Origin of the sequence: Isoptericola hypogeus (genome assembly GCF_039531145.1) — a bacterium.
Lineage (GTDB): Bacteria > Actinomycetota > Actinomycetes > Actinomycetales > Cellulomonadaceae > Isoptericola > Isoptericola hypogeus.
This window is the reverse complement of record NZ_BAAAPM010000008.1, coordinates 253,966-310,968: the sequence shown is the minus strand read 5'-3', so window position 1 is coordinate 310,968 and position 57,003 is coordinate 253,966. Positions and strand designations below refer to the sequence as shown.

The 57,003-nt window shown below is 76.0% G+C and carries 49 protein-coding genes and 1 riboswitch (1 of these 50 only partly in view); of the genes, 24 read left to right on the top strand and 25 right to left on the bottom strand.

What is annotated here, in order from left to right:
- From ABD254_RS17075 to ABD254_RS17040, 8 genes are all read right to left on the bottom strand, one after another.
- Positions 1-257, bottom strand: partial view of an amidohydrolase gene (locus tag ABD254_RS17075; RefSeq protein WP_344249838.1) — the start only. 1,414 nt of this gene lie to the left of the window's left edge; 257 of the gene's 1,671 nt are visible here — the first part of the coding sequence; it begins with the start codon at positions 255-257; its stop codon lies off the left edge, out of view.
- A gap of 94 nt (positions 258-351) precedes the next feature.
- Complete coding sequence (locus ABD254_RS17070; RefSeq protein ID WP_344249837.1) at positions 352-3,330, bottom strand: DEAD/DEAH box helicase; 2,979 nt, start codon at positions 3,328-3,330, stop codon at positions 352-354.
- Between the two features lie 45 nt (positions 3,331-3,375).
- Positions 3,376-4,428, bottom strand: coding sequence for a diacylglycerol/lipid kinase family protein (locus tag ABD254_RS17065; RefSeq protein WP_344249836.1), 1,053 nt, complete (start codon positions 4,426-4,428; stop codon positions 3,376-3,378).
- A gap of 78 nt (positions 4,429-4,506) precedes the next feature.
- Positions 4,507-5,244 carry a twin-arginine translocase subunit TatC gene (tatC, locus tag ABD254_RS17060; protein ID WP_344249835.1) on the bottom strand — a complete coding sequence of 246 codons (738 nt, stop codon included), beginning with the start codon at positions 5,242-5,244 and terminating at the stop codon, positions 4,507-4,509.
- A 36-nt stretch (positions 5,245-5,280) separates the two neighbouring features.
- Complete coding sequence (gene tatA / locus ABD254_RS17055) at positions 5,281-5,613, bottom strand: Sec-independent protein translocase subunit TatA (RefSeq protein ID WP_344249834.1); 333 nt, start codon at positions 5,611-5,613, stop codon at positions 5,281-5,283.
- Between the two features lie 54 nt (positions 5,614-5,667).
- Positions 5,668-6,108: a hypothetical protein gene (locus ABD254_RS17050; RefSeq protein WP_344249833.1), complete on the bottom strand. Its 441-nt coding sequence runs from the start codon at positions 6,106-6,108 to the stop codon at positions 5,668-5,670.
- Positions 6,109-6,113: 5 nt separating this feature from the next.
- Complete coding sequence (locus tag ABD254_RS17045; protein WP_344249832.1) at positions 6,114-7,088, bottom strand: helix-turn-helix transcriptional regulator; 975 nt, start codon at positions 7,086-7,088, stop codon at positions 6,114-6,116.
- On the bottom strand, positions 7,081-8,145 hold the full coding sequence (locus ABD254_RS17040) for a helix-turn-helix transcriptional regulator (RefSeq protein ID WP_344249831.1): 1,065 nt from the start codon (positions 8,143-8,145) through the stop codon (positions 7,081-7,083). The genes ABD254_RS17045 and ABD254_RS17040 overlap by 8 nt, the downstream gene beginning before the upstream one ends.
- Positions 8,146-8,275: 130 nt before the next feature.
- Between ABD254_RS17040 and ABD254_RS17035 the strand changes: the two genes are divergently transcribed.
- The 8 genes from ABD254_RS17035 (at position 8,276) to ABD254_RS17000 (ending at position 15,106) form a co-directional block, all read left to right on the top strand.
- Positions 8,276-9,451 (top strand): DUF3866 family protein, encoded by a 1,176-nt coding sequence (locus tag ABD254_RS17035; RefSeq protein ID WP_344249829.1) that lies wholly within the window; start codon positions 8,276-8,278, stop codon positions 9,449-9,451.
- 9 nt (positions 9,452-9,460) lie between these two features.
- The gene (locus ABD254_RS17030) at positions 9,461-10,198 is read left to right on the top strand and encodes a DUF4129 domain-containing protein (protein WP_344249828.1); all 738 of its coding nucleotides are present in this window, start codon (positions 9,461-9,463) and stop codon (positions 10,196-10,198) included.
- Entirely contained in the window at positions 10,198-10,710 is a 513-nt protein-coding gene (locus tag ABD254_RS17025) for a hypothetical protein (RefSeq protein ID WP_344249827.1), read from the top strand. Before ABD254_RS17030 ends, ABD254_RS17025 begins: the two co-directional genes overlap by 1 nt.
- A complete protein-coding gene (locus tag ABD254_RS17020; protein WP_344249826.1) occupies positions 10,707-11,723 on the top strand; it encodes an AAA family ATPase in 1,017 nt (338 codons plus the stop codon). The genes ABD254_RS17025 and ABD254_RS17020 overlap by 4 nt, the downstream gene beginning before the upstream one ends.
- Entirely contained in the window at positions 11,720-13,150 is a 1,431-nt protein-coding gene (locus ABD254_RS17015) for a DUF58 domain-containing protein (RefSeq protein ID WP_344249825.1), read from the top strand. Before ABD254_RS17020 ends, ABD254_RS17015 begins: the two co-directional genes overlap by 4 nt.
- Entirely contained in the window at positions 13,147-13,728 is a 582-nt protein-coding gene (locus ABD254_RS17010; protein WP_344249824.1) for a hypothetical protein, read from the top strand. The genes ABD254_RS17015 and ABD254_RS17010 overlap by 4 nt, the downstream gene beginning before the upstream one ends.
- A gap of 34 nt (positions 13,729-13,762) precedes the next feature.
- Positions 13,763-14,338, top strand: coding sequence for a Dps family protein (locus tag ABD254_RS17005; RefSeq protein ID WP_344249823.1), 576 nt, complete (start codon positions 13,763-13,765; stop codon positions 14,336-14,338).
- A 78-nt stretch (positions 14,339-14,416) separates the two neighbouring features.
- A complete protein-coding gene (locus ABD254_RS17000) occupies positions 14,417-15,106 on the top strand; it encodes a GNAT family N-acetyltransferase (RefSeq protein WP_344249822.1) in 690 nt (229 codons plus the stop codon).
- A 209-nt stretch (positions 15,107-15,315) separates the two neighbouring features.
- Here the strand turns inward: ABD254_RS17000 and ABD254_RS16995 are convergent, their stop codons facing one another.
- Complete coding sequence (locus ABD254_RS16995; RefSeq protein WP_344249821.1) at positions 15,316-16,035, bottom strand: hypothetical protein; 720 nt, start codon at positions 16,033-16,035, stop codon at positions 15,316-15,318.
- Positions 16,036-16,106: 71 nt separating this feature from the next.
- Here ABD254_RS16995 and ABD254_RS16990 point away from each other — a divergent pair, with 71 nt between their 5' ends.
- A complete protein-coding gene (locus ABD254_RS16990; RefSeq protein ID WP_344249820.1) occupies positions 16,107-16,796 on the top strand; it encodes an IMPACT family protein in 690 nt (229 codons plus the stop codon).
- Positions 16,797-16,860: 64 nt separating this feature from the next.
- Here ABD254_RS16990 and ABD254_RS16985 read toward each other — a convergent pair whose 3' ends face one another.
- The 3 genes from ABD254_RS16985 to ABD254_RS16975 all read right to left on the bottom strand — a co-directional run bounded on the left by ABD254_RS16985 (position 16,861) and on the right by ABD254_RS16975 (position 20,081).
- Positions 16,861-18,270 carry a UTP--glucose-1-phosphate uridylyltransferase gene (locus ABD254_RS16985; RefSeq protein WP_344249819.1) on the bottom strand — a complete coding sequence of 470 codons (1,410 nt, stop codon included), beginning with the start codon at positions 18,268-18,270 and terminating at the stop codon, positions 16,861-16,863.
- Between the two features lie 104 nt (positions 18,271-18,374).
- A complete protein-coding gene (locus ABD254_RS16980; RefSeq protein WP_344249817.1) occupies positions 18,375-18,995 on the bottom strand; it encodes an L-threonylcarbamoyladenylate synthase in 621 nt (206 codons plus the stop codon).
- Between the two features lie 66 nt (positions 18,996-19,061).
- Complete coding sequence (locus ABD254_RS16975) at positions 19,062-20,081, bottom strand: threonine ammonia-lyase (protein ID WP_344249815.1); 1,020 nt, start codon at positions 20,079-20,081, stop codon at positions 19,062-19,064.
- A 96-nt stretch (positions 20,082-20,177) separates the two neighbouring features.
- On the opposite strand from ABD254_RS16975, the gene ABD254_RS16970 reads away from it, so the two are divergent.
- Positions 20,178-21,134, top strand: a complete 957-nt coding sequence (locus ABD254_RS16970) for a LysR family transcriptional regulator (RefSeq protein ID WP_344249813.1) — start codon at positions 20,178-20,180, stop codon at positions 21,132-21,134.
- A 44-nt stretch (positions 21,135-21,178) separates the two neighbouring features.
- Positions 21,179-22,702 (top strand): lipase maturation factor family protein, encoded by a 1,524-nt coding sequence (locus tag ABD254_RS16965; protein WP_344249811.1) that lies wholly within the window; start codon positions 21,179-21,181, stop codon positions 22,700-22,702.
- Between the two features lie 247 nt (positions 22,703-22,949).
- On the opposite strand, the gene ABD254_RS16960 is transcribed toward ABD254_RS16965, so the two are convergent.
- The 5 genes from ABD254_RS16960 to thiM all read right to left on the bottom strand — a co-directional run bounded on the left by ABD254_RS16960 (position 22,950) and on the right by thiM (position 30,157).
- Entirely contained in the window at positions 22,950-24,800 is a 1,851-nt protein-coding gene (locus ABD254_RS16960) for an ABC transporter ATP-binding protein (RefSeq protein ID WP_344249810.1), read from the bottom strand.
- Positions 24,797-26,872, bottom strand: a complete 2,076-nt coding sequence (locus ABD254_RS16955) for an ABC transporter ATP-binding protein (protein ID WP_344249809.1) — start codon at positions 26,870-26,872, stop codon at positions 24,797-24,799. Before ABD254_RS16955 ends, ABD254_RS16960 begins: the two co-directional genes overlap by 4 nt.
- A 41-nt stretch (positions 26,873-26,913) precedes the next feature.
- Positions 26,914-28,521: a bifunctional hydroxymethylpyrimidine kinase/phosphomethylpyrimidine kinase gene (locus ABD254_RS16950; protein WP_344249807.1), complete on the bottom strand. Its 1,608-nt coding sequence runs from the start codon at positions 28,519-28,521 to the stop codon at positions 26,914-26,916.
- Positions 28,518-29,210, bottom strand: coding sequence for a thiamine phosphate synthase (thiE, locus tag ABD254_RS16945; RefSeq protein ID WP_344249805.1), 693 nt, complete (start codon positions 29,208-29,210; stop codon positions 28,518-28,520). Before thiE ends, ABD254_RS16950 begins: the two co-directional genes overlap by 4 nt.
- Positions 29,207-30,157, bottom strand: coding sequence for a hydroxyethylthiazole kinase (gene thiM / locus ABD254_RS16940; protein WP_344249803.1), 951 nt, complete (start codon positions 30,155-30,157; stop codon positions 29,207-29,209). Before thiM ends, thiE begins: the two co-directional genes overlap by 4 nt.
- Positions 30,148-30,275: riboswitch (TPP riboswitch) on the bottom strand. Its footprint overlaps the gene before it by 10 nt.
- A gap of 138 nt (positions 30,276-30,413) precedes the next feature.
- Between thiM and ABD254_RS16935 the strand changes: the two genes are divergently transcribed.
- The 5 genes from ABD254_RS16935 (at position 30,414) to ABD254_RS16915 (ending at position 34,438) form a co-directional block, all read left to right on the top strand.
- Positions 30,414-31,082 carry a hypothetical protein gene (locus ABD254_RS16935; protein WP_344249801.1) on the top strand — a complete coding sequence of 223 codons (669 nt, stop codon included), beginning with the start codon at positions 30,414-30,416 and terminating at the stop codon, positions 31,080-31,082.
- Between the two features lie 81 nt (positions 31,083-31,163).
- Complete coding sequence (locus ABD254_RS16930) at positions 31,164-31,922, top strand: YcnI family copper-binding membrane protein (RefSeq protein ID WP_344249800.1); 759 nt, start codon at positions 31,164-31,166, stop codon at positions 31,920-31,922.
- Positions 31,919-32,602 carry a copper resistance CopC family protein gene (locus ABD254_RS16925; protein ID WP_344249799.1) on the top strand — a complete coding sequence of 228 codons (684 nt, stop codon included), beginning with the start codon at positions 31,919-31,921 and terminating at the stop codon, positions 32,600-32,602. The genes ABD254_RS16930 and ABD254_RS16925 overlap by 4 nt, the downstream gene beginning before the upstream one ends.
- A gap of 110 nt (positions 32,603-32,712) precedes the next feature.
- Entirely contained in the window at positions 32,713-34,140 is a 1,428-nt protein-coding gene (locus ABD254_RS16920) for a coiled-coil domain-containing protein (protein ID WP_344249798.1), read from the top strand.
- Positions 34,141-34,165: 25 nt separating this feature from the next.
- Positions 34,166-34,438 carry an acylphosphatase gene (locus tag ABD254_RS16915; RefSeq protein WP_344249796.1) on the top strand — a complete coding sequence of 91 codons (273 nt, stop codon included), beginning with the start codon at positions 34,166-34,168 and terminating at the stop codon, positions 34,436-34,438.
- Here the strand turns inward: ABD254_RS16915 and ABD254_RS16910 are convergent.
- The 3 genes from ABD254_RS16910 to ABD254_RS16900 form a co-directional block, all read right to left on the bottom strand.
- On the bottom strand, positions 34,428-35,108 hold the full coding sequence (locus tag ABD254_RS16910; protein WP_344249794.1) for a class I SAM-dependent methyltransferase: 681 nt from the start codon (positions 35,106-35,108) through the stop codon (positions 34,428-34,430). The two genes, ABD254_RS16915 and ABD254_RS16910, sit on opposite strands and share 11 nt — an antisense overlap.
- Before the next feature lie 4 nt (positions 35,109-35,112).
- Entirely contained in the window at positions 35,113-37,101 is a 1,989-nt protein-coding gene (locus tag ABD254_RS16905) for a hypothetical protein (protein ID WP_344249792.1), read from the bottom strand.
- Between the two features lie 100 nt (positions 37,102-37,201).
- Positions 37,202-39,589 carry a CHAT domain-containing protein gene (locus ABD254_RS16900; RefSeq protein ID WP_344249790.1) on the bottom strand — a complete coding sequence of 796 codons (2,388 nt, stop codon included), beginning with the start codon at positions 39,587-39,589 and terminating at the stop codon, positions 37,202-37,204.
- A 274-nt stretch (positions 39,590-39,863) separates the two neighbouring features.
- Between ABD254_RS16900 and ABD254_RS16895 the strand changes: the two genes are divergently transcribed.
- The gene (locus ABD254_RS16895; RefSeq protein WP_344249788.1) at positions 39,864-40,463 is read left to right on the top strand and encodes a class I SAM-dependent methyltransferase; all 600 of its coding nucleotides are present in this window, start codon (positions 39,864-39,866) and stop codon (positions 40,461-40,463) included.
- 124 nt (positions 40,464-40,587) lie between these two features.
- Positions 40,588-41,427 carry a hypothetical protein gene (locus ABD254_RS16890; protein WP_344249786.1) on the top strand — a complete coding sequence of 280 codons (840 nt, stop codon included), beginning with the start codon at positions 40,588-40,590 and terminating at the stop codon, positions 41,425-41,427.
- 121 nt (positions 41,428-41,548) lie between these two features.
- Here ABD254_RS16890 and ABD254_RS16885 read toward each other — a convergent pair whose 3' ends face one another.
- Positions 41,549-43,024: an MFS transporter gene (locus ABD254_RS16885; protein WP_344249785.1), complete on the bottom strand. Its 1,476-nt coding sequence runs from the start codon at positions 43,022-43,024 to the stop codon at positions 41,549-41,551.
- Between the two features lie 96 nt (positions 43,025-43,120).
- On the opposite strand from ABD254_RS16885, the gene ABD254_RS16880 reads away from it, so the two are divergent.
- Positions 43,121-45,007 carry a hypothetical protein gene (locus ABD254_RS16880; RefSeq protein WP_344249783.1) on the top strand — a complete coding sequence of 629 codons (1,887 nt, stop codon included), beginning with the start codon at positions 43,121-43,123 and terminating at the stop codon, positions 45,005-45,007.
- Positions 45,008-45,056: 49 nt separating this feature from the next.
- On the opposite strand, the gene ABD254_RS16875 is transcribed toward ABD254_RS16880, so the two are convergent.
- Positions 45,057-47,924, bottom strand: coding sequence for a helix-turn-helix transcriptional regulator (locus ABD254_RS16875; RefSeq protein ID WP_344249781.1), 2,868 nt, complete (start codon positions 47,922-47,924; stop codon positions 45,057-45,059).
- Between the two features lie 175 nt (positions 47,925-48,099).
- On the opposite strand from ABD254_RS16875, the gene ABD254_RS16870 reads away from it, so the two are divergent.
- Positions 48,100-48,330 carry a hypothetical protein gene (locus tag ABD254_RS16870; protein ID WP_344249779.1) on the top strand — a complete coding sequence of 77 codons (231 nt, stop codon included), beginning with the start codon at positions 48,100-48,102 and terminating at the stop codon, positions 48,328-48,330.
- Between the two features lie 3 nt (positions 48,331-48,333).
- On the opposite strand, the gene arfB is transcribed toward ABD254_RS16870, so the two are convergent.
- From arfB to ABD254_RS16855, 3 genes are all read right to left on the bottom strand, one after another.
- Positions 48,334-48,771 (bottom strand): alternative ribosome rescue aminoacyl-tRNA hydrolase ArfB, encoded by a 438-nt coding sequence (gene arfB / locus ABD254_RS16865; protein ID WP_344249777.1) that lies wholly within the window; start codon positions 48,769-48,771, stop codon positions 48,334-48,336.
- Between the two features lie 43 nt (positions 48,772-48,814).
- Positions 48,815-50,659: a SpoIVB peptidase S55 domain-containing protein gene (locus ABD254_RS16860; protein WP_344249775.1), complete on the bottom strand. Its 1,845-nt coding sequence runs from the start codon at positions 50,657-50,659 to the stop codon at positions 48,815-48,817.
- 94 nt (positions 50,660-50,753) lie between these two features.
- Positions 50,754-51,734: an alpha/beta hydrolase gene (locus tag ABD254_RS16855; RefSeq protein ID WP_344249774.1), complete on the bottom strand. Its 981-nt coding sequence runs from the start codon at positions 51,732-51,734 to the stop codon at positions 50,754-50,756.
- Between the two features lie 324 nt (positions 51,735-52,058).
- Between ABD254_RS16855 and ABD254_RS16850 the strand changes: the two genes are divergently transcribed.
- The 4 genes from ABD254_RS16850 (at position 52,059) to ABD254_RS16835 (ending at position 56,893) form a co-directional block, all read left to right on the top strand.
- Positions 52,059-54,191, top strand: a complete 2,133-nt coding sequence (locus tag ABD254_RS16850) for a PQQ-dependent sugar dehydrogenase (protein WP_344249772.1) — start codon at positions 52,059-52,061, stop codon at positions 54,189-54,191.
- 93 nt (positions 54,192-54,284) lie between these two features.
- Positions 54,285-55,286, top strand: coding sequence for a sugar phosphate isomerase/epimerase family protein (locus tag ABD254_RS16845; protein WP_344249770.1), 1,002 nt, complete (start codon positions 54,285-54,287; stop codon positions 55,284-55,286).
- A gap of 193 nt (positions 55,287-55,479) precedes the next feature.
- The gene (locus ABD254_RS16840; protein WP_344249769.1) at positions 55,480-56,157 is read left to right on the top strand and encodes an ANTAR domain-containing protein; all 678 of its coding nucleotides are present in this window, start codon (positions 55,480-55,482) and stop codon (positions 56,155-56,157) included.
- A 40-nt stretch (positions 56,158-56,197) separates the two neighbouring features.
- Entirely contained in the window at positions 56,198-56,893 is a 696-nt protein-coding gene (locus ABD254_RS16835; RefSeq protein ID WP_344249767.1) for a GAF and ANTAR domain-containing protein, read from the top strand.
- Positions 56,894-57,003: the final 110 nt, after the last annotated feature.

Below are 57,003 nucleotides of genomic sequence, written 5' to 3'. Positions count from 1 at the left end.
GTGACGCCGCCGCCGGCCGACAGGTCGACCGACTCGGCCGCGAGGCCGGTCTCGAGCACGTGCACGTGCGCGTCGACGAAGCCCGGCGTCACCAGGGCGCCGTCGAGGTCGATCACGCGGTCGGCGCGGGCGGCGAGCCCGGCGGCGGTGTCCTCGGCGCCGAGCCACGTCACGACGCCGTCGTCGACGAGGACGGCCTCGGCGAACGGGTCGGCGGGCGAGTGGACGACTCCGTTGCGGTACAGGGTGGACGTCACGGCCTGCACTCTATGGCACCGCGACGCCCCGGCCTTCACCGGTTCCTCACACCCGGCCGGCCGGGAACGGCGGTCCCTGGCTGCCCCGGGCCGCTCAGACGCTCGAGTAGGCGACCACGCCGCGCAGGACGGCGTGCTGCGCCTTGCGCGCCGTGGCCCGCAGCGCCGGGCGCGGCGCCGCCGACGCGATCTGGTCCAGCACGTCGACGACCTGCTTGCACCACCGCACGAAGTCGCCCGCCGCGACGTCGGTGCCGCGCAGCACCGCGTCCAGCCCCCGGCCCGACGCCCAGCGGTGCACGGGCGCGACGAGCCCCAGGTCCAGCGGCCCGGTCGCCTCCAGCCGGTGGGCGGCCTCCAGGTCCGTCACCTCCGACCACACCCGCGTCGTGTTGTCCAGCGCCTGCGCGAGGCGGCCGTGCGGCCCGCCGGGCACGAACGGCTCCGTGGCCTCCTCGCGCCGTCCGGAGTACACGACGGTGGACACCGCGGCGGCCAGGGCCGCCGGGTCGAGCCCGTCCCAGGTGCCGCGCTTGAGGCACTCCGCGAGCAGCAGGTCGTCCTCGGCGTACAGGCGGCGCAGCCAGCGCCCGTCGTCGGTCACGCGCATCCCGCCCTCCTCCGGCCTCTCGAGGTAGCCGAGGCGCAGCAGCACGTCGCACGTGTGGTCGAACGTGCGCGCGATGGTGCCGGTGCGGCCCTCGACCCGGCGCACGAGCGCCTCGTGCTCGCGCCGCAGCCGGTCCCACCGCTCCGCCCAGCGCGCGTGGTCGTCGCGCTCGGGGCACCCGTGGCACGGGTGGGCGCGCAGCGCGGCGCGCAGCCGCTGCAGCTCCCGGTCCGACGCCGCGTCCGACCGGCGTCCGGGACGCACCGCCGCACCGCCGCCGCGCGGGTGGCGGCCCGTGCCCGCGCGCTGTCCTGACCCGGCGCCGCCCTGAGCCTGTCGAAGGGTCGAAGGGGCGTCCCCGAACGCGCCCAGCGCGTTGCGCAGGCTGGAGGCGAGGTCGCGACGCTGGTCGGGCCGGCGCGGGTTGAACGACTTGGGGATGCGCACCGTCGTCACGACCTGCACCCCGCCCGGAGCGTCCGCGAGGGTGAGCTTCTTGACCTGCTTCTCCTGGGTGAGCACCGTGGGGCGGGGGCCGTCGAACCCGCGCTCGTCGTGGCCGGGGTCGAGGATCACCACGTACCCGCGCCGCCGGCCGGAGGGCACCTCGACGACGTCGCCGCGGCGCAGCGCCTCGAACGACGCCACCGCCTCGGCGCGGCGCGCGCCGGTCGACTCCCGCGACAGCTCCTTCTCCCGGTCGGAGATGGCCCGCCGCAGCCCCATGTACTCGGCGAAGTCGCCGCGGTCGCACGCCATCGCGCCCGCGTAGCCCTCCATCGCCTCGGCGTGCGACTGCGCCTGCTTCGCCAGACCCACCACGCCGCGGTCGGCCTGGAACTGCGCGAAGCTCGTCTCCAGCACCTCCCGGGCCCGGTCGCGCCCCACCTGCGCGACCAGGTTGACCGCCATGTTGTACGTGGGGCGGAAGCTCGAGCGCAGCGGGTACAGGCGCTTGGACGCGAGGCCGGCGAGGGCCACCGGGTCGAGCCCGGTGTGGTCGACGACGACGGCGTGACCCTCGACGTCGATGCCACGCCGCCCCGCACGGCCCGTGAGCTGCGTGTACTCCCCCGGCGTCACCGGCTGGTGGGCGGTGCCGTCCCACTTGACCAGCTTCTCCAGCACGACCGAGCGCGCGGGCATGTTGATGCCGAGCGCGAGCGTCTCCGTGGCGAAGACGGCCTTGACCAGCCCCCGGGAGAACAGGTCCTCGACCGTCTCCTTGAACACCGGCAGGAGGCCGGCGTGGTGGGCGGCGACGCCGCGCGCCAGCGCCTCGGCCCACGACCAGTACCCGAGCACCTCGAGGTCCTCGGGCGCGATCGCGGCCGTGCGCTCCTCCACGATGCGCCGGATCGTGGCCTCCTCCGCCGCGTCCGTGAGCCGCAGCCCCGCCTGCAGGCACTGCTGGACCGCCCCGTCGCAGCCGGCGCGGGAGAAGATGAAGTAGATCGCCGGCAGCAGCGCGTCGGCGTCGAGCGCGTCGACGACCGCGAACCGGGGCGGCGTGCGCCGGGTCGGCACGAGCCCGCCGCCCCGCTGGTCGCCGGGTCGGCGCCCGCCCCGGCCCCGGTAGCCGCGATCCCCGCGGCCGCGGTGCCCGTGCCGGTCGTGCCCTCCCCTGGCCCCGTCCGACGCCCCGCCGGCGCGCGCCGAGACCCGGAACATCGCCTGCAGGTCCGGGTTGATCGGCGGGTTGGTGCCCGGGTCGGTCGGGTCGACGTGCCCCGCGTACAGGTCCATGAGCCGCGGCACACCCCGCGGCTCGGGCGCCGACACGATGACGTGCTGCCACAGCGGCACGGGGCGGCGCTCGCTGACCACCACGGCGGTGTCGCCGCGGACCGTGGCGAGCCAGTCGCCGAACTCCTCCGCGTTCGACACGGTGGCCGACAGGGACACGAGCTGCACGTGGTCCGGCAGGTGGATGATGACCTCCTCCCACACCGGCCCGCGGAACCGGTCCGCGAGGTAGTGCACCTCGTCCATGACGACGTACGCCAGGCCGTCGAGCGCGCTCGAGCCCGCGTACAGCATGTTGCGCAGCACCTCGGTGGTCATCACGACCACGGGCGCGCCGGGGTTGATCGACGTGTCGCCGGTCAGGAGGCCGACGTTCTCCAGGCCGTGCCGCGCCGCGAGGTCGGTGTACTTCTGGTTGCTCAGCGCCTTGATGGGCGTGGTGTAGAACGCCTTGCCGCCGCCGACCAGCGCGAGGTGGACGGCGAACTCCCCCACGACGGTCTTGCCGGCGCCCGTCGGCGCCGCGACGAGGACGCCGCGGCCCGACTCGAGGGCGACGCACGCGTCCACCTGGAACGGGTCGAGCTCGAAGCCGACCACGCGCCGGAACCGGCCCAGCTCGCCGGTCGCGTCGGCGCGGTCGCGGGCGCTGCGGGCACGTGCGGCGGCGTACCGCTCGGCGGGGCTGCCGTGGTCACCACGGGCGTCGGCGGTCATGGCGCCAGCCTACGGCTCGCCTCCCACGCCCCCGGCGCACCGCGGTCACGCGGCCGGCGGCGGGACGAGGACGCGCAGCGCGCCGGCGCGCGCCTCGACCCGCAGCGGGAGCGGCCCGAGGCGCTCCCCGTCGCCGTAGGCGGCCGGCAGGGCCCGCTCGCCCGACGCCCAGGCGTCCGGGCCGGGCTCGACGGTCACCGCCCGAGCCCGCACGACGTGCACCTTGCGCGCCCGCAGGTGCGCGCCGGCGAACATCGACGGGAAGACCGCGGCCGCGCCCGGGCGGCTCAGGTCGGTGGCGACCACCACGTCGAGGTACCCGTCGTCGACCCGCGCGTGCGGGGCGACGCGGATGCCGCCCCCGATGCGCGGGCCGTTCGCGGCGGTGACCAGCGCCGCACGGCCCGTCCACGTGGCCGTGCCGGCCGGACCGGGCCGCAGGTGCAGGCCGTGCGGCGGCCCCTCGGCGGGCGCCACGCCGTCGAACGTCAGCCGGTAGGACCACGGCCGGTAGCCCAGAAGCTCGCGGACGGCGGCGAGGGTGTACCGCGCGCTGCCCCGCGGCCGCAGCATCGCGTTGGCGCGGGCGTTCACGGCGGCGTCCAGGCCGGCGGACACGGCGCCCGCCACCCACCGCACCCGCCCGGCGGCGCCGGGCGGGGCCGGCGTCAGGCCGGGGCCGGACACGTGCGCCGCGTCGACGGGGCGCACCCCGTGGCGGCCGGCGTCGAGCGCGGCGCGCAGCGCCTGGCAGCCGGCCCCGGGGTCGCCGACGGGCAGCCCGAGCGTGCAGGCGAAGTCGTTGCCGGTGCCGACGGCGACGACGCCCAGCGGCACGGTCGTGCCGGCGACCGCCTGCGCCCCGAGGTGCACCATCCCGTCGCCGCCGACGACGACCAGCGCGCCGAGCTCCCCGCGGTCCACGGCGTCGCGGGCACGACCGAGCGCCAGCTCGGCGGAGCCTGCCGACAGGTCGCACACGCCGTGACCCGCGGCGCGCAGCGTGTCGACGACCACGACTCCGGCGCGCACGGCGCGGCCCTTGCCCGCGGTGGGATTGACGACCACCCCGAGCGGGCACGCCGCCGGGGGCGGCACGCCCGTCACCGCGGACCCGTCACTTCACGCCGGTCCCGACGTCGGAGCCGACGACGCGGCAGGCGACGGCGTCGTCCGTCACGCGGCCGCAACGCGCTTGCGGTCGACCCGCCGGTCGTGCACGACGCAGACGCCGTACGCGACGAAGTACAGGCCGCAGATGGGCAGCGCGACCGAGAACATCGTGAGCAGGTCGGGGGTCGGCGTCATGATCGCGGCGAACAGGAACGACACGAGGATCGCCCACCGCCAGCCCGCCAGCCACGTGGCGGCCCGGACCGTCCCCATGAAGTTGAGGGCGACCATCACGACCGGCACGAGGAACGCCAGCCCGAACGCGAGGATCAGCCGCATGACGAAGCTCAGGTACTGCTGGGCGTCGATGAGGTTCGCCGCGCCGTCGGGGACGAACTCGTTCAGCAGGGACACGGCCCGCGGCAGCAGGTACCACGCCAGCAGGGCCCCGGCCAGGAAGAGCGGGACGGCCACGGCGAGGAACCCGTACGCGTACCTGCGCTCCTTGCCGGTCAGGCCCGGGTTGATGAACGCGAACAGCTGGTACAGCCACCACGGGCTCGACACGAGGACGCCGAGGAACAGCGACACCTTGACGCGCATGTCGATCGCCGTGGCGACGCCGCCGAAGTTCGGCGCGACCAGGACGTCCCGGTCGTCCGCCACGTCCATGAGCGGAGCGGAGAGGGCCGCGAACAGGTAGTCGTACAGGATCCAGCCGACGACGGCGCCCAGCAGCACGCCGATGGCGGCCAGGAAGACCCGCTTGCGGATCTCCAGCAGGTGCTCGCGCAGGGGCATGCGCCCCTCGGCATCCCGGGGGGTGCGCGACACCGCCTACGCTCGCGGCTGCTGCGGGTCGGAAAGACCCGGGACCTGCTGCGACGCGGCGGCGCCGTCCTGCGGGGAGGCCGCAGTGGTGGCGTGCGTACCCGTGCTCGACGTCGTCGTCGAGGCCGTCTGCGTCGACGGCGAGGGGTTCGCGTCGTCGTCGGACGCCGGCGCGCCTTCCTCGGCGGGGTCGTCCTTGAGCTCCTTGACCTCCTTCTTGAAGATCTTGAGCGACTGGCCGACGCTTCGCGCGAGGTCCGGGAGGCGCCGGGAGCCGAAGAGCAGGACGACCAGCAGGATCAGGACGATGATCACCGCAGGGTGACGGAGGATGTTCACGAAGACAGCTCCCGTGTTGACTCGTGTGCCACGGATGGCACCTACGCGGCCAGTCTAGGGCAGACGAGTGTGGTCCCCGCCACCCCCCGGCGACGCGGAGGTGGACGGCGGCCGACGACGGGGTGTCGGCCGCGTGCCCTTCGCCGCGCGGCGCCGCTCGAGCCACGCCTCGGTCGACGACGGCCCGGACGCCCACGCCTGCCAGGTCCGCGCGGCCCGTTCCCGCCGCACCGCCCGGCGGGCGGCGGCCCGTCGCCGCAGGTCGGCGACCCGTTCCGCCAGGTCCGCAGGGTCGTCGAAGATCGTGGGAGACGTGTCGGGGGGCACCGACGCGTCGGCGGCCTCGGCGGCGCGCGCCCCGGCCGCGCCGAACGTCTCGCTCGCCCGACCTGCCGCGCGGAGCACGCGCACGCCCGAGCGCCACAGCATCAGTCCCAGCGCCGCGACGCCCGCCAGCGCGGCCAGGACCAGCAGCACCCACACCCACCACCACATGGCCGTCACCCTAGGCCCGCCTCGTACGCCGCCAGCGCGTCGCGCGCCGCTGCGGCGACGTCGCGGGCGACCTCCGGCGGGGACACGTCCAGCACGTCCGGGGCGTTCGCGAGCAGCAGCCGCCGCAACCACGCCGGGTTGGTCACCCGCAGGCGCACCTCGACCGACCCGTCGGGCAGGTCCCGCACCGACTCCGCCGGCACCTCCTCCGCCACCCACCGGGCCGCGGAGGCCAGCACCAGCGTCGCGACCGGCGCAGCCTGGTCGGCCACCGACGCCCACACGTCCGCGTCCGGGTCGCGCACGTCGTGCTCGGCGGCCGGGTCGTCCAGCACCCGGGCCTCGAGCATGCGGTCCACCCGGAACGTGCGTCGCCCGTCGGCGCGCAGGCACCACGCCACCAGGTACATCGACCCGTCCTGCGTGACCAGCCGCAGCGGGTCCACGTCCCGCTCGCTCACCACGTCCGACGCGTTCACGTACCGCAGGTGCAGGCGCCGCGCCTGGGCCAGCGCCGTGGTCACGGCCGCGACGACGTCGGGGTCGCCGTCGCCGGCCAGGCGCACGTCCACGGCGCTCGCGGCCTCCCCGGTCGCGGCGGCGAGCTTGTCCAGGGCGGACGCGACGACGGCCGCCCGCCCCCGGTCGGCCTGGACCGCCGGGGAGGCGTGCATCGCCCGCAGCGCCGCGACCAGCGCGACCGCCTCCCGGGTGCCGAGGCGCAGCGGGCGCGTCATGCCGCGCGCCTGCGTGATGGACACGAGGCCGCCCTCGAGCGAGAACGCGTCGAAGTCGATGAGGTCGTCCGGCATGTAGCCGGGCGTGCCGGACACCCACAGCGCGTCCACGTCCTCGCGCACCTGCTTCGGCGTCACCCCGAAGCGCTCCGCCAGCTCCTCCACCCGCACCGGGCCGGCCCCGTCCAGGTACGCGACGAGCCCCAGCAGCCGCACCAGCCGGTCGTCCGCGCGCTCAGCCACGGCTCCCCTCCCCGTCCGCCAGGCCCGCCGCGGCGACCAGCCTCCGCACGACGTCCGCGCGCAGGTCGGCGGGCTCCGCGACGACGACCGCCCTCCCGTACGCCGCGACCTCGTCGGCGAACGCGGACAGGCTGCGGAACTCCACCTCGAGCAGGTCGCGCCCGTCCGGCCGCGACGCGGCGCCGTCGCCGGTGACCTCGGCGGCGCGCGCCCGCAGCGCCTGCGCCCGCTCGGGCACGACGGCGAGCACCGCGCGCCGCGGCTGCCCGACGCGCTCGCCGAGCATCGCGTCCACGTCCACCGCGTCGGGCACGTCGAACGCCCCCGGGCGCGACCCCACCCGCACGCGACCGACGATGCGCGACATGCGGAACACCCGCGGTGCGCCGCGGCCGCGGTCGAAGCCCACCAGGTACCAGCCGCTGCCCCGCGCGGCGATGCGCCACGGCTCGACGTGCCGCGTCAGCACCTGCCCCGTGCTCGCGGCCCGGTACCGGAACGACACGTCCCGGCGCTCCGAGACCGCCTCGAGCAGCGGCACGTACGCGTCGCCCGCGGCCCGCACCCGCGGGGCCAGCCCGGCGACCGCGTCGGCCGCTGCCTCGCCCGCGCCCGCGGCCCGCAGCTTCGTCATCGCCCGGGACATGTCCGTGCGCAGCGTCTTGTCCGACCACAGCTGCGCGGCCAGCGCCACGACGCCCAGCTCCGCGGGGGTCAGGTCCACCGGGCCGAGGGCGTAGGCGTCGTTGTCGATGCGGTAGCCGACGTCGTCGCTGTGCCCGCCGGCGTCGACGGTGACGATCGGGATGCCGAGCGCCCGCAGCGTGTCCTTGTCGCGCTCGAACATCCGCTCGAAGGCCTCGGTCGACGGGGCGTCCCCGTACCCGGCCACGCCCGCGCGCACCTGCTGCTTGGTCATGGCGGCGCTGGTGTTCACCAGCGCGATGACGAGGTTCAGCAGGCGCTCGGCGGGCGGGGTCCCCCGTGCGGGCGCGGACGGGCCGGCGCCCGCACCGGCATCGGGGCCGACGGCCGGGTCGGCAGGGTTCGCAGGCATCGGACCCACGCTAGTCGCCGGTAGCCTCGGGCGGGTGACGACAGGGCCGAGAAACCGACCACACGCAGCTCCGCCGGCGCCCGCGACGCAGGGTGCGACGCCCCCCGGCCGCCCCGGACCGGCGTCCCACGTGACCTGGCGCACCGGGACCGTCGTCGAGCGCGGGCGGGCGTGGACCGGCGCCCGGGAGCTGGCGCTGCGCCTCGACGCGCCGCTGCCCGGCCCGGACGCCCGAGCCGACGTGCGCGGCCTCGCGTACACCGCCCTCGTCGGCGACCCCGGCGCCGGCGACCGGCTGCTGCTCAACGTCTCCGCCCTCGCCCGGGGCCTCGGCACCGGCGGGTACGCGCTCGTCGTCGGGCCCGCCGCCGAAGCCCCCACCGCGCTGCCGGCCGACCCGCCCCCCGGGCCCGGCCACCTCGTCAAGGCCCGGTACACGCCCCTGCAGGCCCTCGTCCTCGGCGTCGACGAGCAGGAGTCGCCCCACCACGACGCCCTGCGTGACGCCGACGACCTCGCCGGGGTCCCCGTCGTCGTCGCCGACCTGCACTCCGCGCTCCCCGCGATCGTCGCCGGCGCCCGCCACGCCGCGGCGCTCGCCGGCCGCCCGGCGCCCCGCGTCGCCTACGTGATGACCGACGGCGGCGCGCTGCCCGCCGCGTTCTCCCGCACCGTCGCCACCCTGCGCGACGCCGGGTGGCTCGAGGCCTGCGTCACCGTCGGGCAGGCCTTCGGCGGCGACCTCGAGGCCGTGACCGTGCACACCGGGATGCTCGCGGCCCGGCACGTCGCCGGCGCCGACCTCGTCGTCGTCGCGCAGGGGCCGGGCAACCTCGGCACCGGCACCCGGTGGGGGTTCTCCGGCGTCGCCGCGGGCGAGGCGATCAACGCCGCGGCGACCCTCGGCGCGCGACCCGTCGCGTCCCTGCGCGTCTCCGGCGCCGACCCGCGCGACCGGCACCTCGGCGTCTCCCACCACAGCCTCACCGCGTACGGGCGGGTGGCGCTCGCGGCGGCCGACGTCGTCGTCCCGGTGCCCGCGGGCGACGTCGAGGCGCTGCCCGGGTGGGGGGCCGACCTCACCGCCCGGGTGCGAGCCCAGGCCGCCGGCCTCGCCGACGCGCCCGCCGGGCACCGCCTCGTCGACGTGCCCGCCGACGCCGCGCTCCTGGAGGCCCTGCGCGGCTCGCCGGCCCGGCTGTCCACCATGGGGCGCGGGCTCGACGCCGACCCGGCCGCCTTCGTCGCGGCCGCCGTCGCGGGCGTCCACGCGCGGTCGCTCCCGCCGGGACGAGGGTCCCGGTAGCGTTCGACCATGCCGGAGCGGTCACCTTGCACGACGCCCCCCGCGGTGCGCGGACTGCTCGTGCTGCTCCTAGCCGGCCTGGTCGTCGTCGGGTCCGCCACCGCCACCCCGTGGCGCGTCAGCGTGCCCGACGTCGTCCTCCCGGACGCGGCGACCGACCTCCCCGTCCGGGAGGAGGCCCCGCTCCCGTCGTCCGGCGCCGTCCCGGAGCAGGGGACGCCCGAGACCCTCACGGTGGTGGCGATCGTCCTCGCCGTCGCCGGCGCCCTCCTGATCGTCCTCCTGGTCGTCCTGCTCGCGCGCCGCTACCTCGCCTCCCTCGCCGCACCCGCCGAGGAGGACGGCGACGACCCGCCCGCCCCGGGCGGCGTCGCGCCCGGCGCAGCCCCCGCCATCGCGCTCACGGACCTGCAGGACGCCGTCCAGCAGGCGCTGCGGCGCGTGGACGGCGCCGCCACCCCGCACGACGCCGTCGTCGCCGCCTGGGTCAGCCTCGAGGACGCCGCCGCCACCCGCGGCACGGCCCGCGACCCCGCGGAGACGCCCACGGAGTTCGCCACCCGCCTGCTGGCCGACACCCCCGCGCCCGCCGCGCGCGTCCGGGAGCTGCGCGCCCTCTACGCGGAGGCGCGCTTCACCCGCCGACCCGTCGGGCCGGGCCAGGTCGCCCGCGCCCGGGACGCCCTGCGCGACGTCGCCCGCGCGCTCGACGACGCCCACCGCAGCCGGGTCCCGGGGGCCCCGTGATGAGCGGCCGGCACGGCTGGCGGGCGGTGCTGCCGACCGCGCTGCCGGCGCTCGCGGCCGGTGGCCTGCTCGCGGGGTTCGGGGTGCTCGACCCCGTGCACGCCGCGCTGGTGGTGGTCGTGGTGGCCGCCGTCGTCCACGTGTGGCGCGCCCTCGACGAGGGGACGGAGCCCCCGTGGCCGGCCGTGCCCGACGACCGGCGCGACGGCGCCCGGACCGACGTCAGCGAGCTGGGCTGGGCCACGTTCACGCGCAGCGGCGCCGTCGGGGACCGGATGCGCCGCCGCGTGGTGGCGCTCGCGTCGTCGAGGCTCGCCGAGCACGGCGTCGACCTCGACGACGACGCGCGCCGCGACGCCGCCGCCCGGCTGCTGGGAGCCGACGTCGTCGCGGGCCTCACGGCCGGGCGCCCCGCCTCCCGCGTGGAGGTGCACCGCTGGCTCGACGCCGTCGAGCGGCTCCACGCGCCGTCCCCGCGCGCTCCCGACCCCGACGAGAGGACCCCCGCATGACGCGCCCCACGACCTCCCCCGCCGACGACGGGCTCGCGCCGGCGACGCTGACCACCGCCGACGTGGCCGCCCTCGGGGACCGGGTGCTCGACGCCGTGGGCACCGCCGTCGTCGGCATGCGGGACACCCTCGAGCTCGCGCTCGCCACGGTCCTCGCCGGGGGGCACGTGCTGTTCGAGGACGTCCCCGGCCTCGGCAAGACCCTCGCCGCACGGTCCCTGGCGGGCGCGCTCGGCCTCGACTTCGCCCGCCTGCAGTGCACCCCCGACCTGCTGCCGGGCGACATCACCGGCTCGACGGTCTTCGACCCCGCCAGCAGGGAGCTCGTCTTCCGCCCGGGCCCGGTGTTCACCGGCCTCTTCCTCGCCGACGAGATCAACCGCACGCCGCCCAAGACGCAGTCGGCGCTCCTGGAGGCCATGGCGGAGGGGCAGGTCTCCGTCGACGGCGTGAGCCACCCCCTGCCCGCGCCGTTCCACGTCATGGCGACGTCCAACCCGGTCGAGTACGAGGGCACGTACCCGCTGCCGGAGGCGCAGCTCGACCGGTTCATGGTGCGCCTGTCCGTCGGGTACCCGACGCGCGACCAGGAGCGGCAGGTGCTGCTGCGCCGCGTCGCACGCCGCCAGGAGGCCGCGCCCGTGCCGCGGGTCACCGACGCGGCCGCCGTGCGGGCGATGCAGGCCGGCGTCGAGTCGACCACCGTCGACCCGGACGTCGCGGCCTACTGCGTCGACCTGGCCGCCGCGACCCGCGGCCACCCAGCCCTGGAGGTCGGGGCGAGCCCCCGCGGCTCGCAGAACCTGCTGCTGGTGTCGCGGGCCGTCGCCGTGCTCGACGGGCGCGACTTCGTGCTGCCCGAGGACGTCAAGCGCGTGGCCGTCCCGGTGCTCGCCCACCGGCTCACCCTCACCCCGACCGCCTGGGCGTCGGCCGTGCGCGCCGAGGACGTGGTGCGGGAGCTGCTCGCCACGGTGCCCGGCCCGGCCACGGTCGCGCCCGAGGCGGGATGAGCGGGACCGAGCCGGCGGGGCACCAGCTGCGTCCGCCGGCCGACGTCGAGCGGATCGGCGCGCGGGCCCAGCGCCCGGCGAGCCCCGGCACCGGGCGCTGGGCCCGCAGCCCCTACGCCGTGGCCGGGATCGCGACCGGCGTGCTCGTGCTCGGCCTGGGGCTCCTGACGGGCCGCGCCGACGTCGCCCTGCTCGGCGTCCCGCTGCTCGTCGGCGCCGTGTGGACCGGACGGCCGGGGGCGTGGGGCGCGCCGCCGCCCGCCACCCCGGCCCGCGCGGAGCTCGCGGCCGACGACCGGCCCGCCACCCCCGGCGAGCTCACCGCCACCCTGATCCTCGACCCGCCCCCGGCCGCCGAGCTCGTCCTCGCGCGGGTGAGCGCCCCCGGGCACCGGCCGACCGTCGTCGTCCTCCCGGCCGGGCGGCGCGCGCTCGACCTGCGGCTGCACACCGTGCGGACCGGCCCGCAGCGGACCTTCCGCGGCGACGTCCAGGCGATCGCGGGCGGCGGCACCACGGTGAGCGACGCGTCCACCGTCACGGCGCCCGACCGGATCGTGCTCCCGACGGCGATGCCGCTGGGTCGCGTTCCGCTGCCGCGCCGCCTGCAGGGCCTCACCGGGCCCCACACCGCGCGCCGGCTCGGCGACGGGGACGAGCTGCGCGACGTGCACCCCTTCACCCCGGGCGACCGGCTGCGCCGCGTCGACTGGCGCACCACCGCGCGGCGCTCCCCCGACCTCGAGACCCTCTACGTCCGGCGCACCTACGCGACCGCCGAGGCCACCGCCGTCCTCGTGCTCGACTCGCGCGACGACGTCGGGCCCGACCTGCGGACCTGGCGCGGCACCGGCACCCAGCGCGTCGACGAGGCCACCTCGCTCGACCTGGCCCGGCACGCCGCCGCCTCCGTCGCCGGGGCGCTCGTCGCGGCCGGCGACCGCGTCGGCCTCGAGGACCTCGGGCGCAGCCGGCACCCCCTGCCGCCCGCGTCCGGGCGACGCCACCTGCGCCGGGTGCTGCACGCCCTCGCCCTCAGCCGCGCGGTCGGCTCCCCGGCCCGTCGGCTGCGCCCGCCCCGGCTGCCCGCCGACGCGATCGTCTACCTGTTCACCACCGCCCTCGACGACGAGCCCCTCGCCATGGTGCGCGCGTGGCACGCGCACGGGCACCAGGTCGTCGTCGTCGACACGCTCCCCGACGTCCGGCCCGCCACCGAGGAGCACATGCGCATGGCGTGGCGCGTCACCAGGATGGAGCGTGAGGACCGGCTGCGTCGTCTCGCCGCCGAGGGTGTCCCCGTGGTGCGGTGGGCGGGGCGGGCGCGCGAGACCGCGCCGGTCGTGCTCGAGACCCTGGTCCGGGCCGCCGAACGCCACGCGGGGGCGCCGCCCCCGCCGCGCGTCTCCACGGGCGGCCACCGATGACGGGGCAGTCCGCCGCCCGGTGGCGCCCCCTCCGGCTCCCGCTCCGGCGCTCGCGGCGCCCGTTCCCGCCCGTCGACCTGACGCTCGGGCGCTGGGTGCCCGGCTGGTTGCTGAACGCCGCCGCCGCGGTCGCGGTCCCCGCGCTCGTGCTCCTCGCCGCGGGCCGGACCGGACTGCCGACGACCCCGGCGGTCCTGCTGGCGCTCGCCCTCGCGGCGTGGGCCGCCGCCCGCCCGGGTCCCGGGCCGGGGCACACGGCCGTCGCGGCGGCGGCCGTGATCCTGCTCGGCTCCACCGCGGCGCCCTTCGACCCCGCGGCGCTCTGGCTCGCCCCGCTGGGGTACGCCGCCGTCCGCCTCGGCTGGTGGGCTGCCCACGTCGGCCCGCGCACGCGCGTGGAGCTCGCGGCCCTCCGCCGTGCCGGCGCCCGCGACCTCGTGGTGGCCGGCACGGGCGCGGCGCTCGGTCTCGGCGCCTGGGCGCTCGCGGGCCGGCCCGTCGAGGGCCTCCTCGCGCTCGGCGTGGCGGCCCTGGCTGCGCTCGCGTGGTTCGTCGTCCGGCGTCACGATGGCGAGTGACGAGACACCGAGACACGACGAGGAGGAGCCCCCGATGGCTGACCGCAAGGACCTGCCGCGTTACACCGTGCCGAGCCTCACCCGCGCGGCCGGCGACAAGGTCGCCCGGATCCTGCAGGAGCGTCTGAACTCGCTCACCGACCTGCACCTGACCCTCAAGCACGTGCACTGGAACGTGGTGGGACCGCACTTCATCGCCGTGCACGAGATGATCGACCCCCAGGTCGACGCCGTGCGTGCGATGACGGACGCGGTCGCGGAGCGCATCGCGACCCTGGGGGTCTCGCCCGTCGGCACGCCGGGGGCGCTGGTGAAGGCGCGGACGTGGGACGACTACCACCTCGGACGGGCGACCGCCATCGAGCACCTCGGGGCGCTCGACGAGGTGTACGAGGGCGTCATCACCTCCCACCGGAAGGCCGCGAAGGACACCGAGGGCGTCGACGACGTGACGAACGACCTCCTCATCGGCCACCTGCACGACCTGGAGCTGTTCCACTGGTTCGTGCGGGCGCACCTCGAGAGCGCCGGCGGCGAGCTGTCGACGTCGGGCGCGACGACCGAGCTCGGGGCCGCACGCAAGGCCAAGCAGAAGAAGGCCACGGGCTGACCCGACACCGGGCTGCCCGTCGGGGCGGGGTGCGGCGCTTTTCCTCGCGCGGCGCCCCGCCCCCGGCATGATGTCCCCGTGATCCGAACCTCTCGCCCCACCGACCGGGCCGCCGTCGCCGAGGTCTGCACCCGCACCGCCGCCGGCGGCAGTGACGCGCGCGGGCTCTACTCCGACGACCTGCTGATGCCCGAGGTCTTCGCGCTGCCGTACCTCGAGCACTCCCCCGACCTGGCGTTCGTCGTGGTGCGCCCCTTTGCCGACGACGCCTCCGACGACCCCGCGGACGACCCCGCGGACGATGTGCTGCGCGTCGACGACGGACGCCTCGTCGGCTACGTGATCGGCGTCCCCGACACGCGCGCGTTCGTCGCGTGGTGGCAGCGCGCCTGGGGACCGGGCTTCGCCGCGCGCCACCCCGCCCCCGGCGTCTCGCCGACGGGCGCGCAGCCGCGCTTCGCCGAGGCCGACCTGCTGACCGCGGGGGCCGACCCCACCCGCATGGTCCGCGGGATCACCGACGACGAGCTCGACCGCTACCCGGCCCACCTGCACATCGACCTGCTGCCCGAGGCGCAGGGCCAGGGCCTCGGGCGCGCGTTGCTCGACACGCTGCGCGCCGCGCTCGCCGGCAGGGGCGTCCCCGGCGTGCACCTGGGCATGGACCCGAACAACACCGGGGCGCGCGCGTTCTACGACCGGTACGGCTTCCACGAGCTGCCCTCGCACTCCCCCACCGCGCCGCTCCTGGGCATCGCCACGTCCTGACGCCGCGGACGGCGGCGGTGGGCTCTCCGTCGCGCCCACCGCCGCCGTCCGACGAGTCCCCTTCGCGGTCTCGAACGCCGGGCTGGGTCCCCCGCTCCTGGCTGGGTGGGTTGAAGCGTGGGTCGGGGTGGGTTTCGGCGCTTGGCACACTATTTCTCTCGACGCGTACGAGATGCGCCGCGGCGTCTTCGCCGTGATGCGCTCGCGGGTCAGGCCCGGGGCACGGACTCCCGCCCTGCCTCGAGGGTCGTCGGCTCCTCGCGGCCCGGGTCGTGCACCCCCGCCTCGACCCACGCCCGTCGTACCTGCTCGAACCTGGTGGGCAGCGGCGGCCGCACCGCCCCGAACCGCGCGTTGGTGCGATGCACGAACCTCCGCCACGACAGCACCAGCCCCTGGCGGGTGATGGGCAGCCCGCTGGAGACCGTGGTCCCGTTGTCGTGCGTGTGGTGCACGGTCAGCAGGAGGGCGCGCGGCACGGAGCCCTCGAGCTCCGCCGCGAGCTCGGTGCGCACCACCATCCAGTGCCGCAGCAGCAGCACGACCTCCGGCGGGAGCCGGTGCACGCGCACCGTGCGGTGCTTGCCGTGCCGCACGACGACGCTCCCCTCCCCCGCCTCGGGCCCGGCGTGGGCCCTGGCGCGCCGGGTCGCCGCACCGGGCTCGGGGCCCAGGTCCAGGTCCTCGGCGCGCACGCGCAGCAGGTCGCCGTACCGCGCGCCCGTCGCGCGCGTCAGGCCGGCGATCACCGCCAGCCGTACGACCTCCGGCTTGCCCCCCGGGCGCAGCGCCTCCACCGACAGCTCGCGCCAGACCCACTCCGCCTCCTCGAGCGACACCGGCGGCCGCGGGTACCGGCCGGCCGTCACCGCGGCGTCCGTCGCGGGGTCGGTCGTCGCGGCCATGGCGGGCCTCTCGCGTGTGCTCATGGGTCGATCCTCGTCGCTTGGCACACTTTTTCCTAGCGTCAGCCTCGGCGTGTCCCGCGTACCCTCGACCGGTGAGCCCTCCCCGTGCCGCCGACGCCCAGCCGCTGCCCGGCACCCTCGCCGCCGCCGTCGACCACGAGCTCGTGATCAAGAGGTCCCGGTTCCTCGCCCACCTCTCCCCCGCCGCCTCCGTCGAGGAGGCGGACGCCGTCGTCGCGCGGGTGCGCAAGGAGCTGTGGGACGCCCGGCACCACTGCGTGGCGCTGGTCGTCGGGGCGCACGCCGACGCGCAGCGGTCCTCGGACGACGGCGAGCCGTCGGGCACCGCGGGCGTGCCGATGCTCGAGGTGCTGCGCCATCGGCGGGTCACCGACGTCGTCGCGGTCGTGAGCCGGTACTTCGGCGGCGTCCTGCTCGGGGCCGGCGGCCTCGTGCGGGCCTACTCGGGCGCCGTCTCCGCCGCGCTCGACGACGCGGCCGCCTCGGGCCTGCTGCTGCGTCGTGCCACGCGGACCGAGGTCACCCTGGACGTGCCGCACGCCGACGCCGGCCGGATCGACCACCTGCTGCGCGACTGGAGCGGCGCCCACGACGCCCTCCTCGACGGCGTCGCCTACGCCGAGGCCGCGCGGTTCACGCTGCTCGTGCCCCCGGGAGAGCTGGGACGGCTGCGCGAGGACCTGGCCGCCGCGTCGGCCGGGACCCTCACCCCGGTCGCGGGCGCCGACCGCGTCGTCGACCTCCCCGCTCCTTCGTTGTGAGCATGATTTCGGCCCACTTCCAGACCTGGAAGTGGGCCGAAATCATGCTCACAACCTCCGGCGGTCAGGAGGTGGCGACGCCCGACGGGCCGACGGTCGCGCCGTCGGGCACGGTGGCCGGCTCCCCCGCGTCGGAGAGCACGCCCTCGCCCACGACCCGCACCCCCGCGCCGAACGACCAGTCGCCGTCCACCGTGAGCGACGACGCCCCCCGCAAGGACGGGGCGCCCGCGGCGAACCGCTCGTCGAAGCGCGAGATGGTCTTGTACGTGCCCGAGAGCTCCACGAGCGGGGCGCTCGCGCGTGCGACGAGCCGGTAGTCGCCGGTGAGCTCGTAGACGTCCGAGCGCATGAGCAGCAGGTCGGACGTCTTCTTCACGGGCAGGAACCGCTCGCGGCCCACCTCGATCGCCGTCGCCCCCTCGAACACCGCGACGGCGGCGCCCATGGCGGACTCGATCTGGACGACCTCGGGCGACGAGGGATCGGTGGGGTCCACCGTCTTGTCGTTGCGGATGAGCGGCAGCTCCAGCACGCCGCCCGTGCGGTCGAGCTCGGCCGCGAGCGCCTCCAGGTCGAACCAGAGGTTGTTGGTGTGGAAGTAGCGGTGGACGGTCGGGTCCAGCGCGGCGTCCAGGTCGTCCGGGTGGGTCTGCGCGGTCTCGCGCTGCACGATGCGCCCGTCGGACCTGCGCACCACGAGCTGCCCGCCCTTGACGTCGGCGGGCGTCTTGAGGCACATCTCCGCGGCGTAGGGCGCGCCCGACGCCGCGAACCAGGCGGCGATCTCGGCGTCCGGGGCGGCACCGAGGTTGTCGGAGTTGGAGACGCTGGCGTAGCGGAAGCCGGCGTCGAGCAGGGCCTGCACGAGGCCGGAGGCGTGCAGGGCCGGGTAGAGGTCGCCGTGGCCGGGCGGGCACCACTCGAGCGAGGGGTCGGCGGGCCACTCGACCGGTTCGAGGTCGTCGGCGCGCAGCTTGGGCTCGCGGTTCTGCAGGAAGTCCAGGGGCAGCCCGTCCACCGCGACGCCGTCGTGCTTCGCGAGCGCGGCGAGCGAGTCGTCCTGGGTGCGGAACGAGTTCATGAGGACGAGCGGCAGCCGCGCGCCCGTGGCGGCGCGGGCGGCCTGCACCTGGCGGACGATGACGTCGAGGAAGGACAGGTCCTGCCCGGCGTCGGTGCGGCGGACGGTCAGCAGCGACTTGGCCCTGTCCATGCCCATCGAGGTGCCCAGTCCGCCGTTGAGCTTGATGATCGCGGTGCGGGCGAGCGCGTCGGTGGCGTCGGCGGCCGGGACGTGCAGGTCGGCATGCCGCGGCAGGTCCTCCAGGGGCTCGACGTCGGCCTCCCGCACGAGGCCGGACTCCCCCGACTCCAGCAGCCGGTAGAACCGGGAGAAGGTCTCGACCGCCGCGGGCGCCACGCCCGCCTCGGTCATCTTGGTCCGTGCCAGCTCGAGTCCGCGGTCGCTCATGGCCAGCACCCTAACCGGCGCCGGCGGCCGTGCCACCGGTGTCTCACCGGGTCGCGGCGGCCCTCGCGCGGCGCCGTCTCACCCCCGTCGCGACCCGCGCGTCGTCACTCGAAGCGCGCCGGGTCGCCGGCACCGACGCGCACGACCTCCGGATATCCGTCGGACCAGTCGACGACGGTGGTGGGCTCGGCGGCCACGTCCCCCGCGTCCACGACCGCGTCGACGACGTGGTCGAGCTCCTCCTTGACCTGCCAGCCGTCGGTGAGCGGCTGCTCCGCGCCCGGCAGGATGAGCGTGGAAGACAGCAGCGGCTCGCCCAGCTCGTGCACGATCGCCTGCACGACGCGCGAGTCGGGGATGCGCACGCCCACCGTCCGCTTCTTCGGGTGCGCCAGGCGGCGCGGCACCTCGGAGGTGGCGGGCAGGATGAACGTGTACGGGCCGGGCGTCGTGGACTTGATCGCGCGGAACGCGCTGTTGTCGAGGATCACCAGCTGGCCGAGCTGGGCGAAGTCGGCGCAGACCAGCGTGAAGTGGTGCTTGGCGTCGAGGTGCCGGATCTGGCGGATCCGTTCGGTGCCGTCGTGCTGGCCCACCCGGCAGCCGAGCGCGTAGCCCGAGTCCGTCGGGTAGGCGACGAGGGCTCCGTCCCGCAGCATTGCGACCACCTGCGCCACGAGCCGGGGCTGCGGGTCGACGGGGTGCACGTCGAGGTAGCGGGCCATGCTCGGCAGCGTAGCCCCGGCCGGTGGGCACGCACCCGCCGAGCGGCCTGGCCGGGTCGTCGCCCCTCAGGCGTCCAGCGCCCTCCGCAGCTCCGGCTCGCTGGCGTTCCCGCCCGAGCACACGACGCCCACGCGGCGGCCCGCGAACCGGTCGGGGTGGACCAGGACGGCGGCCAGGGCGGCGGCGCCGGCCCCCTCGGCGACGGTGCGGGCCGCGGTGAGGTAGGCCCGCTGGGCGGCGGCGATCTCGTCGTCGGACACCAGCAGGAAGTCCGCGAGCCGCTCGCGCAGCACCCGTTGGGTGAGGGCGAACCCGCAGCCGACGGCGAGACCCTCGGCGCGCGTGGTGTTGGCCGCGGTGCGCAGCTCGCCCGCGCGCCAGGAGTCGTGCGCGGCCGGGGAGGCGGCGGCCTGCACGGCGACGACCTCCAGGCCGGGCGCCATCGCCGCCGCGACCAGGCACGCGGCGGCGGCGCCCGATCCGCCGCCGACGGGCACGACGAGCACGTCGAGGTCGGGCGCCTGCTGCAGCAGCTCCAGGGTGGCGGTCGCGACGCCGGCGACCAGCACGGGCTCGTTCGCGGCCCCTACCAGGCGCGCCCCGGACGTCTCGGCGAGCTCCGCGGCCCGCTCGCGCGCGTCGTCGAACGTGCTGCCGTGCAGCTCGACGTCGGCACCCAGGCGGCGCACCGCGCGCTCCTTGACGGGGTTGGGGTCCGTGGGCATGACGATGGTGCACCGCGTGCCGGTGTGCCGGGCGGCGTGCGCGAGCGCCTGCGCGTGGTTCCCGGTCGAGTAGGCGACGATGCCGCGCCGCCGCTCCTCGGCGTCGAGGCCCAGCAGCAGGTTCAGCGCGCCGCGGACCTTGAACGCCCCCGTGTGCTGCAGGTTCTCGTGCTTGACCACGAGCCTCGCGTCCCGGGCCCCGGCGTCCGCGGCGGCCCGGTCGAGCTCGGGGTGCTCCAGGGCCGGGGTCCGGACCACGAGGCCGTCGAGCCGGCGCGCCGCGTCCAGCACGTCGCGCAGGGTGGGCGGGGCGGGCACGGCCGCCGGGGTCGGGGCGGGCACGGCGCTCGGGCTGCTCATGCCTGCCAGCATGGGCGGGCGGCGACGCATAGGTCCAATGCGTGTTGTCGCTCGGCAGGATCGACATCCTCGATACATGGTGCCTAGGCTGGACCGATGACCGTGGCACCCGGCGCGGCGACGCCCGCGCACCTCGACCTCACCCGCCTCCGGGTGCTCGCCGCCGTCGCCCGCACGGGCTCTGTGACGGCTGCGGCCCGCGAGCTGCACTACGCGCAGCCGTCGGTCAGCCACCACCTCGCTCGGCTGGAGGCCGAGGCGGGGTTGCCGCTGCTGCGCCGCGCCGGCCGCGGGGTGCGGCTCACCGAGGCCGGGCGGCTCCTCGCCGACCGTGCCGAGGAGATCCTCGGCCGCGTCGAGGGCGCGCGCCGCGAGCTCGACGCCCTCGCGGGGCTGCGGGCCGGACGCGCCCGGCTCGCCGCGTTCCCCTCCGCCCTCGCCACCCTCGTGCCCGACGCCGTCGCGCGCCTGCGCGGCGAGCATCCCGGGCTGAGCGTCGGCCTGGTCGAGGCCGAGCCCCCCGAGGCCGTCGCGGCGCTGGCGGCGGGCGACGTCGACGTCGCGCTCGTCTTCGAGCACACCGACGTGCGGCACACACGGTCGGTCGCCGACCTGTCCCGGTTCGAGGTCACCGAGGTGTGGCACGAGCCCGTCACGCTCGTGCGACCTGCTGGCTCCTCGGCCCCCTCCGAGGCCCGCGCGCCCACGCTCGCCGACCTGGAGGACGCCGACTGGATCGCCGGCTGCGAGCGCTGCCGCGCCGACCTCGTGGCGCGCTGCGCCGCCGCGGGGTTCGCGCCGCGCATCGCCTTCGAGACGGACGACTACGTGGCCGTGCAGGCGCTGGTGGCGGCCGGCGCGGGCGTCAGCGTGCTCCCCGAGCTCGCGCTGCGCGCCCACCGGAACCCCGGGGTCCGCACGGACCGGCTGCCCGGCGCCGCCCGCCGGGTGCTCGCCCTCACCGTCGGCGCCCCGACGCCGCCCGCCGCGGCGCTCGTCGCGCGCCTGGTCGCGGCGGGACGCGCGCTCACCGGGGCCGTCGTCGAGGCGTGAGGCCCCGGCTGTCGAGCACCGGCGCGCGTCGCTAGCGTCGGAGCATGCCGACGGAGCTGGCGACGGGGCTCACGACCGGGCTCGGCGGCTGGTGGGCCACCGACGACTACGACGTCGCCCGTGAGCTGCTGCAGCGCGGCACCGCCGTGCTGCTGTGCCTCGCGTTCATCCAGGCGCTGAACCAGTTCCGGCCGCTGCTCGGCGAGCGCGGGCTGCAACCGGTGGGTCGGTTCGTCGCCCGCGTGCGGTTCCGGGACGCGCCGTCGGTGTTCCACGCGGGCTACTCCGACCGGCGGCTGGTCGTCGTCGCCGGCGCGGGCGCGCTCGGCGCGGCGACGGTCGTCGTCGGCGTGCCGCAGCTCGGGCCGTGGTGGGTCACGACGGCGGTGCTGCTGGCGTGCTGGGCGGCCTACCTGTCGATCGTCCAGGTGGGGCAGCGCTTCTACTCGTTCGGCTGGGAGACGCTGCTGTGCGAGGCGGCGTTCCTCGTGGCGTGGCTCGGCTCCCCCGACGTGCCGGTGCCCGTGGTGCTGGTGGTCGCCGTGCGCTGGCTGCTCTTCCGGCTCGAGCTGGGCGCCGGCCTCATCAAGTGGCGCGGCGACCCCGCCTGGCGCAACCTCACCGCCCTCGACTACCACCACGAGACCCAGCCGATGCCGGGCCCGTTCAGCTGGCACGCCCACCACCTGCCGCGCTGGTGGCACCGCACGGAGGTGGTCGGCAACCACGTGACCCAGCTGCTCGTGCCGTGGCTGCTGTGGCTGCCGCAGCCGCTGCCGAGCGTCGCCGGCGCCGTCGTCGTGCTCACGCAGGGCTGGCTCGTGCTGACCGGCAACTTCGCGTGGCTCAACTGGGCGACGATCGTGCTGGGCGCGGCGATGGTGTCCGACGGCGTGTGGGCGGCGCTCGGGTCCGTCGTGGGGCTGGGCCGCGGGCCGGCGGCGACCGCCGCGGTCGGCGGGGGCTGGTTCGGGACGCCCGTCGCGGGGTCCCCGGCGACGTACGTCGTGGTGGTCGCGCTCGTCGCCGCCGTCCTGCTCACGCTGTCGGTCCGCCCCGCGCTCAACCTCGCCTCGAGGCACCAAAAGATGAACGCCAGCTTCGAGCCCCTGCGCCTCGTGAACGCCTACGGCGCGTTCGGGTCGGTCACCCGGCGGCGCGACGAGGTGATCGTCGAGGGTTCGCTCGCCGAGCGTCCGGGCCCGGACGACTGGCGCGAGTACGCATTCCGCGGCAAGCCGGGCGACGTGCGTCGCCGTCCGCCGCAGGTGGCGCCGTACCACCTCCGGCTCGACTGGGTGCTGTGGTTCGTCCCGCTCGGGGTGTCCGGGCCGTGGATCGGCCTCCTGTGCCGCCGGCTGCTGGAGGCCGACCGTGCCACGCTCCGCCTGCTGCGAACCGACCCGTTCGACGGCGAGCGGCCCCGGTGGGTGCGCCTGCGACTCTTCCGCTACCGCTACTCGACGCCCGACGAGCGGCGCCGCTCCGGCGACTGGTGGGTGCGGCACGAGGTCGGCGTGCTCGTCGACCCCGTTCGGCTGGCCGACCTCCCCGGCCGAGCACGGTAGCCCGCGTGGGCCCGCGCGGCCGACGCGGTCAGTGTGGCGACGGCGCGACGCCGGCGACCGTCGACGTTGCACCCGGTGATCGTTCCGCGGCGGGAACCGTCATCGGGCACTACGTCGACCTGCAGGGCAGCGGGCGCCAGGCCCGCAGCCCTTGCCCGGGTCTCCCTCGCCACGCGTGACGCTCGGGTCTCGCCGACGGGCGGCAATCGTCAGGAGGCTCCGCGGCGACAGCGGCCCCGAAGCTCCCTCAGACCAGCGAGCTCTGCCACGCAGCGTTGAGCGCGGCGTACCGGCCGTCGCCGGCGGCCAGCTCTGCGGGCGGGCCGTCCTCCACCACGCGCCCGTGCTCCATCACGAGCACCCGGTCGGCGATCGCGACGGTCGAGAGCCGGTGCGCGATGATGATCGCCGTCCGGTCGGCGAGCAGGGTCTGCAGGCCGTGCTGCACCAGCCGCTCCCCCGGGATGTCGAGGGAGCTCGTCGCCTCGTCGAGCACGAGCACGGCGGGGTCGGCGAGGAAGGCACGCGCGAAGGACAGCAGCTGGCGCTGGCCCGACGAGACACGCCCGCCGCGCTTGTTGACGTCGGTGTCGTACCCGTCCGGCATCGCCATGACGAAGTCGTGGGCCCCGACGGCGCGCGCCGCGGCCTCGATCTCCGCCTGGGTGGCGTCGGGGCGGCCGAGCGCGATGTTCTCCCGCACCGACCCGCTGAACAGGTACGCCTCCTGGGTCACCATGACCACGGCGCGGCGCAGGTCCGTCGTGGACAGGTCGCGCACGTCCACGCCGTCGAGCAGCACGCGCCCGGAGCTCGCGTCGTAGAAGCGGGTGACGAGCTTGGCGAGCGTGGACTTGCCCGCGCCGGTGGTACCGACCAGCGCGATCGTCTGACCGGCCGGGATGGTCAGGTCCAGGTCGGGCAGGACGAGCGGGCCGGCGCCGTAGCGGAACTTCACGTCCGCCAGGCGCAGCGCGCCCCGCGCGCGGGGCAGGGCGACGGGACGGCGCGGCTCGACGACCGTCGGCTCCTCGGCGAGCAGGCCCGACACCTTCTCCAGGGCGGCCGTCGCGGACTGGAACGAGTTGTAGAACATCCCGAGCTGCTGGATCGGCTGGAAGAACCGCTTGACGTACAGCAGGGCCGCGACCAGCACGCCGACGTCGAGCGCGCCCTGGTAGACCCGCCAGCCGCCGACCGCGAGCGCCGCCGCCACCGCCACGTTCCCGATGAGCACGAGGCCCGGCTGGTAGCGGCCGTTGACGCCGAAGATCCGCAGGTTCGCGTCGCGGTACTCCTCGCCGAGCCGTGCGTACTCCGCCTCGGTGGTGGCCTCGCGGCGGAACGCCTGCACGGCGCGCATGCCCGTCATCGTCTCGACGAACTTCACGATCAGGCGGGCCGAGGTGGTGCGCTGCTCGCGGTAGTGCAGCTGCGAGTGCTTCTGGAACCAGCGGGTCAGCAGCCAGGCCGGGATCAGGGCCGCGACCAGGACGAGACCGGAGACCCAGTCCCGCAGGAAGAGCGCCAGGCCGGTGAAGACCATGAGCATCAGGGACGACACGACGCCCGTGAGGCCGCCGTCGAGCAGCTCGCGCAGCGCCTCGAGGTCGGACGTCTGACGGCTGATGATCCGCCCGGACGTGTACGACTCGTGGAACTCCAAGCTCAGCAGCTGGGTGTGCCGGAAGACCCGGCGGCGCAGGTCGAGCAGCACGCTCTGGGCGATGCGGGCCGCGGCCCGCACGTAGGCCCCGGCGCAGATCCCGCCCACGACGGCGGCCACGAGGTAGGCGGACCCGACGATCACGAGCGTGGAGGCGTCGCCGTCCATCAGCGCGGGCACGGCGTCGTCGATGGCGAGCGAGACCAGCCACGGGCCGGCGACCTGGCCGAGGGTGCCCAGGACGACGAGGACGCCGGCCCACGCCAGTGCGCGGGTGCGCGGGCGCAGCAGCTCTCCCAGCAGGCGCAGCGAGCGGGAGCGGACGGCCTTCGAGGTGTCGCGGTCGAGGCGGGTCGCGTCGTCGGCCGTCGCGTCGGTGGGACGCCGATCGGGACCGGGCGTGGCTGCGGGGGCGGGGGTCGGGGCGCTCACCGGCGGGCCTCCGTGTCGTCGTGGCGGGCGTCGGGTCTCGGCTCGGGGTGCTCGTCGGGCTCGTCCGCCTCGTCGTCGCCCGTGCGGTCGGCGTGGTCGGCGTCCTGCCAGTCCTGCTCGAGGTTGGAGATCACGTACCGGTAGTGCGGGTCGGTGGCGAGCAGGTGGGCGTGCGTGCCGACGGCGGAGATGCGGCCGTCCTGCAGGACGGCGACCCGGTCGGCGAGCGCCACGGTGGAGGGCCGGTGCGCGATGACGAGGCTGGTGGTGCCGGCGAGCACCTGGCGCAGCCGGGTGGTGACGGCCTCCTCGGTCGTGACGTCGAGCGCCGAGAGCGGGTCGTCGAGGACCAGGACGGCGGGGCGCGCGGCGATGGCCCGCGCGAGCGCGAGCCGCTGCCGCTGACCACCGGAGAGCGAGAGGCCCTCCTCGCCGATGCGCGTCTCGACGCCCTCCGGCAGGTCTGCGACGAACCCCGCCTGGGCGACCTCGAGGGCCTCGTGCAGGCGGCGCTCCCGCTCGGTCTCGCCGACGGCGTCGGGCCCGGACTCGGGGACGCCGAGGAGCACGTTGTCGCGCACCGACGCGGAGAACAGCGTCGGGTCCTCGAACGCGACCGCCACGGCCCGCCGCGCGTCGGTGCGGCGCATGCGCCGCACGTCCACGCCGTCGATCAGGAGGGCCCCGCCGGTGACGTCGGCGATGCGTGGCACGAGCATCGCCAGGGTGGACTTCCCCGAGCCCGTGAGCCCGACCAGCGCGGTCGTGGTGCCCTCGGGCAGCTCGAGGTCGAGGTGCTCCAGGACGGGCGTCGCGGCGTCCTCGTGGGCGAACGTCACGTCGCGCAGCTCGACGTGGCCGCGCACCGCCCCGACCCGGACCGGGTCGGCCGGGTCGGCGAGCGGGTTCGGCGTCTCCATGACCTCGCAGAAGCGGTCGACCGCGGTGCGGGCGTTGAGGGTCATGGACAACGTCATGCCGAGGTCCACGACCGGGCCGTTGATCACGGCGGCCGTGAGGAAGAACGCGACGAGGTCGCCGAGCGTGATCTGCCCGCGGGCCGCGAGCACGGAGCCCAGCACCAGGCAGACCGCGAGCGTGACCTCCGGGATGAGCTGCAGGGAGGTCGTCACCGTCGCCTGGTTGCCGGCCTTGCGGATCTCGGTGCGGCGCAGCTGCTCGGCCTGGCCGGTGAACGACTCCAGTGCGTCGCGCCCGCGGCCGAAGGCCTTGAGCACGCGGATGCCGTGCACCGACTCCTCGACCGTGGTCGCGAGGTCGCCCGACTGGTCCTGGGAGAGGCGCGCGATGACGCGGTACCGGCGCGAGAACCGGAACGCGATGATCGTCACCGGGACCGCGCCCGCGAGGTAGACCAGGCCGAGCCACCCGGCGGTGCCGAGCAGGAGGGCCACGCCGACGACGATCGTCACGGCGGAGACGACGAGCTGCAGCAGCCCGAAGATCAGCCAGCGCCGCAGGAGGCCGAGGTCGCCCATGATGCGGCTGAGCAGCTGGCCGCCGGGCCACCGGTCGTGGAACGAGACCGGCAGGTCCTGCAGGTGCCGGAACAGCGCGAGCCGCATCTCGGCCTCGATGCGCGTGCCCGGGTACATCACGAGGTTGCGGCGCAGCAGCACGAAGCCGGCCTCGGCGACACCCAGCACGAGCACCGCGACCACGGGGACGACGAGCGCGCCCAGGTCGTGCGCGGCCGCGCCCTCGGCGAGCGGCCCCTCGACCAGAGCCTGCAGCACGCGCGGGATCGCGAGGGCCGCGAGGCTCGCGCCCAGGGCCGACAGCAGGCCGCCCACCAGCCGCGGCACGGCCGGGCGCACGTACGGGGCCAGGCGGCGCACGGACGCCCAGGTGGACAGCTGGGAGCCCGCCGGGGCGGCGGGGGCCGGCGCCGCGCCCGGCGCCGGGCCGGCGCCGCCCGCCGGTCCGCCCGGCGGCGACGCCGGGCGAGCGCTCTCCCGGCCGGCGCCCCGGTCAGGGACGCGATCAGGAGAGGAGGGACTGTCGGACGTGTCGGCCGAGGACGAGCTCGGGCTGCAGGCGGTGTCGGGCATCACCCGTATTCTCGCACCGGCCACCGACACGCTTGCCCGGATCACCCGCCCGGCGGCCCCCAGGCGTGCGCCTGGTCGAAGAACGCCACCTCGTGCCGGCACGCGCGGGCGAAGGCGGCGGCCATGCGGTGCCGCTGCTCCGCGCCCGCGGCGCCGGCCACGCGCTCCAGGATCGCGACCGCCTCCCGGGTGGCCGCGGCGAACGCCTCGTCGCCGTACGTCGCCAGCCACGCGCCGTACGGGTGCGCGTCGTGCTGGCGGGCCGCGAGCCGCTCCCCGACGTCCTGGTAGATCCAGTAGCACGGCAGGACGGCGGCCACCAGCGTGGGGTAGTCGCGCCCGGCGGCGCGCAGGTGGTCGAGATAGGCGCCGGTCGTCGGGCTGACGGCCACGTCCCGCGGCTCGCCGCCCAGCCAGGTGGTGTGCAGGTCGAGCTCGGTGACCAGCGCGCCGTGCGCGCCGCCCGCCCAGAAGGCCTGCTCGGCCCGCGAGGGCGCGAGCTCGCTCGCCCGCGCCAGCGCGCGGGCGTACTCGCGCAGGTACAGCGCGTCCTGCTCCAGGTAGTACCGGAAGTGCTCGGCCGCCAGCGTCCCGTCCCCGAGCGCGCGGACGAACGGCAGCGCGTCGATCTGCGCGCGCACACCGGCGGCGTCGGCCCACCACTGGGCCACGAGCTCCGCGCCGCCCACGCCCTCGTGTGCGCCCGCGAGCATCCGCGCGACGCCTCCCGCCGCCCTCGGGCCCTCGTCGGGCGTGCGGCGCCGCGCGTCGGCCAGGTGGTCGACGGGGCCGTTGCCCTCACCGACCGCGAGCGCCGCGCCCGCACGGATGGCGGACGTCAGCCAGGCCTTGGTCTCGCGCAGCGCCGTCTCCCAGTCGCCGCGACGGGCGTACCGGGTGGCCAGGCCGCTGGACAGCGAGCACCCCGTGCCGTGGGTGGACGTCGTGACCACGCGAGGCGCGTCGACCTGCGCCAGCACGCCGTCCGGCCCGACGAGCGCGTCGGGCGCGACGTCCCCGTCGAGGTGCCCGCCCTTGGCGACGACGAGCACGTCGTGCCGGCGCGCCAGGCGGCGCGCCTGGGCGAGCGCCGCTGGCCAGTCGCCCGCGACCTCCTCGCCCAGCAGGACGGCGAGCTCGGGCAGGTTCGGCGTCACGACGTCGGCGCGACCGAGCAGGTCGGTCACGGCCCGCTCGCCGCCCGCGTCGAGCAGCCGGTCGCCGCTGGTGGCGACCATCACGGGGTCGAGCACGACGGCCGGGCGCACGCGCGTGGCACCCCGCGGCAGGGAGTCGAGCCAGTCGGCGACGACGGCCACGACGTCGCGCGAGCCGAGCATCCCGATCTTCACCGCGTCGATCGTCACGTCGTCGGTCACGGCGGCGAGCTGGTCGACGAGGAACGCGGGCGGCGGCACGTGCACGCCGCGCACGCCCCGCGTGTTCTGCGCCGTGAGGGCCGTGACCGCCGTCATCCCGTACCCGTCGGCCGCGGCGATCGACTTCAGGTCCGCCTGGATCCCGGCGCCGCCCGACGGGTCGGAGCCCGCGACCGCGAGCACGCGCGGCACCGTCCGCCCGGGCGCGACGGCTCCCCCGCCGGCTGCGGTCGCGCCGCGGGTCGTCGCGTCCGTCGCCGCGGCGCTCATCGGGCCGCCTCCCACGCGCCCGCGAGGTCGGCCGCGGCCGCGGCCGGGTCGGACGCCGCGCAGACGGCGGACACCACGGCAGCACCGGCCGCGCCCGCCCGCCGCAACGGACCCACCAGGTCGGCCGTGACGCCGCCGATCGCCACGCACGGCAGCGTCGTCGCCCCGGCGACGGCCGCGAAGCCGTCGACGCCGAGGGGTGCCGGGTGGTCGGGCTTCGTCGTCGTGGGCCGGACGGCGCCGACGCCCAGGTAGTCGACGGTGCCCGCCGGCAGCGCGTGCGCTGCCGCCAGCTCGGCGGCCGTGCTCGCCGACAGCCCCACGACGGTGCGGGTGCCGTCCGGGTTCACCGGCCCGACCAGCTGCCGCACGGCCGCGGCGGGCAGGTCCCGCTGCCCGACGTGCACCCCCTGCACCGGCGCGCCGGCGGCCCGCGCCGCGAGGAAGACGTCCACCCGGTCGTCCACCAGGACGGTCGCGCGGCCGGCCACCGCGCGCGCGACGGCGTCGACGAGGGCGAGCAGGTCCCGGCCCGAGGCCGCCTTGTCCCGCACCTGGACGGTCGTGACGCCGCCCGCGAGCGCCGCCAGCACGACGTCGGCCACGCCGCGGTCGCCGCACAGCGCGGTGTCCGTGACGAGGTAGGTGCGCAGGTCGAGGCCGAACTGGCTCGGCGCCGGGGCGCTCATCGGGCGTCCTCCGCCTCGAGCGCGGGGACGACAACGGCGCCCGCGCTCACGCGCGCCCGGTGGCGCACGTCCTCGCCGCGCAGCCGGTCGAGCTCGTCGAGCAGCGCGACGGCGAAGCTGCCGGGGCCGCGGGCGGCGCGGGCGGCCCGCTCCGCGGCGAGCGTGTAGGCGACCGTCGCGGCGAGCGCCGCCTGCGCCGGCGTCCGCCCCGTGCGGCGCGCCACCCCGGCGAAGGCCGCCATGACCGCGCCGAGCGCGCACCCGCCGCCGGTCATCCGGGTGAGGAGCGGGTGCCCGGTGTGCACCCGCACGACGCGGTCGCCGTCCGTCACGACGTCCACCGGCCCGCTCACCGCCACGACGCTCCCGGCGTCGGCGGCGAGTCGGCGAGCGGCGGGCAGGGCCGCCTCGGGGGTGTCGGTCGTGTCCACGCCGCGTCCGCCCGCGCCCGCGCCCGCCAGGGCGAGGACCTCGCTCGCGTTGCCGCGCACCACCGTCGGCCGGTGCGCCAGCAGGGCGTGGGCGAGCTGGGTGCGCACGGGCAGGGACCCGACGGCGACCGGGTCCAGGACCCACGGGGTCCCCGCCTCCCGGGCGGCGGTCGCGGCCTCGAGCGCGGCCGCCCGCTGCTCCGCGTGCGGGGTGCCGAGGTTGACCAGCAGCCCGTCGGCGACGCGGGCGAACGGGCCCGCCTCCCCCGGCACGTCGCACATGGCCGGGGAGGCCCCCAGCGCGAGGAGCACGTTCGCGGTGACGTTCGTGACGACGGAGTTGGTGACGACCTGGACCAGCGGCGCCTGGGCGCGCAGGTCGTCCAGGAGGTCGGCCGACGCGCTCACCAGCGCGGCCGTGTCCAGGGCGTCGTCCGGGGCGTCGTCCGGGGCGTTCTCCGGCAGGTTCGGTCGGGTGGCTGGTGCGGCGTCGTCGCCGTGCAAGGGCACGTTCATGCCGACATCCCTTCGCTAGTGCGAGCTAGATCAGGTTCGACGGGTGTGTTCTCAGCACCGCGGCGACGCCGCGACCGCTCGGTCGCGACGGCGACGGGATGCACCCCGTGTCGTTCGCCGCCACCGTAGCGCGGGCCGTGCGCCCCTGGCGCGGCCCGTCTCACGACTGGGGGTGTGACGTGCCGCACGGGGGCCGGGCGCCGGCGGTCGGGATCCGGCGACCGGCCGCGAGGGTCGTCGCCGGTAGGGTGAGCGCGTGCCTGTGGTCGTCCGTCGTGTGCGCGAGCTGCTCGTGGCCAGCACGACGCTGAGCATCGCGGCCGCCGCGCACCTGTTCGGGGGCGGCTCGCTGCCCGGTTCCGTGGCGGGCTGGGTGGTCACGGTGGCGCTCACCCTCCCGGTCGCCGTCTGGACGGCCCGACGGCGGCTCACGCTGCCGCGGCTGCTCCCGGCGATGGCGGTGCTGCAGGTCGTGCAGCACACCGCCCTGTCGTTCATGGCCACGGCCGGCGCGTCGGCGGCCTCCTCGACCGGGCCCGGCACGGGGTCGGCCGCGGCTGCCGGCCCGGCGGCGCACGCGGGTCAACCGGCTCCGACGCCGGGGTCGCTGGCGTTCCCGACGGGCCTCGACCCCACGCACCTCCACCACGGGGACGACCCGCGCGCGGGTGCCCTGATGCTCGCCGCCCACGCGGTCGCCGTCCTGGTCACCGCGCTGCTGCTGGCGGCGGGCGACCGCGCGGCCGGGAGCCTGCTCGTCTGGCTCGGCGCCGTCGTCCTGCTCGTCGCGGGCGCGCTCGCCGCGCCCGTCGGCCCCGGGCGCCCGCGCCGGCCCGCCCGCGGCACCTCCTGGGTCCCCCGCACGTGGCTGGGCCTCGCCGGGCTGCGGCTGCGCGGCCCCCCGCGCGTCGCCGCACCGGCCTGACCCCTCCTGGCGCACCGCACGGTCGCCGGGACCGGCAGGCCCCGTCAGCGACCCACTGCACCTCGTCCCAGGAGAATCGTCATGCCGTCCTTCCGTACCGTCTCTCGTCGTGCCGTCACGCGCGGCGGTGTCCTCGGCGCCGCCGCCCTCGCGGCCGTCGTCCTGTCCGCCGGCGTCGCGTCCGCGCACGTCACCGTGACCCCCGGCGAGGCCGCCGCCGGCAGCTACGCCACCCTGACCTTCAAGGTCCCGAACGAGTCCGCCACCGCCGCGACCACCGAGGTCGCGGTCGACCTGCCCACCGACACCCCGTTCACCAGCGTCTCCGTCGAGCCCGTCCCCGGCTGGACCGCGACGGTCACCGAGGCCCCCCTGCCGGAGCCCGTCGAGGTGCACGGCACCGAGGTGACCGAGGCCCCCAGCCGGGTGGTGTGGACCGCGGACGACGACGCGGCCGCCATCGACCCCGGCGAGTTCCTGCGCTTCACGATCTCCGCCGGCGCCGTGCCCGAGGGCGTCGGCGAGCTCCTGCTCCCCGCGACGCAGACCTACTCCGACGGCGAGGTCGTCGCCTGGGACGAGCCGGCCGCCGAGGACGGCTCCGAGCCGGAGCACCCCGCCCCGGTCCTGACCGTCACGCCGGCCGAGGGCGACGCGCACGGCGCGGGCTCGAACGGCGCCGACGCGGCGTCCGGCTCCGAGGGCTCGACGACGGCCGCCTCCGGCGGCTCCTCCGACACGGTCGCGCTCACGCTGGGCGCCGTCGGCCTGGGCCTCGGCCTGGTCGGCGCGGTCACCGGCGTCGTCGCCCTGTCGCGCACGCGCCGGGCCCACCGATGACGGGCGCCACCGCGCGCCGTGGCCGCCCCCCGGCGATCACGCGCGTCCTCGCCGCCGCCGGGGCGACGCTCCTGGCGACCGGGGCGGCCACGCTGGTCGCCGTGTCGCTCGGGGCGGCCCCCGCGTCCGCGCACAACGTCGTCGTCGGCACCTCGCCGGGCGTCGGGTCCACGGTCACGCAGGCGCCCGCGGAGGTGTCCGTCACCTTCGACGACGTCGTGCTCGAGCTGGGTGCGGACTCCTCGAGCACCGTCGTGCAGGTGACCGACGCCCGCGGCGACGATCACGCGACGGGCTGCCCGGCCGCGCAGGACCGCACGGTCGCGGTGCCGGTGTCGATCGACGAGCCCGGCGAGTACACCGTCACCTGGCGCATCGTGTCGGCCGACGGGCACCCCACCAGCGGGGAGTTCGCGTTCACCTACGCCCAGGCGGGCGCGGGGAGCGACGACGCCGGCACCGACGACGGCGCGGCGAGCGCCGCGCCCGCACCGGTGTCGTGCGGCGGGTCGGCGGGCACGCAGGCCGCCGACTCGGACGACGCCGCCGCTGCTGCGCCGTCCGCGTCCGCCGGTGGCTCCAGCGACCTGCTGGTCGCGCTCGGCATCGCGGGCGGCGTCGTCGTGCTCGGCGGCGCGGGCGTGCTCGTGGCGCTGCGCGCGAGCCGCCGGCGCGGCTGAGGCCGCGGCCGGGTCCGGGCGTCCCGCGCGGCGCCCGGACCCGGTGCCGGCCGGGGCGGGCGTCCGGGCCCGGCACCGGCACCGGCGGACGGCCCCGTACGATGCGGTCCATGGACGCGGGGCAAATCGTCGGGATCGTGACAGGGGTGGTGATCGCGGCGGTGGCCGCGATCGCGGTGGTGGCGGTCTGGCTCCGCCGGCGCCGCACGGCGCGTGAGCGGGCGGTGAGCGACGAGCTCGAGCGGCTCGGCACCGCGGCCGGGTCGGCCCTCGTGCGCGCGGACGAGCGGGCCCGGCTGGCCGAGGACGAGCTGTCCTTCGCCGTCGCGGAGCTGGGCGAGCGGGACACCGCGGACCTGGCGCCGCTGCTGCGGCGGGCGCGCGAGCGCCTCGGCGAGGCGTTCCACCTGCACCAGCTACTGCACGACCACGTGCCCGACACCGAGGAACAGCGCCGGGAGTGGTTCTCCCGGGTCGTCGACCTCTGCCGGTCCGCCGACGGCCTGCTCGACGAGCTCGACTCCGGGCTGTCCGCGCGTCGCACCACGGTGCGCGCGACGCCGGAGGTCCTCGAGCGCGTCGACGGCGAGGTCACGAAGGTGCGGGCGCGGATCGCCGACGCGCACGACGACGTCGCGCGGCTGCGGGCGTCGTACAGCGACAACGCGCTGCGGCCGGTGGCCGACAACCCCGAGCAGGCCGAGCGGCTGCTCGAGTTCGCGTCGCGGAGCACCGCGGCGGCGCGACGGCGGCTGGCCGCCCAGCAGACCGGCGAGGCAGGGGCCGCGGCGCGCGCCGCCGAGGAGTCGGTCCGCCGGGCCGAGGGGCTGCTCGTCGCGGTCGCGGACTTCGAGTCCGAGGCGCTGCGCGCCGAGGCCGCGCTCGGGGCGATGGTCGCCGAGTCGCGGACCGAGCTCGCCCAGGCGCGGGCCCTGCCCGCGCCCCAGCGCGCCGGGCGGGTCGACACGGCGATCGCCGCGCTCGAGGACTCGCTCGCCGCACTGCCGGCGCCGGGCGCGCCGGCCGACCCTGTGGCGTCCCTGTCCCGCGTCCGCGAGGCCAACACCGCGCTCGACGACGCCGTGGCGGACCAGGTCGAGCGGGACCAGCGGCAGCGCCGCATGTCGGCCCAGCTCGCCCCCGCCCTGGACGACGCCGAGCGGCAGGTCGCCGCCGCACGCGCCGTCGTCGACGACTACCGCGCGCCCGTCGGTCCCGACGCCCGCACCCGCCTGGCGGAGGCGGAGCGGGAGCTCACCGCGGCCCGCGCCGAGCACGACCCGGAGCGCGCCGTCGCGGCGGCCCGGCGCGCCGCGGCTCTCGCCGCCGAGGCCGCGACGCTCGCCCACCGCGACATCGCCCGCGGCGGGCACGGCCAGCGCTGGGACGGCGGCTGGAACGGGCCGCGCCAGGGCGGCGGCTACGGGGGCGGCTACGGCGGCCGGCGCGGCTCCGGCTCGGACGTGTTCGGGGCGGTGCTGGGCGGCATGGTGCTCGGCGGGATCCTCGACGACCTCGGCGACCTGGGCGACTTCTGACGGCCGGCGTGGCTAGCCTGGCGGGATGACCGTCCGGGTGCGTGCCGTCGTGACCGGCCGCGTGCAGGGCGTCGGGTTCCGCTGGGCGGCCGCACGGGCCGCGGCGGCGCGCGGCGTGACCGGGCTGGTGCGCAACCTGCCCGACGGCCGCGTCGAGGCCGAGGTCGAGGGCGAGCGGGCCGACGTCGACGCGATGCTGAACTTCCTGCGCACCGGGCCGCCCGGGGCGCAGGTCGCGGGCGTCGACGTCGAGCACCTCCCGCCGGTCGGGGGCGCCGGGTTCGAGATCACGGGCTGACCGTCGCGGCCAGCCACTCGATGACGCCCGCGCGGGTGCGCTCGTGCCGCTCGACGACGAGCGGCCGCTCCTGCACCCAGGCCATGGGCCGGCGACGGAAGTGCTCGCCCGCCCACGGCACGCTCACGAGGTCGGCGGCGGCCTGCAGCGCCCGCAGCGGCCAGGACGTCGAGCCCACGTGGTCCGCGAGCAGCAGCCGCCCGCCCGGGCGCAGCACCCGCACCATCTCCGCGAGCGCCGCACGGTGGTCGGCGATACCGCACAGCGAGAACGTGCACACGACGGTGTCGAACGACCCGTCCGGGGTCTCGAGCGCCTGCGCGTCGCCGAGTCGCAGGTCGACGTCGAGCCCCAGCCGGCCGGCCCGCTCCCGGGCGACCTCGAGCATCCCGGGGCTCCACTCGACGCCGGTCAGGCGGCCGCCCGCACCTCCGGCCGGGCGGGCCCCGACGACGTCCGCCGGGTAGTGGGGCAGGTTCAGGCCGGTGCCGATGGCGACCTCGAGCACGTCGCCGCGCGCCAGGGCGCACAGCCGGCGGCGGACGTCGGGGAACATGCGGCGCTCCGCGGCCGCGAACGCGCGGTCGTAGCCCGACGCCTCGCGGTCCCAGCGCCGGCGCAGCCGCGCCGCGCGGGCGTCACCGCCCCCTCGTCCCGCGCCGCCGGTCACCCGCTCAGGGTGGCACAGCCCGCGCGCCCCGTCGCCGCCGGGCGACGGCCACTCCGCCGACCGCGCCGCCCAGCACCACGAGGACGGCCAGGACCAGGCCGATCCCCGTCCACGTGGCCCAGCCCGCACGGGCCTGCACGCCGTCGGCCCCGGCTTCCGCGGCCCCGAGGTCGCCGGCGTCGAGCGCCGCGCTCGCCCGCTGGGCCGCGGGGTCCAGCGCCAGCACGGCGGCGCCCAGCGCGGAGACGAGGTCGCGCTCGGCGCCGGCCGCGGTCGTCGCCTCGCCGACCGCGGTGACGGCGCGCACGGCCTGCGGCAGCGTCGCACCGAGGGCCGCGTAGGCGTCGGCGTCGTTCGCGTCCTCGTAGGCGGCGCGGACGACGGCGGGGACGCGGACCCCGGCGTCCCGCGCCGCGTCCTGGACCTCGCCGGCGAGCGCGGGTGCGTCGCGCAGCGCCGAGGTGATCCGCGCGGCGTCGTCGAACGACCACTCCGTCATCTCCGCGCGCAGGCCGAGCGGCGGGCGCCAGGCGCCGTCCGCCTCGTCGAGGGCGGCGTAGTCGGCGCGCGCGGCAGCCCGCGCCCGCAGCTCGCCGCGCTGGCGGCCGTCGAGCACCCACGTGCGGTAGACCTTCGCGGCGCCCGTGACGCCGCCGCGGACCTCCACGAGGTCGAGGAAGCGACGCCACTGGGTGCGCGCGCGGTGGTGCCCGGTGTCCCCCGGCGCCTCGTACGCGCTCTCCCCCGCATACGCGGCGGCCACCACGCGGGTGAACGTCTCGTCGTCGAGGCCGCGCAGGAGCCGCCCGACGGCGGCGGACGACGCGGCGTACGCGTACTGCTCGACCTCGGCCGACGTCTCGGCCTCCGCCCAGGCCGTCAGGGGCAGCGCGGCGGCCGAGTCCCGGTCGGGCACCGGTCGCGGCGCACTGCCCTCCGCCCCGACGTCGTCGGCCACGCGGTGCGCGACCACCTCGGCGAGGCCCTCGTAGAGCCACCGCCCGGCGATCTCGTCCGGGTTGAACCAGGCGTGGGACAGCTCGTGGAACAGCAGCGCGGCGTCCAGGTCCTCGGGGACGACGATCTCGTCGGAGCCCGCGTCGAACCAGGCGTACCCCCTGGCCTGCGGCGAGACGTCCTCCCGGACCATGTCCAGCCCGCCGGGCCACTCGTGCCCGACGACGTCCTCCAGCGCCGGCACCCCGCGGCCCACCCCCCGCTCGGCGAAGCGCAGCCACCGCTCGTCGCCGGGGAAGCCCTGCAGCGTGAGGGTCGCGCCGCCCGCGGTGACCCGCCGCTCGTCGACCTGCCGCGGGTCCCGCGCGGAGACGACGGCCCATACGCCCTGCGCGTCGACGCCCTGGGTCGCACGGTAGGTCGTGGTCCGGCCGTGGCGCTCGGACGTGAAGCCGTCGAGCGTGGCGTCGAACGTCATGGCCGACGGCAGCACCACCTCGACCGAGACCTGGCCCGGGTCGCCGGACGCCTGCACCGTGAACGTCGCGTACCCCCGCCCGACCCGGGTGTCGTCCTCCGAGCGCACCGGCTCGCCCGGGACGAGGAAGCTCCACTCGATCGTGCGTGTGCTCCCGTAGTACAGGGAGGGGAAGGACGCCACGGCCACGGCCGTGCTCGGGTCCTCGGTGCCGCGCACCTGGACGGGCAGCGCGGTGCCGGCGCTCGTCGCGCGCACGTCGGTCGCGCCCGCGGGCAGGGGGATGCCGTAGCGGTCGTAGTAGTACAGGAGGTTGCCCTGGGCCGGGGTGGCGTTGCGGATCGTCGTCGTGACGACCGCGCGCACCTCGCCCGCGCTCGCGCGCAGCTCGTACCGGCTGCGGGTGGTCTCGTCGAGGCCCTCGTCGGCCGCTGCGGAGGGTGCGCCCACCACCGGGACGACGGCGAGCCCGGCGGCCAGGCTGGCCGCGAGCGCCGCCGTGGTCACCAGCCGCCGGACGGCGCGGACGCGAGGCGGGCGGTCGGTCGGTGCGTGCACGGTGCGTCGTCGTCCCCTCGTGGTGTCTCGGCGGTCGGCGGCGGGGCCGCCGCGTCGAGCCGGCGTCACTGTACCGACCCGCCGGCCGCGGGCACGGCCCTCAGGGCAGGTGCACGATCCTCGCGATGAACTCTCCCGAGTTGTCGACCGGGTTCTCGTCGTTCGGGCCCAGCTCGAGCACGCCGTCGGCGGGGCACGTGCGGACCGCCGAGCTGCCGACGGCGAACGCCTCGCCGCCGTCGACCCGGCCGACCAGGGCGCGGCGCGGCTCCCCCGGGACGTCGGGGCCCGACGACGTCTCGCCGTCGACGGCGGCCTCGCCGTCCGCGCCCGCGACGGTCTGGATGCGACCGTCGTGGTGCACCTCGCCGGTCGCGCTCACCTGGAACGTGTCGCCCGCCCGGCACGTGAAACCGGTGTCGGTCCACTCGGCGTCGGCCGGGACCGTGGCGACGACCCTGCCGAGGTCGTCCGCGTCCAGGGCGTCCAGCGACACGACGTCGGCCTGGAACGACCCGGTGTTCTGCACGTAGCCCTCGTCGTTCACCCCGAGGCGCAGCGTCCCGTCGGCGGGGCAGGCGAACGTCCGCTCCTCCCCGACGAAGAACGGCTCGCCGTCGCCCACCCGCCCGATGAGTGCCGCGTGGGGTGCGCCCGCCACGACGTTCGTCGGGAGGAACTCCGCCGGCATCCCGGCCGGGCCGGCGACGCGGTCCTCACCCGCCCCGTGCTGCACCACCCCCTGGGCGCTGATGCTCAGCACGCGCCCGGTGGTGCACGACACCGGGGTGTCCGTCCAGAGCGCGTCGCCCGCCACCGACACCTGCAGCGAGATCGGCGCAGGGTTGATATCCATCGTCCCGGAGTTGGTTGAGGTGGTGCCCTGCATGTTCGGCAGCTGCAGCACGACCGTGACCACGGCGCCGACGCCGAGCGCGCCGCCGACGACGACCGCTTGTCGTCGCCACCACGGGCGTGCGTGCCCGTCGCCCGACCGGTCCGCGGGCGCGCCGTCGTCCGGCCCGTCGGCGTCGGGATCGACGGCAGGATCGGCGGCGTCGGCGAGACCGGCCGCGGCGCCGTCGTCGACGGGCGCACCGACGGGTTCGTCGACAGGGTCGTCGACCTGCTCGACAGCGGGCTCCTCGACGTGCTCCTCGACCGGCTCGACGACCGGCTCGACGACCGGCTCGACGACCGGCTCGACGACCGGCTCGACAGGTTCGTCGACCGGGACGTCGACAGGTTCGTCGACCGGGACGTCGACAGGTTCGTCGACCGGGACGTCGACGGGAGCGTCGACGCCGGCCGGGTACGGGCTCTCCGTCCCGGTCCGGCGTTCCGAAGGCACGACCGCCGGGCGGCCGACACGCTCCGGCCGTTCGCCTCCGGGGTCGACGATGAGGCCGTCCGCCGACCGCAGGTAGAGGACGGGTGTGCCCCACTCGACGGGGTTCGGGGCGATCTTGACGGCGAGCCGGGCGCTGACCATCGCGGCGTCCAGCGGGTGGCCACGGACGATCGCCCGGTACAGCCCGCGCGTGAAGTCGATCGCCGCCCGGTCGGTGATCTCCGCCTGCATCGCGATCACGGCCGGGATGCCGCGGTGCACGAGGCGCCGCGCCGCGCCGCCCCGCGGGTCCTCGCGAGCGCCCTGCGCGCCGTTGCACGCGTTGAGCACCACGAGCCGGATCGACTCGTGGTTCACCAGCAGGTCGCCGAGGTCGCGGCCGCCCGACACGAGCCGCGGCATGCCGCCCACAGCGCCCATGACGAGGTAGCCCTCGTCGTCCTCGGGGTCGTACTCGCCGTGGCCGATGAAGTGGAACACGTGGTGCTCGCCGTCCTCGAGCCGGTCCTGCAGGTCCTCGAGGGTGCCGCCCTCGACGATCTCGACGGCCACTCGGCCCTCGTCCTGGAGCGGCCCGAGGGCGCGCCGGATCTGCTCGATCTCGTTCTCCACGTCGAGCTGCGGGTAACCGTGCGGGCTGCATGCCATGACGAGGACGCGCAGCGGCGGCGTCACGACGACCCGCGGGGGCTCGTGCGGGACGTCGAGGTAGCGGACGACCGGGGTCCGCGACTGGAGGCAGAGGAACTCCATGCGGTCCGAGTCGTAGAGGAACTCCCACGGGAGCTCGGCGAGCTCGGGGGCTTCGTCCAGGTGCAGCCGCAGCCGCAGCCCGTGGCCCTCGCCGCGGGCCCGCTCGAGGCTGCGGCCGAGCAGCCGGCGCACGTCCGGGCCGAACACGCCGTCGAACAGGCGGCGCCCGAAGTCCTCCACCGCGGTCACCTCGGCCGCGCGGTGGCCGCGCGCCGGCCGGCCGATCCGGGCGAAGAACGTGTCGAGCTCCTTGGCGGTGAACGGCAGAACGACGCCGGTGGCGGAGGTCTCCCCTGCCGGCCCCCGGGCGCGGGCGCGGTACGCGCCGTCCGTCTCCTGCTCGATCGACAGGTCGAAGTCGTCGTACGTCCGCGCACTGGCCATGTCGCCGGTCCTCACCGTCCGGGCCGGCAGGTCGACCCGTGGGCCTCCGGCCGGGCCGACCCGCCGCCGTCGAGCAGGAGCTCCACCGCCTGCCCCATCGCCGTCCCCCGTCCGCATCGACACCGTCCGCGTCGACACTCCTCAACAGACGACGAGGGGGCTCCGGTCCTGCTGATACACCCCGTCCGTAAGTTCACCCGCCGCAGGCAAGGCCGGGGCACGACCGGCCAGGCGTGCTGCAATGGCGGTACGACCCTGCCGCCGAGGAGGCGCGATGACGAACTACGCCCGCATGTACCGGTTCGGCGTGACCCCGTGGGAGGGCTACGCGCAGGCCGCGGCGCCCAGCGTCGCCGCGCTGCTGGACCGCGAGGTGGCGGACCGCACGCCGCCGCTCGGGCGCGCGCTGGACCTCGGGTGCGGCCGCGGGCAGCACACCCCGGAGCTCGCACGGCGCGGTTGGGAGACGGTCGGGGTGGACGTCGTCCCGCGGGCGATCGAGGACGCCCGCGCCGCGGCGACGGCCGGCGTCACCTACGTCGTCGGCGACGTGACGGAGCTCGAGGAGGCCGGGCTGGGCACCTTCGGCTTCTTCCTCGACGTCGGCTGCTTCCAGGGGCTCGACGCCGCGCAGCGGACAGCCGAGGGCCGCGGCGTGACCGCGCTCGCCGACCCGGGGGCGACGCTGCTCATGCTGGCGTTCCAGCCCACGCGGCTGCGCCGGCTGGTCGAGGGCGTCGCGCAGGCCGACGTCATGGCCGCGTTCCCCGCCTGGGAGCTGCTCGACGTCCGCGCCGCGGACACCGCCGGCCTGGGATGGCCGATGAACCGCACGCGTCCGCAGTGGTACCGGTTCCGGCTCTCGGGACGGTGACCCCTCGGGACGGTGACCTGGTCCCCACCCGCCGCCCGCGCGGCAGACCTGGCATGCTGTCGCCGCACCGCGTGGACGACGGCGCGCCCCCGCCGATCCGGGGCCCGGGACCGAGGAGGAGCCGATGCCCGCACCCCCAGAAACGTTGCTGCCCGACGAGCGGAAGGGCTGGGGCGCCGTCGTCGGGATCGGCCTGGCGACGGGACTGGCGCTGCTGCCGGCGGGCTCCTACGGGCTGGTCCTCACCTGGGTCGGCGGCGGCGTCGGCCTGCTCTTCTTCGCCGCGGTCCTCCTCGCGCTGGTCGGCGGGTCGGCGTGGGCGGTGGGCGCGGCCGGGGGCCGACGCGCGTTCGGCGCCGTGGCGCCGCTCGTGGGTTCGCCCTGGCTTCTGCTGGCCTGGCCGCAGCCTCCCGCGGCGGGCCTGCAGGGGTGGGCGATGCTGCTCAGCGGCCTCCTCGCGGCGTCCGTGGCGGCGGCGGGGATCCCGCGCACCCGCTGGTTCGGCCGCGCGGGCGCGGCTCTCTTCGCCGGGCTGCCGCTCCTTGCCCTGATGGTGTGGTTCGCGTTCCTCACGGTCGGCGACTTCGGCGACCGGGCCGGCGAGCTGCGCCGCCCGTACCTGCTCGCCGGGGACTACGACGAGGACTATGTCGCCTTGAGCTTCGACCACTCGAGCGTCGCGTACCGGACCCCCGACGGCGCCCAGATCGGCGTGAGCTCGTACGCGGACGTCGACGACCAGGTGTCCGAGGGGAAGGACCTCGCGCTCGGCACCTGCGCGCGGGACCAGGGGCCGCTGCTGAGCTGCGACGTCACCGGCGCCGACCACGAGCTGCGGCTCGTGGTCTTCGAGGGGGACGCCGACGAGTCGGACCTCGCCGCCGCCGTCGAGCACCTGCGCCCGATGTCGACGTGGGCGTTCTACGCCAACGCCCGCCGGTACGTCGAGGTCTTCCCCGGCTGAGCCGGACGACGTCCGACGCCGAGGGCCCGGAACCACCGTCGTGGTCCCGAAGCGCGCCGCGATGTCGTCGGCGTCGACGACGGCGCTGCTCGCCGACAGCGCCAAGTTCGCGCGGTCCTCGTCAGGCGTCGTCGGGCTCGTCGGCGTCCTGCGCGGACAGCGGCGTCGCGATGTCCTCGAGGGACCTCTGCTCCGCACGGACGCCGAGGAAGAGCGCCACCACTCCCCCGCCGATCATGAGCGCCGCGCCGATGTAGTAGCCGATCGCGATGCCGGTGATGTCGCCCTCGGCGCCGGCGGACTCGATGAGCCTGCCGAACAGCAGCGGGCCCGTGATGCCGCCGACGGCGGTGCCGATCGCGTAGAAGAAGGCGATGCACAGCGCCCGCGTCTCCATCGGGAACACCTCGCTCGCGGTGAGGTACGCCGAGCTCGCCCCGGCCGACGCGATGAAGAAGATCAGCATGCCGAAGAGCGTGAGCGTCCAGGCGGTGAGCCCGCCGATCGTGAACCCGGCGACGGCCAGCAGCGCGCCCGAGACGATGTAGGTGCCTGAGATCATGCGTACGCGCCCGACCTTGTCGAACAGCGGCCCGAGCGCGAGCGCCCCGAGGAAGTTGCTCACCGCGAACAGCGCGATGTAGACGCCGGTCTGGCCGACGCCGAGGAAGGTCTGCAGCGTGTCCCCGAAGGTGAAGAAGAACGCGTTGTAGAGGAAGGCCTGCCCGACGAAGAGCGCCAGGCACAGGATGGTGCGCCGCGGGTAGTCCGCGAACACCGTCCGCGCGATCCGGACGAGGCTCACGGTGTGCCGCTGCTTCACCGTGATGGTGCCCTCCGGCTCGTCGAGCTCGACCTCGTCCTCCTCGGCCACCTGCCGCTCGATGCCGGAGACGATCTGATCGCTGTCCTGCTCGCGGCCGTGGATGAACAGCCAGCGCGGGCTCTCGGGCACGTGGCGGCGCACGAACAGGATCGCGAGCCCGAGCACCGCGCCGAGCGCGAAGCAGAGCCGCCAGCCGAGCCAGGCCGGGACGAGCTCGGGGTTGAGCAGCGGGATCGTCAGGAGCGCCCCGCCGGCCGCGCCGAGCCAGTACGACCCGTTGATCGCGATGTCGATCCGGCCGCGGTACTTCTTGGGGATGAGCTCGTCGATCGCGGAGTTGACGGCGGCGTACTCGCCGCCGATGCCCAGCCCGGTGACGAACCGCATGGCGTAGTAGTACAGCGGGTTCATCGAGAAGGCGGTCAGCACCGTGCCCGTGAGGTACACCAGCAGCGTGACGATGAACAGCTTCTTGCGGCCGAACCGGTCGGTGAGCTGACCGAAGAACAGGGCGCCCAGGCACGAGCCCGTCACGTACACCGCGCCCGCGAGGCCGATGTCCGCGCTGGTCAGCCCGAGGCCGGTGTCGCCCTTGAGGGCGTCGGACAGGTTGCCGACGATCGTCACCTCAAGGCCGTCGAGGATCCACACCGTGCCGAGGCCGATGACGATCATCCAGTGCCAGCGCGACCACGGCAGCCGGTCGAGGCGCGCCGGGATGTCCGTCGTGATGGTCTTCAGCGCCGTCGCGCCGTCCTGCGTGGAGGCCATGGTCCGGTTGTACCTCCGACCCGCCTTGCAGGCACGGGATCGGATCCGCGCCGGCTGCGGACGCGCCGTCCGAGGTCCGCTTGTACGTTCGATCACATGGTTGATCACACGAACAGACACGACGAGGGCACCCGGACCCCGCGGCGGGCCCTGTACCTGGCGAGCGCCGCGGCGCTCGCCGCACCCCTCGCCCTCGCGGGCACCGCCGCAAACGGCGCCGAGACCCGCACGGCCTCCGGCCTCGCGCCGCCGGCCTCCTCGGCCGACCTCGCAACGACGCCGCACGACGACCCCGGCGTCACCGGCGGCATCGACGGGGCTGCGATGCGGCAGCGGATGCTGCACGACAGCCCGAGCAAGGACGCGCCGGGGCTCCGCGCCGCCGGGGGCGTCCCCCGCGTGCAGGAGGAGGACGCGGGCAAGAGCGTCGACGACGGGGGTGACAGCGCCCAGCGCCTCTCTGCGCCCCGGTCGCTCGGCGGCTGGGAGCTGCGGGTGGACGGCGACCTGGACACGAAGCCCGTCGGCACCGAGGCTGTCGCCCCGAACGAGGAGGACGACGGCGCCATCCCGCTCGCGCGTGACCTCGGCCTCGGCGTGGACCGCCGCGGGGTCTCGACCACCGGCGTCGTCGGCGACGGGCCGCACGGCTCGGAGGGCCACGCGACCGGCGACTACGACTTCTACCGGCTGGACGCCGCGAAGGGCGAGACCCTCACGGTCGACATCGCCCCGGACGCCGAGCTGGTGGCGAACGCGCTCCTGTACGACGCCGAGGGGAACCTTCTGGTCGGCGCGCAGGACATGACCGGCGAGGGCGCCGTGCACCTCTCCCAGCGGATCGAGGAACGCGGCACGTACTACGTGGCGGTGGGCAACCACTTCCCCGACGACCCGTTCGACCCGTCCTCGGGGCCGGCCGTCGTCACCGAGGGACCCTACGAGCTCGACGTCACCCTGCACTCGCGGAGCGCGGCCGACACCGACGTCTACGCCGTCCCGCTGCGCAAGGGAGACGTCCTCGGGGCGACGGTCACCGGCTCGGCGCGCCAGGTCGCGGTGCACGAGCTCGACGGGGACCTCGTGCAGAGGTCCTCGACCGACCCGGGGATCATCTACCCCGGCGACTCCCCCCTGGCCCGCGGGGGCAACGCCACCGCGAACCACGTCGTGGAGAGGTCGGGTCTCTACCTCGTGTCGGTCGGCGACGGGGCGGGCGACTACGCCCTCACCGTGGGCGCGCACCGCGCGCCCTCGACCCGGGGCGACCACGTGCAGACCGTCCTCCTGGACTTCAGCGGGCCGTCGTTCGACAACCGCATCTTCGGCGCCAACGCGCTCGAGCCCGGCGTGCGCGACCTCAGCCCGATGCGCGACTTCCTGCCGCGGTGGGGGCTCCGGACAGCCGACGAGCGCGCGGTGATCGAGGCGACGACGCAGCGCGTGCGGGAGACGCTCCGCCACGAGATCCCCGGCTCGCAGGTGCGGGTGACGAACGACGTGGAGGACCCCGACCTGTTCGGCGAGCCCGGCGTCAGCCGCGTGATCGTCGGCGGCACGGTGGAGGAGGCCGGTCTCGTGCCCGCGCTGGGCCTGTCCGAGTCGGTCGACCCGGGGAACTTCGCCCGCGAGGAGACCGCGGTCGTCATGCCGGAGCTCATGGCCGGCGACCACCCGATCTCCCTGAACCCGTTCCTCACCGACGACAGCGACCGCGTCCGGGCGGTCGGGCGGTCGCTCGGCAACGTGGCGGCCCACGAGATCGGTCACTTCCTCGGGAACTTCCACACCGACGACCACGACGACCCGACGAGCGTGATGAACACCGGGAACCTGCTGCACTTCTACGCGGTCGGCCCGGACGGCGCCGCCGGCACCGACGACGACGACCACATCGCGATGCGCACGGCCCGGTTCGACCGGCTGCAGGGCATCTCCGGGGTGGAGGACACCCCGTTCCGCACCTCCGTCGCGCTCGGCTGAGGCGTCCCGGGTGCGGCGCCGTCCACCCCGGGACCGGGGCGACCCCGGTTCAGCGGCGGCGCCGCACCAGCCCCGACAGCTCGACGCGGTTGCGCGTGCCGGTCTTAGCCAGCATGTGCGACACGTGGGTGCTGACCGTCTTCTCGCTGATCGTGAGCGCGTCGGCGATCTCCGCGTAGGTCCGGCCGACGGCGAGGTGGGACAGCACCTCGAGCTCGCGTGCGGTGAGCCCGGCGATCGGCTCGTCGGGTAGGTCGACCGCCGTCGGCTCGCCGAGGGTGACCCGGGCCCGCGCCGCGAGGTCGCGAAGCGCCTCGATCGACGCCGCGGCCTGCAGCCGTTCCGCAGCCGCCAGGCCGCGGCGGAGCAGGGGCACCCCCTGCGCCCGCGCGCCGGCGGCGAGGAACGCCTCGGCGCCGCGCCGGCAGGCGTACGCCTCCTCCCACGGGAGACCGCCGGCCGCGAGGCGGTCGGCGGCCGCGACCCAGAGCCCGCCGGCGTCGGCGTGCCGCGCCCGCGCCTCCTCCGCCGCGCTCAGCGCCTCGAGCCCGGAGATCTGTGCCGTCATCAGCGGCGTCGAGGCACCGAAGTCGAGCACGACGCGCGGAAAGCGTTCGCGGAACCGGTCGACCCGCTCGACGACGTCGTAGCGCCCCTCGGCCAGACGTTCGGCGGAGGTCCCGTCGGCAAGGTCGGCGAGCGCGCGCAGCGCGAGCGGGACGAGCCACTCGGCCATCGTCGGGGCGGGGCCGGCCCCCGTCAGCCCACGCCAGGCGGCGTCGAACGCCCCCTCCGCGTCGCCGGCGGCGAGCCGCACCTCAGCGCGCACGGCGTCGAACTCGAACGCCACGAACGCCGACAGGTCGGCGAACTGGTCCTCCGCCCGCGCGAGGTGCGCGGACGCCTCGTCGGAGCGACCCTGCAGCGCGGCGAGCCGGGCAGCGGCGAGCCGCGCCTTGATGTCCGCGACAGGACCGGGGTTGGACGCGATCGCCACGCGGAGCCGCTCGACACAGCCCCGCCAGTCACCGATCGCGAGGTAGTTCATCGCCTCGTCGGCCGAGAAGTGGGCCACGAACGCATGCGGTGCCCCGAGCTCGACCATCTGCTCGCGGTACCGCCGCTGGATCTCGGAGTACGTCGTCGACGCCCAGGTCTCGACCCCGTTGGCCTCCCACACCACCGCATGGAGGTAGGCCCACCAGTCCCGCGTCCGGGCGGCGACGGCTGCGGCCTCGCGCCCGAGCGCGACGCCGGCCTCGACGTCGTCCGCGAGCACCGCGACGATCGCGTTCGCCGTCAGCGCGTACGTCAGCGCGCCGTCGTCGCCGGCCGCGCGGGCGATCTCGAGGGCCCGGACCGCCGCCGGCTCCAGCCCCTCGACCTCGTGCCACATCCCGGCGTGGTACAGCTCCGCGAGGGCGAGCGCGTGGGTGCCGGAGCGAGGCTCCGCCGCCGAGAGCCGCACCGCCTCGCGCATGGCGGGGACGTCCATGAAGGCGCGACCCGTCGAGTACTCCAGGTGCATGCGCCGCACGAGCAGCCGGGCGGTCACCAAGGGCTCGGCCTCCGGGTCGACGAGCTCGAGCAGCGCATCCACGATCTCGAGCTCGGGCTGAAAGAGCCCGGCACCTCTCGCCGCACGACCGGACCGTTCGAGCAGCTCACGCCGCGACTCGCCGGTGTCGGGCACCGCCGGGTGCAGGCCCAGGGCACGCGCGAGCAGCCGCTGCTGCTCGGCCGCGCCTCCCGCGGCCCCGGCGGCGTCGGCGGCACGCAGGGCGGCCGCATAGGCACGGGCCGGGTCGCCCGCGCGGTGCTCGTGGTCGGCGACGGCGACCACCGTGCGCACGTCCGGTGACCGGCCCTGCCGTTCCGACGCGGCGGCCTCCTCGGCCGCGAGCAGGGCGAAGTCCCGGTGCAGGTCGCGGCGCCGCCCCCGCTCGAGCGACGACTCCAGGACCTCGGCGCTGAGCGGGTGGCGGAACCAGACGGCGCCGTCCGCCGCGGGTGCCAGGAGCCCCGCGCCGGCGCCGTCGCCGAGCGCCGCGTGGACGGCGTCGACCTCCCACCCGCAGACCCCCGCCAGGACGTCGGGCTGTGCCGGCGCTCCGGCCGCGGCCAGCACCTCGGCGACCTCCCGCCCGTGCGGACCGAGGCGATACCAGGCGCTCATGACTGCGTCGCGCAGGTCGTCGGTGTACTCCGAAGGCACATGGCGCGCGTCGGCGGGCAGTCCCGCCGCCAGCAGACGGGTGAAGTACGGGTTGCCGTGGCTGCGCGCGTACACCTCCTCGACGAGCGACTCGTGCACCGGGCCGCCGAGGAGCGCGGCGAGGTGCTGCGCGGTCGCGATCCGGTCGAGCGGGTCGAGCCGGATCTCGGCGCAGCCCGGCATCCGGCGGGCGTCGGCGAGCCAGCGTCTGACCGGTCGCTCGGGCGCGTCCTCGCCGCTGCGCACCGTGACGACGAGCGCGTGCGGCCGGCGACGGGGCCCGGCGACCAGGTACAGGAGCGCGTCGAGGGAGCTGCTGTCCGCCCACTGCAGGTCGTCGACGAACAGCACCAGGGGGCCTACGCGGCCGAGCTCGGTGAGCCAGTCGTCGAACCCGACCACCGTGAGGTCGCCCTCGACCCCCGGCGGGCCTGCGACGCCGCTCCCCCGCACCGCCTCGCGCAGGGGAAGGAACGGGATCGAGATCGTGTGGAAGGGCAGGCACGGTCCGCGCAGCACCGTGCGCGGGCGGGTGGCCGCGAGCGCCGACTCCACGAGCGACGTCTTCCCGACGCCGGCGTCCCCCAGGACGAGCACCGTCCGCGCCTCGCCCTGCGCCGCCGCGGCGAGCAAGGACGTCAGGCGGTCGAGCTCGGGGGCGCGGCCCACGAGCGTCGGTGCCGTTCCGGCCGGTTCGGCCATCCGTCCAGCATGGCACCGCCCCGCAGGAACCAGCTGGCCGGGAGCGGGTGGAGATCAGGGGATCCGCGGTGGATCTCAGGCCCGGATCCCGATGCCGGGGCCTCCCGCGCGGCGTGACGATCGCGACAACGACCACTCCTGGAGGCTTCCGATGTCCGTCCCTCGAATGTCAGCCATGGCCGCCGCCGCGGCCCTCGCGCTCACCGCGGCGCTCGCCCCCCTGCCCGCGCTCGCGCGCGAGCCCGTGGCCACAGACGACTTTCTGCCGCGGTCCGCATCCTGCCCGCTGGAGCGGGTCGGGAAGCACTTCGTCCGGTGCGACAACCTCACGGGCGACGGCCAGCCCGCTCCGCACTGGATCCCCGTCCAGGGCGAGGAGCCGGCACGATCCGACGACCGCCCGTGATCGTCAGTCCGGCGGCGGCCGACGCATCCGCTTGACCCCCGAACGGCGCTTCTTCGCGTCGATCCGCCGCTGGACGGAACCGCGCGTCGGGCGCGTCGCGCGCCTGCGCGGTCCGGGCGGCGCGAGCGCTCCCGCGACGAGCGCGGCCAGTCGCGCCCGCGCCGCCTCCCGGTTCCGTAGCTGCGCGCGGTGCTCGGACGCCGCCACCGTCAGCACGCCGTCGACCAGGCGGCGCGCCAGCCGCTCGGCGATCCGCGCGCGCTGCGCGTCGGTCAGGACCCGGGAGGCGGCGACGTCCCACGACAGCTCGACGCGCGAGTCGGCCGTGTTCACGCCCTGGCCGCCCGGACCCGACGAGCGCGAGAACCGCCACGAGAGCTCGGACTCCGGGACGACCAGAGCGGTCGTCACGCGCAGGCCGGGGCGGGCGTCGTCGGGCACGCGACCATCATGCCCGGCGCGCGCCCCCCGACGGCACCGAGCCTCAGCGCACCACCTGGACACGCACCTGCTTCTGGCCGCCCACGACGCGGGGCAGGGGGTCGGACGTCCGGTTCCGCTCGAACGTGGACCTGCCGTCGCCGATGAGGAGGCTCAGCGCGGCCTCGTCGTTGCGCAGGTTGTTCCGCATCATCTTCTGGACGGCGTCGAACGTGGTGGGCTCGAAGAACTCGTCCTGGAAGAGGTTGCCACCCACCACCGAGACGATGCCACGCTCGCCGCGGAGGCTCTTCGGGACGGGGATGTCCTGGCGGAAGAACGTCCGCGTGGTCCCGTCCGACCCGGCCAGCTCGGTCCTGAGCACCAGGTCCTTGCCGGCACGGACCCTGGCGGTGCCGCCCGTCACGTCGACCCAGCGGCCGCCCGTGCGCTGGTAGATCTTCGCGACCCGGTACCGGCGCTCGTCGTCGCTCACCGCGACGTCGTTGGTCACCGCGGTGATCGTGACGTTCGACAGGGTCGACAGGGTGTACACGACGTTGGCCAGGTCGAACGCGCCCGTGAAGCTGATGTCGTCGGGCGACTGGTACCGGTCGGCGTACCGCAGCCGGAAGTCCTGCCCGCTGCGCGTCCCCCGGATCGTCCAGGCCTGCGTCTCCGAACCGCCGATGACCCCGTCGACCAGGCGGTCGTGGTTCGCGAGCCCGCCGAGGAGCGTCACGTCCGCGAAGGCGGACTTGTCCAGCACCTGGGTCTGGCCCGTCCGTGACCTGCCCTCGAAGGTCAGCTTCGACGTCACCGGGGCCGACGGCGGCGCGGCGCCGAAGGTCCCGGCGATCCCCGCGAGCCGGTCGTCGGTGATCGTGCCGCCCAGGTCGCCGAGATTGGCCACCTTGAACGGCACGCCGAGCGGGTCCTCCTGGACGTAGACCGCGTCGGCGGCCGCCAGGCCCAGGCGCGCCTTGCCCGTGAACGACATGGGGTGGCCGAACGCCACCACCCGGTCGCCGCACACCGAGGTCACGCTGCCGACCCCGGCGAAGGTGACGTCCCCGTGCGACAGCACCGCCGCCACGTTGCCGCCGGCCACCACGGTGTCGATCCCTGCGGAGGCCGGGCCGGCGGACCGGCCGATCCGGTAGGAGTCGGCGGTGAGCAGCTCGCTGCCGCCGAACGCCCTGGCCGCCTTCCGCGCGCGCGAGAGGTCGACCCCGCCGACCCCCATCGGCATCGGCAGCTGCCGCAGACCCTGGGCGGCCTCGGCGCGCGTCGCGTCGGTCTCGGCGGCGATCCGCGCCGCCAGGCGCGGCCCGACCTCGACGGCCGGCGCCGGCTTCGCGGCACCCAGGTAGCCCTGCATGTCCTCGAACGGCGTGATGCCGGCCACCGGCGAGCTCCCGAACGCGAGGCCGTACGCGACGGCGCCGATCAGGCGCCCGTCCTCCGCGTACACCGGGGACCCGGACATGCCCTGCCAGATGCCGCCCGCGGCGTCGATCGCCGGGGAGTCGAGCTCGGCGACGACCATGTCCAGCCCGGGGGCGATGCCGTCCGACAGCACCCCGAGCACCTCGCCGGTGAACTCCTGGGGCGTGGTCCCACGGCTCACGGTCAGGCCGTGGACCGCCGCCCCGCTCGTCAGGTCGGCGACCGGGAACGGGACCGCGCAGTCGGGAGCGGGCGCCGCGGCCGCCGACGGCCCCACCGCCACGACGCCGGTCAGCAGCATCGCGCCGGCCACGCCGGCCGCCGTCGCGCCGGCGGCACGACGGCCGCGGACGGAGCGGACCGACCGGGTCAGCCACCGGGAACGGTGGCCCAGCGAGGACTCGTTGACGCGGGGTGCGGGCGACGGCGCCCTGCCCTCCCCGGGGGCTGTGTTCGACATGCTCACAGCATCGTCGACCGCCGGCTGGTCGTCCCCCTGCTCCGGGGGTGAAATCACCCTTCCCCGGGATGAATCGCGCGGTGCCCGCCCCTCGCTACGGCGGGCCCGTGCGGTCGCCGGACGACGACAGCTCCCGGCCGAGGAACGCGGCCAGCCGGTCGAGCGCCGGCCCCGAGGCCGCACACCACCCGGGGAACGAGAAGATGCCGTGCGGGCTGTCGACGTAGTGCGCGTGCTCGACCCGCACGTCCCCGGCGCGAAGGGCCGCCGTGTAGCGCTCCCCGTCGTCCCGCAGGTAGTCGTGGTCGGCGGTGAGGACGAACGCGGGAGGCAGGCCGGCATGGTCCCGGGCGAGCAACGGCGACACCAGCGGGTCGCTCGGGTCCCCGTGGGCGCCGAGGTAGGCGGCGACCGAGCCCGGGGCGTCGGAGGGCCGCCCGAAGGGCCAGCTCGACCGGGGGCTCATCATCGGCGACCCCGGCCGGAGGTCGAACGCCCCCTGCAGCAGGCCCTGCGCACGGACGGCTGGGCCACCCCGCTCGCGCGCCATCAGGGTGACCACCGCCGCGAGCGTCGCCCCGGCGCTCTCGCCCACGACGGCGAGGCGCCCCGCGTCACCTCCGAGCTCGTCGGCGTGGGCCGCGACCCAGCTCGTGACGGCGTAGCAGTCCTCCCCCGCCGCGGGCGCCGGGTGCTCCGGGGCCAGGCGGTAGCCCGGCGACACCACGACCGCGCCGAGCCGCACCGAGAGGCGGCTGGACAGCCACGCCGTCATGAACCGGTCGCCGAACACGAACCCGCCGCCGGGCAGCGTGACGACGAGCGGCAGCCGTCCTTCCGCAGGCCGCCCCGAGGGCCGGTACAGGCGTGCCGGGATCTGGCCCGCCGGGCCGGGCACCGCGATCTCGGTGACCGCGGCCGCCGGGTCCGGACGACCGTTGAGGAGCTCGCCGATCCACCGCGGCCCGGCGTGAGCGCGCAGCGTCGTCCGCCTGGCGTCCGACATCGCGGCGAACGGGCCCACGGCCCTGTTCAGCGCAGCGCCGAGGATCCGTACCCGCCAGGGCAGCGCCATGGCGACCTCCTCCCCGGGTTCGTCGCCGCCCCGTCGCGATCGACTGCACCGGCCTGTCGACCCTGGTCTCGTCGGCTGTCGTCTCGCGTCGGCTGTCGTCGTTCATGGTCGCCCCGCGTGCTCGTGATCCGGCAGGACGCCGACGTCCGCGCAGTGAGGGAGGCGGGCGTCGGGACGGTTGATACGGCCGCGGCCGCGGCACGACGCCCGAGGGGTAGCGACCGGCTCCCGCCCGCGGCATGATCTAGTCGTCTTGCTCACTCGACCACGGTGACACCGCCACCCGCACCACCGGTGAGTCGTCGCCAGACAGGAGAAGGCACTGTGCGCAGCATTGCTCGTCGCAACGTCGCGACTGGCGCAGCGGCCGCGCTGTTGACAGTCACGTTCGTCGCCACCGGACAGGCGGCCACCACGGCCGACGATCCACCGCCGGACAACAGGTTCCAGAAGGTCACGCTCAACGACCGGCCCGGAGAGCCGATGGACCTCGCCGTGCTCCCCAACCGCGACGTCCTGCACGTCACGCGAGCCGGCCAGGTCTGGCTCAACGACGCAGCCACCGGGGTCAACCGCATGATCGCCGAGCTCGACGTCTACCAGCACGACGAGGAGGGCCTGCAGAGCATCGCGCTCGACCCGAACTTCGAGAACAACCGCTGGGTCTACATGTACTACTCGCCGCCGCTGGACACCCCCGTCGACGACCCCACAACCCCCGGTGTCAACGAGGGCGACGCGCCCATGACGGGCACGCCGGAGGACTTCGAGCCGTTCGAGGGACTCATCCGCCTCTCACGGTTCCAGTACCGCGACGACGAGCTCGACCTCGGCTCGGAGCAGCAGATCATGGACGTCCCGGTCGACCGCGGCATCTGCTGCCACGTCGGCGGCGACATCGTCTTCGACTCCGACGGCAACCTCATCCTGTCGACGGGAGACGACACCAACCCGTTCTTCTCGGACGGGTACGCCCCGCTCGACGACTCCCCGGGGACCAACCCCGCATTCGACGCGCGCCGCACGGCGGGCAACACCGACGACCTGCGCGGCAAGCTCCTGCGGATCACGCCGAAGCGCGGCGGGGGGTACACGATCCCGAGGGGCAACCTGTTCCGGCCGGGCACCACCGGCACCCGCCCGGAGATCTACGTGATGGGGCTGCGCAACCCGTTCCGGATCGAGATCGACCCGGACACGGACGCCGTCTACGTCGGGGACTACTCCCCGGACGCCGGCGAGGCCGATCCCGCGCGCGGTCCGGCGGGGCAGGGCAAGTGGACGGTCGTCGACAGGCCGGCCAACTACGGCTGGCCGTTCTGCGCCACGGCGGAGCTGCCGTACATCGACTACGACTTCGCGACGGGCGAGTCCGGCGAGCCGTTCGACTGCTCCCGGCCCGTCAACGACTCGGCGCACAACACCGGGCTGAACCTGCTGCCGCCGGTGCGCCAGCCGGACGTCTGGTACTCCTACGACGTCTCCCCCCAGTTCCCGGAGCTCAGCGCCGGGGAGGAGGACGGCATCGGTCCGATGGCCGGCCCGGTGTACCAGTTCGACCGCAGGGACACCCGGCGGCCACAGCCGGTCGCGTGGCCGCAGTACTTCGACGGGGTCCCGCTGTTCTACGAGTGGACGCGCGACTACGTCAAGGCCATGCACCTCGACAGGCGCGGCAACCTGGCAGACATCGAGCCGGTGCTGCCCTCGTTCGTGTTCGACAACCCGATGGACATGGAGTTCGGGCCGGACGGCGCGCTCTACGTCCTCGAGTACGGCGACGGGTTCTTCGCGGAGAACCCGGACGCCCAGCTCGCGCGGTACGACCACATCGGCCGTCGCGGGAACCACAGCCCCGTGCCGGTGATCAACGCCGACGTCACGTCGGGCCTGCCCCCGCTGACCGTGAGCTTCTCCAGCGCGGGGACGACCGACCCCGACGGCGACCGGCTCCGCTACGCGTGGGACTTCGACGGCGACGGCGACGTCGACGCGCGCGGACCGAACGCCACCCACACCTACGACGAGCCCGGCGTGTTCCGCGCCACCCTGACCGTCACTGACGTCGGCGGGCGGGACCGCGGACGACACGCCTCGGCCGACGTCGACGTCGTGGTGGGCAACGAGACCCCGCAGGTGAGCTTCGTGACCCCGGTCGCGGGCCAGGAGTTCTCGTTCGGCGACACCGTGACCTTCGAGGTCGCGGTCACGGACGACCAGCCGGTCGACTGCGCCCAGGTCGAGGTGACCTTCGTCGTCGGGCACGACGACCACGGCCACCCGCAGACCACCGCGTCCGGGTGCACGGGTTCGATCGACACCACCGTGCCGTCGGGCCACGACCCGGAGAACGACACCCTCCGCGGGGTCTTCGTCGCCGAGTACACCGACCCCGGGACCGAGGGGCTCCCCGGCCTCACCGGCAGCGACGAGGTGGTGCTCGTTCCCACCGAGTGACGCCACGACGGGTGCCCGGCCCGCGACGGCCGGGCACCCGCCTCTCCGGATGTCTCAGACGAACCAGATGCCTCAACGAAGAGGAGTCGAATCATGTGCTATGGCTACGACGGCGACGAAGCGCTGCGCCGCTCGCTCGACACCCGGGAGGTGCCCGAGCCCGGTGGCCCGTCCCGCCGCACGCTGCTGCGGGGCGCCGTCACCGGCGCGGCGGGGCTCGCCCTGACGGGCGCAGCCGCCGGGACCGCGGCCGCTGCGCCGCACCAGCGCGGTTGGCCCCCCAAGGGCCGCCGGGTCCCGCCCGGGCGCATCAGCCTCCAGCTGTGGACGGTGCGCGAGGGCCTCGGCGAGCCGTGGGGGCCCGGCGTCTACGACGAGACGCTCACCGCCGTCGCGCAGACGGGCTACCCGCGGGTGGAGCAGGCGCTGGGCTACTTCGGCAGGACGGCGAGGGAGCTCCGCTCCTTCTACGACGACATCGGCCTGCGAGCCTCGTCGTCTCACGACGGCATCTCCGACTCCCGTGCGGCCATGCACGAGAAGTTCCAGAACGCCGTCACCCTCGGCCAGCGCTACATGGTGGTGCCCTTCCTCAGCTCGGAGTCCCTGTCGGACTGGACGCAGTGGGCCGAGCAGATGAACCGGGAGGCGCGCGTCGCCCGGCAGTACGGCCTCGCGTACGGCTACCACAACCACGCCCACGAGTTCACCACCGACCTCGGCGGCGGCATCACGCCCTGGGACGTGCTGACCGCGAGGCTCGACCGTCGGTACGTGCACCTCGAGATCGACATCTACTGGGTCGTGACCGGCGGCGTGAACCTGGGGCTGTCCAACGACGACGCCCAGCGGTTCGCCCTCCGCACCATCCGCAGGTCGCCGCTCGAGGTGCGGCAGTACCACGTCAAGGACCGGCACACCACCGGCCCCGAGGAGACGAGCCACGCCGACCTCGGCACGGGCTTCATCGACTTCGAGCGGTTCTTCCGCGCACACCAGGTCGAGGAGTACATCGTCGAGAACGACACCCCCGACGTGACGTACCTCCAGACGGCGCAGGTCGGCTACGACTACCTCAGGGGGATCCGCTTCTGATCACGTGCGCGACGGCGCCGGCCGGGTCCTCCCGGCCGGCGCCGTCGCGTTCTCGGCCTGACGGCGGGGCGAGCCGACGGCAGGCGTACGGTGGAGGGGCGAGGCGGACCTGCGGCCGCCCGACCCGAGCGACCGCGGCGGAACACCTCCGCGGAGGCTCGCGAGTGGCGCCCGCCGCCACGGGACGGAGCACATGCCTCTCTCCGGCTACCTCCACGAGTACGCGACGCGCGCGGCAGGGGTCCTGGGCGACGAAGTGGAGGCCAGCATCACGCTGCGCCAGCACGGCGTCACCGTCCGGGCGGGCAGCAGCGCCCCGGACGCGGGGCGGTGCGACCAGGCCGAGGCCATGGCGGACGAGGGCCCCTGCGTCCAGGCCATGACGAGCGCCACCGTGCTGGCCGTCCCGTCGGTCGCCGACGACGCGCGGTGGGGAGCCTGGCGCGAGCAGACGGTCCGCGAGGGCTTCGTCAAGGCGCTCGCGCTCCCCGCCGTCGTGGCGCCCGGGATCGTGCTCGCGCTGAACCTCTACTCCCGCAAGCCCACCGCCTGGGAGGAGGACGTGGTGCGCGCCGGCGAGTCCTACGCCCGGCTCATCGCGGCCGCGGTCCGGCTGCAGCTCGAGTTCGCCGATCTCGAGGCCGCCGCCGGCGCGTTCCACCGCAGGCTGTCCGACGGCGCCGTCGTCGAGCGCGCCGTCGGGGCCATCATGCAGACGAACGACTGCACCGAGGCGCAGGCGAGAGAGCTGCTCCGGTCCGCGTCCACGGCCCGCGACGTGGACGAGCGCGAGATCGCGCGGACCATCCTGCGCTCGCTCGTGATGGGCGGCCTCGGGGAGATCTCGGACGACACGCCGACCGGCCCCTGACGGTGCGAGACTGGTCCGCGACCGAGGAGGAGGTGTGCGGGTGGATCCGACGGAGCTGCTCGGCCTGCTCGCACGGTCCCTTGCCCGGGTCGACGCCGACCGGCCGCTGCCGTTGCGGCTCTGCGAGGCCTGCGTCGAGATCCTCCGCGCCCAGGGCGCGGCGCTCACCGTCGCGACGCCGGGAGACCGGCTGGCGGTGAGCACACCGGGCGCGTTCGAGCAGCTCGAGCCACTGCAGGAGGTCCTCGGCGAGGGGCCGGTGCACCAGGCGATGGCCGAGGACCGCCCGGTCGTCGTGCGGATCGACGGTGGCTCGAACGACTACCCGGTGTTCTCCCAGCTGGCCGGCTCGGTCGGCGGCGACGTGACCATCCACGCCGTGCCGATGCGCGCGGGCGGCCGCGTGGTCGGGGTGATCAGCCTGTACGTCACGGCCGGTCGGCTCGCCCGCAGTGCCGACGACGTGCAGTTCCTGGCCGACGCCGTCGGCACCTCCCTGCTCGGGGACGTCGAGACCCTCGACTGGTCCGAGCGGTCCCGCGTGCATCAGGCCACCGGCATGGTGGTCGCCCAGTTGAAGATTCCCCCGGACGACGCCCTGGCCGTGATCCGGGCGCACGCCTTCGCCCGCGCGGCGACGCTGCAGAGCGTCGCCGACGACGTGCTCCACCGACGGTTGACCTTCTCGCACGACGAGCCGACCGACGACGCCACCGACCGAACCGAGGAGCCATGACGCCGCGCACACCCGCCGACACACTCGCCACCGCGGCGTCCGCACTGGTGCGTGAGCACGACGTCGGCGATCTGCTGCTGCGCCTCGTCCGCGACGCTGCGCGCCATGCC

Bases quoted from the DNA above. Each gene is read 5' to 3' on its own strand.
- ABD254_RS16900 (WP_344249790.1), bottom strand. From the start codon at position 39,589: ATGGCCAGTGCGCGGACGTACGACGACTTCGACCTGTCGATCGAGCAG.
- ABD254_RS16995 (WP_344249821.1), bottom strand. From the start codon at position 16,035: ATGAGCACACGCGAGAGGCCCGCCATGGCCGCGACGACCGACCCCGCG.
- ABD254_RS16950 (WP_344249807.1), bottom strand. From the start codon at position 28,521: ATGAGCGCCGCGGCGACGGACGCGACGACCCGCGGCGCGACCGCAGCC.
- ABD254_RS16980 (WP_344249817.1), bottom strand. From the start codon at position 18,995: ATGGCCCGCTACCTCGACGTGCACCCCGTCGACCCGCAGCCCCGGCTC.
- ABD254_RS16855 (WP_344249774.1), bottom strand. From the start codon at position 51,734: ATGGCGCTGCCCTGGCGGGTACGGATCCTCGGCGCTGCGCTGAACAGG.
- ABD254_RS17070 (WP_344249837.1), bottom strand. From the start codon at position 3,330: ATGACCGCCGACGCCCGTGGTGACCACGGCAGCCCCGCCGAGCGGTAC.
- ABD254_RS16845 (WP_344249770.1), top strand. From the start codon at position 54,285: ATGTGCTATGGCTACGACGGCGACGAAGCGCTGCGCCGCTCGCTCGAC.
- ABD254_RS16895 (WP_344249788.1), top strand. From the start codon at position 39,864: ATGACGAACTACGCCCGCATGTACCGGTTCGGCGTGACCCCGTGGGAG.
- ABD254_RS16875 (WP_344249781.1), bottom strand. From the start codon at position 47,924: ATGGCCGAACCGGCCGGAACGGCACCGACGCTCGTGGGCCGCGCCCCC.
- ABD254_RS16920 (WP_344249798.1), top strand. From the start codon at position 32,713: ATGGACGCGGGGCAAATCGTCGGGATCGTGACAGGGGTGGTGATCGCG.
- ABD254_RS16885 (WP_344249785.1), bottom strand. From the start codon at position 43,024: ATGGCCTCCACGCAGGACGGCGCGACGGCGCTGAAGACCATCACGACG.
- ABD254_RS17050 (WP_344249833.1), bottom strand. From the start codon at position 6,108: ATGTGGTGGTGGGTGTGGGTGCTGCTGGTCCTGGCCGCGCTGGCGGGC.
- ABD254_RS17015 (WP_344249825.1), top strand. From the start codon at position 11,720: ATGAGCGGGACCGAGCCGGCGGGGCACCAGCTGCGTCCGCCGGCCGAC.
- tatC (WP_344249835.1), bottom strand. From the start codon at position 5,244: ATGCCCCTGCGCGAGCACCTGCTGGAGATCCGCAAGCGGGTCTTCCTG.
- ABD254_RS16890 (WP_344249786.1), top strand. From the start codon at position 40,588: ATGCCCGCACCCCCAGAAACGTTGCTGCCCGACGAGCGGAAGGGCTGG.
- ABD254_RS16985 (WP_344249819.1), bottom strand. From the start codon at position 18,270: ATGAGCGACCGCGGACTCGAGCTGGCACGGACCAAGATGACCGAGGCG.
- ABD254_RS17040 (WP_344249831.1), bottom strand. From the start codon at position 8,145: ATGCCTGCGAACCCTGCCGACCCGGCCGTCGGCCCCGATGCCGGTGCG.
- ABD254_RS16860 (WP_344249775.1), bottom strand. From the start codon at position 50,659: ATGTCGAACACAGCCCCCGGGGAGGGCAGGGCGCCGTCGCCCGCACCC.
- ABD254_RS16880 (WP_344249783.1), top strand. From the start codon at position 43,121: ATGGTTGATCACACGAACAGACACGACGAGGGCACCCGGACCCCGCGG.
- ABD254_RS17020 (WP_344249826.1), top strand. From the start codon at position 10,707: ATGACGCGCCCCACGACCTCCCCCGCCGACGACGGGCTCGCGCCGGCG.
- ABD254_RS17010 (WP_344249824.1), top strand. From the start codon at position 13,147: ATGACGGGGCAGTCCGCCGCCCGGTGGCGCCCCCTCCGGCTCCCGCTC.
- thiE (WP_344249805.1), bottom strand. From the start codon at position 29,210: ATGAGCGCCCCGGCGCCGAGCCAGTTCGGCCTCGACCTGCGCACCTAC.
- ABD254_RS16930 (WP_344249800.1), top strand. From the start codon at position 31,164: ATGCCGTCCTTCCGTACCGTCTCTCGTCGTGCCGTCACGCGCGGCGGT.
- ABD254_RS17025 (WP_344249827.1), top strand. From the start codon at position 10,198: ATGAGCGGCCGGCACGGCTGGCGGGCGGTGCTGCCGACCGCGCTGCCG.
- ABD254_RS16975 (WP_344249815.1), bottom strand. From the start codon at position 20,081: ATGAGCAGCCCGAGCGCCGTGCCCGCCCCGACCCCGGCGGCCGTGCCC.
- ABD254_RS16915 (WP_344249796.1), top strand. From the start codon at position 34,166: ATGACCGTCCGGGTGCGTGCCGTCGTGACCGGCCGCGTGCAGGGCGTC.
- thiM (WP_344249803.1), bottom strand. From the start codon at position 30,157: ATGAACGTGCCCTTGCACGGCGACGACGCCGCACCAGCCACCCGACCG.
- ABD254_RS16840 (WP_344249769.1), top strand. From the start codon at position 55,480: ATGCCTCTCTCCGGCTACCTCCACGAGTACGCGACGCGCGCGGCAGGG.
- ABD254_RS16955 (WP_344249809.1), bottom strand. From the start codon at position 26,872: ATGCCCGACACCGCCTGCAGCCCGAGCTCGTCCTCGGCCGACACGTCC.
- ABD254_RS17030 (WP_344249828.1), top strand. From the start codon at position 9,461: ATGCCGGAGCGGTCACCTTGCACGACGCCCCCCGCGGTGCGCGGACTG.
- ABD254_RS16925 (WP_344249799.1), top strand. From the start codon at position 31,919: ATGACGGGCGCCACCGCGCGCCGTGGCCGCCCCCCGGCGATCACGCGC.
- ABD254_RS17005 (WP_344249823.1), top strand. From the start codon at position 13,763: ATGGCTGACCGCAAGGACCTGCCGCGTTACACCGTGCCGAGCCTCACC.
- ABD254_RS16965 (WP_344249811.1), top strand. From the start codon at position 21,179: ATGCCGACGGAGCTGGCGACGGGGCTCACGACCGGGCTCGGCGGCTGG.
- ABD254_RS16970 (WP_344249813.1), top strand. From the start codon at position 20,178: ATGACCGTGGCACCCGGCGCGGCGACGCCCGCGCACCTCGACCTCACC.
- ABD254_RS16870 (WP_344249779.1), top strand. From the start codon at position 48,100: ATGGCCGCCGCCGCGGCCCTCGCGCTCACCGCGGCGCTCGCCCCCCTG.